Source organism: Streptomyces sp. NPDC059740 (assembly GCF_042733155.1).
Lineage (GTDB): Bacteria > Actinomycetota > Actinomycetes > Streptomycetales > Streptomycetaceae > Streptomyces.
The window spans coordinates 1-48,048 of the sequence record NZ_JBHWGP010000043.1 but is presented as its reverse complement, the minus strand read 5'-3'; the positions used below and the strand labels follow the sequence as shown (position 1 = coordinate 48,048).

Annotated in this window: 40 protein-coding genes and 1 pseudogene; 19 read left to right on the top strand and 22 right to left on the bottom strand. The window is 74.5% G+C overall.

Annotated elements, in window-relative coordinates:
* Window positions 1–12: 12 nt before the first annotated feature.
* Window positions 13–654 carry an SDR family oxidoreductase gene (locus tag ACFV3R_RS30580; protein WP_385589912.1) on the bottom strand — a complete coding sequence of 214 codons (642 nt, stop codon included), beginning with the start codon at window positions 652–654 and terminating at the stop codon, window positions 13–15.
* A 120-nt stretch (window positions 655–774) separates the two neighbouring features.
* Entirely contained in the window at window positions 775–1,440 is a 666-nt protein-coding gene (locus ACFV3R_RS30575) for a HEAT repeat domain-containing protein (RefSeq protein ID WP_385589910.1), read from the bottom strand.
* 324 nt (window positions 1,441–1,764) lie between these two features.
* Between ACFV3R_RS30575 and ACFV3R_RS30570 the strand changes: the two genes are divergently transcribed.
* The 4 genes from ACFV3R_RS30570 (at window position 1,765) to pssA (ending at window position 6,028) form a co-directional block, all read left to right on the top strand.
* The gene (locus tag ACFV3R_RS30570) at window positions 1,765–2,556 is read left to right on the top strand and encodes a TetR family transcriptional regulator (RefSeq protein ID WP_385589908.1); all 792 of its coding nucleotides are present in this window, start codon (window positions 1,765–1,767) and stop codon (window positions 2,554–2,556) included.
* Window positions 2,557–2,653: 97 nt separating this feature from the next.
* On the top strand, window positions 2,654–3,679 hold the full coding sequence (locus ACFV3R_RS30565) for an HpcH/HpaI aldolase/citrate lyase family protein (RefSeq protein WP_385589906.1): 1,026 nt from the start codon (window positions 2,654–2,656) through the stop codon (window positions 3,677–3,679).
* Between the two features lie 854 nt (window positions 3,680–4,533).
* Window positions 4,534–5,181, top strand: coding sequence for a phosphatidylserine decarboxylase (locus tag ACFV3R_RS30560; protein WP_385589904.1), 648 nt, complete (start codon window positions 4,534–4,536; stop codon window positions 5,179–5,181).
* Complete coding sequence (gene pssA, locus ACFV3R_RS30555) at window positions 5,168–6,028, top strand: CDP-diacylglycerol--serine O-phosphatidyltransferase (protein WP_385589902.1); 861 nt, start codon at window positions 5,168–5,170, stop codon at window positions 6,026–6,028. The genes ACFV3R_RS30560 and pssA overlap by 14 nt, the downstream gene beginning before the upstream one ends.
* A 157-nt stretch (window positions 6,029–6,185) precedes the next feature.
* On the opposite strand, the gene ACFV3R_RS30550 is transcribed toward pssA, so the two are convergent.
* A complete protein-coding gene (locus ACFV3R_RS30550) occupies window positions 6,186–7,310 on the bottom strand; it encodes a glycerate kinase (RefSeq protein WP_385589900.1) in 1,125 nt (374 codons plus the stop codon).
* A 235-nt stretch (window positions 7,311–7,545) separates the two neighbouring features.
* Here ACFV3R_RS30550 and ACFV3R_RS30545 point away from each other — a divergent pair, with 235 nt between their 5' ends.
* Window positions 7,546–8,055: an NUDIX domain-containing protein gene (locus tag ACFV3R_RS30545; RefSeq protein ID WP_385589898.1), complete on the top strand. Its 510-nt coding sequence runs from the start codon at window positions 7,546–7,548 to the stop codon at window positions 8,053–8,055.
* Window positions 8,056–8,111: 56 nt separating this feature from the next.
* Here the strand turns inward: ACFV3R_RS30545 and ACFV3R_RS30540 are convergent, their stop codons facing one another.
* The 5 genes from ACFV3R_RS30540 to ACFV3R_RS30520 form a co-directional block, all read right to left on the bottom strand.
* The gene (locus ACFV3R_RS30540; protein WP_385589896.1) at window positions 8,112–8,486 is read right to left on the bottom strand and encodes a hypothetical protein; all 375 of its coding nucleotides are present in this window, start codon (window positions 8,484–8,486) and stop codon (window positions 8,112–8,114) included.
* Window positions 8,487–8,628: 142 nt separating this feature from the next.
* Window positions 8,629–9,066 carry a roadblock/LC7 domain-containing protein gene (locus ACFV3R_RS30535; RefSeq protein ID WP_385589894.1) on the bottom strand — a complete coding sequence of 146 codons (438 nt, stop codon included), beginning with the start codon at window positions 9,064–9,066 and terminating at the stop codon, window positions 8,629–8,631.
* Between the two features lie 40 nt (window positions 9,067–9,106).
* Complete coding sequence (locus ACFV3R_RS30530) at window positions 9,107–10,090, bottom strand: transcriptional regulator (RefSeq protein WP_385589892.1); 984 nt, start codon at window positions 10,088–10,090, stop codon at window positions 9,107–9,109.
* Entirely contained in the window at window positions 10,087–10,491 is a 405-nt protein-coding gene (locus tag ACFV3R_RS30525) for a hypothetical protein (protein WP_385589890.1), read from the bottom strand. Before ACFV3R_RS30525 ends, ACFV3R_RS30530 begins: the two co-directional genes overlap by 4 nt.
* 225 nt (window positions 10,492–10,716) lie before the next feature.
* A complete protein-coding gene (locus ACFV3R_RS30520) occupies window positions 10,717–11,424 on the bottom strand; it encodes a TetR/AcrR family transcriptional regulator C-terminal domain-containing protein (RefSeq protein WP_385589888.1) in 708 nt (235 codons plus the stop codon).
* 57 nt (window positions 11,425–11,481) lie between these two features.
* Between ACFV3R_RS30520 and ACFV3R_RS30515 the strand changes: the two are divergent.
* Window positions 11,482–11,835 (top strand): annotated as a pseudogene (locus ACFV3R_RS30515) (nuclear transport factor 2 family protein); the annotation flags it as partial.
* A 235-nt stretch (window positions 11,836–12,070) separates the two neighbouring features.
* The gene (locus tag ACFV3R_RS30510) at window positions 12,071–13,060 is read left to right on the top strand and encodes a slipin family protein (RefSeq protein WP_385589916.1); all 990 of its coding nucleotides are present in this window, start codon (window positions 12,071–12,073) and stop codon (window positions 13,058–13,060) included.
* Between the two features lie 198 nt (window positions 13,061–13,258).
* On the opposite strand, the gene ACFV3R_RS30505 is transcribed toward ACFV3R_RS30510, so the two are convergent.
* Window positions 13,259–14,728, bottom strand: a complete 1,470-nt coding sequence (locus ACFV3R_RS30505) for an AlkA N-terminal domain-containing protein (RefSeq protein WP_385589886.1) — start codon at window positions 14,726–14,728, stop codon at window positions 13,259–13,261.
* Window positions 14,729–15,554: 826 nt separating this feature from the next.
* Here ACFV3R_RS30505 and ACFV3R_RS30500 point away from each other — a divergent pair.
* The 5 genes from ACFV3R_RS30500 to ACFV3R_RS30480 all read left to right on the top strand — a co-directional run bounded on the left by ACFV3R_RS30500 (window position 15,555) and on the right by ACFV3R_RS30480 (window position 22,724).
* Window positions 15,555–15,788 (top strand): type A2 lantipeptide, encoded by a 234-nt coding sequence (locus ACFV3R_RS30500; RefSeq protein ID WP_385589884.1) that lies wholly within the window; start codon window positions 15,555–15,557, stop codon window positions 15,786–15,788.
* Window positions 15,789–16,059: 271 nt separating this feature from the next.
* Entirely contained in the window at window positions 16,060–16,866 is an 807-nt protein-coding gene (locus tag ACFV3R_RS30495; protein ID WP_385589882.1) for a hypothetical protein, read from the top strand.
* On the top strand, window positions 16,863–19,178 hold the full coding sequence (locus tag ACFV3R_RS30490) for an NHLP family bacteriocin export ABC transporter peptidase/permease/ATPase subunit (RefSeq protein WP_385589880.1): 2,316 nt from the start codon (window positions 16,863–16,865) through the stop codon (window positions 19,176–19,178). The genes ACFV3R_RS30495 and ACFV3R_RS30490 overlap by 4 nt, the downstream gene beginning before the upstream one ends.
* Window positions 19,179–19,236: 58 nt before the next feature.
* Window positions 19,237–22,110, top strand: coding sequence for an NHLP bacteriocin export ABC transporter permease/ATPase subunit (locus ACFV3R_RS30485; protein WP_385589878.1), 2,874 nt, complete (start codon window positions 19,237–19,239; stop codon window positions 22,108–22,110).
* Window positions 22,111–22,349: 239 nt separating this feature from the next.
* Window positions 22,350–22,724: a VOC family protein gene (locus ACFV3R_RS30480; RefSeq protein ID WP_385589876.1), complete on the top strand. Its 375-nt coding sequence runs from the start codon at window positions 22,350–22,352 to the stop codon at window positions 22,722–22,724.
* Between the two features lie 78 nt (window positions 22,725–22,802).
* Here the strand turns inward: ACFV3R_RS30480 and ACFV3R_RS30475 are convergent, their stop codons facing one another.
* From ACFV3R_RS30475 to ACFV3R_RS30460, 4 genes are all read right to left on the bottom strand, one after another.
* Complete coding sequence (locus ACFV3R_RS30475; RefSeq protein ID WP_385589874.1) at window positions 22,803–25,166, bottom strand: beta-glucosidase; 2,364 nt, start codon at window positions 25,164–25,166, stop codon at window positions 22,803–22,805.
* Between the two features lie 696 nt (window positions 25,167–25,862).
* Window positions 25,863–26,372, bottom strand: a complete 510-nt coding sequence (locus ACFV3R_RS30470) for an O-acetyl-ADP-ribose deacetylase (RefSeq protein WP_385589872.1) — start codon at window positions 26,370–26,372, stop codon at window positions 25,863–25,865.
* Window positions 26,373–26,497: 125 nt separating this feature from the next.
* Window positions 26,498–27,919, bottom strand: coding sequence for a phytoene desaturase family protein (locus ACFV3R_RS30465; RefSeq protein WP_385589870.1), 1,422 nt, complete (start codon window positions 27,917–27,919; stop codon window positions 26,498–26,500).
* Window positions 27,920–27,957: 38 nt separating this feature from the next.
* Window positions 27,958–28,839: an inositol monophosphatase family protein gene (locus tag ACFV3R_RS30460; protein WP_385589868.1), complete on the bottom strand. Its 882-nt coding sequence runs from the start codon at window positions 28,837–28,839 to the stop codon at window positions 27,958–27,960.
* A 125-nt stretch (window positions 28,840–28,964) separates the two neighbouring features.
* Between ACFV3R_RS30460 and ACFV3R_RS30455 the strand changes: the two genes are divergently transcribed.
* Complete coding sequence (locus ACFV3R_RS30455; protein ID WP_385589866.1) at window positions 28,965–29,807, top strand: NAD-dependent deacetylase; 843 nt, start codon at window positions 28,965–28,967, stop codon at window positions 29,805–29,807.
* A 159-nt stretch (window positions 29,808–29,966) separates the two neighbouring features.
* Window positions 29,967–31,034: a biotin/lipoate A/B protein ligase family protein gene (locus ACFV3R_RS30450; RefSeq protein WP_385589864.1), complete on the top strand. Its 1,068-nt coding sequence runs from the start codon at window positions 29,967–29,969 to the stop codon at window positions 31,032–31,034.
* Window positions 31,035–31,068: 34 nt separating this feature from the next.
* Here the strand turns inward: ACFV3R_RS30450 and ACFV3R_RS30445 are convergent, their stop codons facing one another.
* Together ACFV3R_RS30445 and ACFV3R_RS30440 are read right to left on the bottom strand one after the other, a co-directional pair.
* Window positions 31,069–31,599, bottom strand: a complete 531-nt coding sequence (locus ACFV3R_RS30445) for a GNAT family N-acetyltransferase (RefSeq protein ID WP_385589862.1) — start codon at window positions 31,597–31,599, stop codon at window positions 31,069–31,071.
* Window positions 31,600–31,795: 196 nt separating this feature from the next.
* Window positions 31,796–33,313: an arabinofuranosidase catalytic domain-containing protein gene (locus tag ACFV3R_RS30440; RefSeq protein WP_385589860.1), complete on the bottom strand. Its 1,518-nt coding sequence runs from the start codon at window positions 33,311–33,313 to the stop codon at window positions 31,796–31,798.
* Between the two features lie 348 nt (window positions 33,314–33,661).
* Here ACFV3R_RS30440 and ACFV3R_RS30435 point away from each other — a divergent pair, with 348 nt between their 5' ends.
* Window positions 33,662–35,116 (top strand): serine hydrolase domain-containing protein, encoded by a 1,455-nt coding sequence (locus tag ACFV3R_RS30435; protein WP_385589858.1) that lies wholly within the window; start codon window positions 33,662–33,664, stop codon window positions 35,114–35,116.
* 143 nt (window positions 35,117–35,259) lie between these two features.
* Here ACFV3R_RS30435 and ACFV3R_RS30430 read toward each other — a convergent pair whose 3' ends face one another.
* The 4 genes from ACFV3R_RS30430 to ACFV3R_RS30415 form a co-directional block, all read right to left on the bottom strand.
* Complete coding sequence (locus ACFV3R_RS30430; protein WP_385589856.1) at window positions 35,260–36,264, bottom strand: TIGR03842 family LLM class F420-dependent oxidoreductase; 1,005 nt, start codon at window positions 36,262–36,264, stop codon at window positions 35,260–35,262.
* A gap of 446 nt (window positions 36,265–36,710) precedes the next feature.
* Complete coding sequence (locus tag ACFV3R_RS30425; RefSeq protein WP_385589854.1) at window positions 36,711–37,481, bottom strand: hypothetical protein; 771 nt, start codon at window positions 37,479–37,481, stop codon at window positions 36,711–36,713.
* 151 nt (window positions 37,482–37,632) lie between these two features.
* A complete protein-coding gene (locus tag ACFV3R_RS30420) occupies window positions 37,633–38,850 on the bottom strand; it encodes an amidohydrolase (RefSeq protein WP_385589852.1) in 1,218 nt (405 codons plus the stop codon).
* A gap of 32 nt (window positions 38,851–38,882) precedes the next feature.
* Complete coding sequence (locus ACFV3R_RS30415; protein WP_385589850.1) at window positions 38,883–40,319, bottom strand: MFS transporter; 1,437 nt, start codon at window positions 40,317–40,319, stop codon at window positions 38,883–38,885.
* 109 nt (window positions 40,320–40,428) lie between these two features.
* Between ACFV3R_RS30415 and ACFV3R_RS30410 the strand changes: the two genes are divergently transcribed.
* Window positions 40,429–41,448 carry an Lrp/AsnC family transcriptional regulator gene (locus ACFV3R_RS30410; protein WP_385589848.1) on the top strand — a complete coding sequence of 340 codons (1,020 nt, stop codon included), beginning with the start codon at window positions 40,429–40,431 and terminating at the stop codon, window positions 41,446–41,448.
* Between the two features lie 11 nt (window positions 41,449–41,459).
* Here ACFV3R_RS30410 and hydA read toward each other — a convergent pair whose 3' ends face one another.
* From hydA to ACFV3R_RS30395, 3 genes are all read right to left on the bottom strand, one after another.
* The gene (gene hydA, locus ACFV3R_RS30405; RefSeq protein WP_385589846.1) at window positions 41,460–42,866 is read right to left on the bottom strand and encodes a dihydropyrimidinase; all 1,407 of its coding nucleotides are present in this window, start codon (window positions 42,864–42,866) and stop codon (window positions 41,460–41,462) included.
* Window positions 42,867–42,948: 82 nt separating this feature from the next.
* Complete coding sequence (locus ACFV3R_RS30400; protein ID WP_385589914.1) at window positions 42,949–44,229, bottom strand: aspartate aminotransferase family protein; 1,281 nt, start codon at window positions 44,227–44,229, stop codon at window positions 42,949–42,951.
* Between the two features lie 74 nt (window positions 44,230–44,303).
* Window positions 44,304–45,146 carry a nitrilase-related carbon-nitrogen hydrolase gene (locus ACFV3R_RS30395; protein WP_385589844.1) on the bottom strand — a complete coding sequence of 281 codons (843 nt, stop codon included), beginning with the start codon at window positions 45,144–45,146 and terminating at the stop codon, window positions 44,304–44,306.
* Between the two features lie 277 nt (window positions 45,147–45,423).
* Here ACFV3R_RS30395 and ACFV3R_RS30390 point away from each other — a divergent pair, with 277 nt between their 5' ends.
* The 3 genes from ACFV3R_RS30390 to ACFV3R_RS30380 are packed head-to-tail and all read left to right on the top strand — an operon-like array spanning window position 45,424 to window position 48,000.
* Window positions 45,424–45,855: a MarR family winged helix-turn-helix transcriptional regulator gene (locus ACFV3R_RS30390; protein ID WP_385589842.1), complete on the top strand. Its 432-nt coding sequence runs from the start codon at window positions 45,424–45,426 to the stop codon at window positions 45,853–45,855.
* On the top strand, window positions 45,852–47,396 hold the full coding sequence (locus tag ACFV3R_RS30385; RefSeq protein ID WP_385589840.1) for an MFS transporter: 1,545 nt from the start codon (window positions 45,852–45,854) through the stop codon (window positions 47,394–47,396). Before ACFV3R_RS30390 ends, ACFV3R_RS30385 begins: the two co-directional genes overlap by 4 nt.
* Before the next feature lie 52 nt (window positions 47,397–47,448).
* Entirely contained in the window at window positions 47,449–48,000 is a 552-nt protein-coding gene (locus tag ACFV3R_RS30380; protein ID WP_385589838.1) for an isochorismatase family protein, read from the top strand.
* Window positions 48,001–48,048 lie beyond the last annotated feature (48 nt).

The following is a 48,048-nucleotide window of genomic DNA, read 5'->3' as shown; positions in this document are numbered from 1 at the left end:
CTCGTAGCGGAGCTACCAGGGCTTTTCGGCAACGCCGCGAGGTGCGGTGCCAGACCACGCGACCCGGGCGGGCATATGGCAAGGACCCCTGAGGGCCGAGGAGGCCGGCCACGCCCGCTGCCCGACGGTGGTGCTGATGTTCACCACCGTGCCACCGGTGCGCACCAGGTGGGGCACGGCCGCCTCGGTCAGCAGCGCGGGGGCCACCAGGCTGGTGGCGAGCATCCGGTGCGCCGCGGTCCGGGTGAGTTCGCCGAACCCGGGGCCGCCGGCCAGCGCCGCGTTGTTGACGAGGACGTCCAGACGCCCGAAGCGTTCCACCGTCGCCTCGATCACGGCCGCCGTCGCGTCCTCGCCGGTGACGTCCGCCTGCCGCACGTGGATGCGCGGGGAGGCCGCGGCGGTCCCGGCCAGCGGGCCGGGCCGCCGCCCGACGGCCACCACCGTGTCGCCCAGCGCGGCGAAGCGGTGCGCGAGCGCCCGCCCGATGCCGCTGCCCGCCCCGGTCACGACGACGGTGCGCGGGGCGGCGGCGCCGTCTCCCCGCCCGGGGGACGGGGCGGGCGCTGCGGATGAGGGCGTGCTGCCGGGGTGCCCGGCGGCGGGCGGAGTCGGGGCGGAGGAGGCGTCGAAGGCGCCGGTCTGCTCGGTCATGCGGAGCAGAATGCGACCCTGACGCCGGCGGCAGGGTCAAGCGCACCGGCGACGGACCTCCTCGGGCGGCAGGCGGGCCGCCGGGGCCGGGTGCGTCGTTTACCGCCCGGGAAGGGCCTCTCAGGCCGCGCCGCCGTCGTCGAGGACCCCGAGGCGGGCGAGGGCCGCGGCGGCGGGCGCAGCGAGCCGGGGGTGGTCGCGGGCGGCGCGCAGGACGGGCAGGGCTCGCCGGTCGCCGAGCGTCGCCAGTCCTTCGACGCAGGCCAGGGCGACGCGCCAGTAGGGCGTGCCGGGGACCAGGAGCCGGTCCAGGGTGGCTATCAGCGCCGGCACGGACTGCGGGGCACGCAGCTCGGCGAGGAGCCGGACGGGGTGCAGGGCGTAGGCGGTGCGCAGGGGGTTGGTGGCCAGCGCGGCGGCTGCCCGGGCGGTCCGCGGGTCGCCCAGCCGGGCCAGGGCGTGGGCTGCCGTGGCGCAGCGGACCGGGTCGCGGTAGTTGAGCAGCAGCACCAGCGTCTCGAAGGCCCGCGGGTCGCCGGCGCAGCCGAGCACGAAGGCTGCGATCTCCCGGGCCCACAGGGGGCGTTCGATGGCGGTGAGGACGTCGGCGAGCTCGTCGTGGCCGGCCGGCGGCCGGCGCCGGGCCAGGGACAGCAGCCGTTCGTAGAGGGCGAGGTCGTCGGTGGAGCGGAGTTCGGTGCGGACGCGGTCGGTGAGGGCGTGGAACGGCGCCGCGTCGTCGTCCGTGCCGGCGGGCTTCGCGCGGTGCGCTCTGTGATCTCCCATTGCGGCTCCCCTCCACGGACCACCCATGGCTCTCTCCGCCTCCCTTCCCCTCCTACGGCGCGGCAACTCCCCCGCGGCCCGGTCGACTCGCCGCGGCCCGCCCGCGGCGGGGCCGGGCCGGCCCGCGCCCGGGCGGGGCACCGGCCCCGTCGTGCGGTCCGCCGGGAGGGGCCGGTGGGCGCCGGCGCGGGCGTCACGGACGCTCCCGCCTCGCACGGCGTCACCGGGCCGGGGGCCTTCCCCGGCCACCGCGCGGACCGCCGGCGGGAGGCGCTGTACTGGACCCGTGCCACGTCAGACGGCCATATGCAGTACCGTCCCAGCATGTCCCAGCCGCCTCGCGCCTCGTCGTCAGAGACCCCCGACACCCCCGCCAGCCGCCGTGCCGCGGCCCAACGGCTCAAGATGCGACGGGAGCTCGCGGCAGCGGCCATGGAGCTCTTCGCGACCAAGGGGTACGAGGCGACCACGGTCGACGAGATCGCCGCGGCGGCGGGGGTGGCGCGGCGCACCTTCTTCCGCCACTTCCGCTCCAAGGAGGAGGCGATCTTCCCGGACCACGACGACACGCTGGTGCGTGCGGAGGCGGTGCTGGACGCCGCGCCCCCGCACGAGAACCCGCTGGACACGGTCTGCCGGGGCATCAAGGAGGTCATGCGGATGTACGCGGCCTCCCCCACCGTGTCGGTCGCCCGCTACCGCCTGACCCGCGAGGTGCCCACGCTCCGGGAGGCCGAGATCGCCTCGGTGGCCCGCTACGAGCGGCTCTTCACGCGCTATCTCCTGGGCCACTTCGACGAGGGCGCGCACCGCGAGGGCGACGACGACCCGCTGCTCGCGGAGGTCGCCGCCTCGGCCGTGGTCACCGCCCACAACCACGTGCTGCGGCGCTGGCTGCGGGCGGGCGCCCAGGGCGACGTGGAGGCGCACCTCGACCGGGCCTTCGCGATCGTCCGTGAGACCTTCGGCACCGGCATCGGCGTGGGGCGCTCCGTGCCGGACGCCGCCACCGCGACGGTCAGCCCCTCGGGTGAGGTACTGGTGACCGTGGCCCGCACGGACGCGCCGCTGGGCGAGGTCATGCGCACGATCAAGCGGGCGCTCGGCGGCGGCTGAGCCGGCGCGCCGCCGGGCCCGCCGCCTCGCCGACGGCCCGGTCGTGGCCGGCCGTAGGGTCGGGGTGATCGTCTGACGTTCCCCTGGAGGTCCCCGCATGACGTCCCCCACTCCCAGCACCCCGGGCAGCGCCGCGGACACCGCTCCTGCCGCCGCGTCGGGGACCGCTGCCCGCCGGTCGCGTCCGCGCCGCTCCTGCCTCGCCGTGCCCGGCAGCAACCCCCGCTTCCTGGAGAAGGCGCAGGGGCTCCCCGCCGACCAGGTCTTCCTCGACCTGGAGGACGCCTGCGCCCCGCTGGCCAAGGAGGGCGCCCGCCACAACATCGTCGACGCCCTCAACACCGGTGACTGGAGCGGCCGGACCCGGGTCGTGCGGGTCAACGACTGGACCACGCAGTGGACCTACCGCGACGTGGTCACCGTCGTGGAGGGCGCGGGTGACCGGTTGGACTGCCTGATGCTGCCGAAGGTGCAGAACGCGCAGCAGGTCGTGGCGCTGGACCTGCTGTTGACGCAGATCGAGAAGACGCTGGGCCTGGAGGTCGGGCGGATCGGCATCGAGGTGCAGATCGAGAACGCCCGGGGCCTGGTGGAGGTCGACGCCATCGCCGGCGCCTCACCGCGTCTGGAGACCGTCGTGTTCGGGCCCGCCGACTTCATGGCCTCGGTGAACATGCGGTCGCTGGCCGTGGGGGAACAGCCGCCGGGCTACGACGCGGACGCCTTCCACTACGTCTACATGCGCCTGCTCATGGCGGCCCGCAGCCACGACCTCCAGGCAATCGACGGCCCCTACCTCCAGATCCGCGACGTGGACGGGTTCCGCAGGGTCGCGGGGCGCACCGCGGCGCTGGGTTTCGACGGCAAGTGGGTCCTGCACCCGGGGCAGATCGAGGCGGCCAACGAGGTCTTCTCCCCCTCCCAGGAGGACTACGACCACGCGGAGTTGATCCTGGACGCCTACGCCTGGCACACCTCGGCAGCCGGTGGCGCCAAGGGGTCGGCCATGCTCGGTGACGAGATGATCGACGAGGCCAGCCGGAAGATGGCGCTGGTCGTCTCGGGCAAGGGAAGGGCCGCGGGGATGGTCCGCACCTCCCGGTTCGAGCCGCCGGAGTCCTGACCACCGCACGGGAAGAGGCAGTTGCCGCCTGCCCCCCGGTTCCGGCACCCACCGCCCGTGCGCCGCGCGGGGGTTCGGGAGACCGGCCCCTGACCGCCCGGACGCCCGTGCCGGGGCCGGCGTCGCGTCCGCGGGGTGGGTTCGGCGGCCTTCGGCGGCGGGTGCGGTCGCGCCCCCGGGCGGGGATGCGGTCCGCCGCCCGCCGGCGGGCCACCGGCGGGTCCCGCGACTCCTCCGGCCGGGGTGTGAGCTGTGGGGGTGCTGCGGGGCCCTGCCCTCCCCGGGCGGGAAGAGAGTGGTTTCCCTCACACTGCGCCGCTCGGGGGCGGCACCACCGCGGGTGGACCGTCCCGTCACCGTGCGTGATGTCCTCGTCGAGGCGGGAGCGGGGGCGCATGAGCAGCGCGGCGGCGCCCGCGGGGGCCGGAAGCGCCGGGCGGGTCGCCGCGCGCCCCTGGCGGTCGCCTGCGGCCTCGTGCGGGCCCGCCGGGGCGGACGCGGCGCGCCCGGCCACCTCCGGCCATCCGTTCGCCTCACAGGGCCCCGGCGGGACGGGCGGGCGTCCGCCGGGTGCCGGGCTTCCCCCGCGGGGGCCGGATTGCTCCTGACCGGTGAAGGAACGGGCGAGATCCGGAGGACGATCACTGGACGGCAGGTACCGGAGGGGAATCATCCCCTTGCCGATATGACCGTTTTGTTCATGTTTGCCCTAGAGGAAGATCACACCCTGTCATCGCTTCTCGGCCACGGATTGGCGCTGGCTCTTGGCCAGTTGCCGCCTGTAACCGATAGCATCCCGAGAAAGCCGCACGTCCCCCTTGCATTCGCGGCACCCTCCGCTACGAAGGTCATCCATGCCCCACAGCTCATCCTCTGCTCACAGCGGTCGCGTCCGCCTGGCGCGCGGAGCATCGCCGTGGCTCCTGCCGACCGTCGCCACGGCCGCGGTCAGTCTCGCCCGCTCCCGCCGCTCGGGACGCTGGGCGGCTGCCGCCGTACCCGCCACCGCCCTCGCGGCCGGCATGCTGTGGTTCTTCCGCGACCCCGAGCGTCAGATCACGCAGGGGCGGGTCATCGCCCCGGCGGACGGCGTGGTGCAGAGCATCATGCCGTGGAAGGACGGACGCACCCGGGTCGCGATCTTCATGAGCCCGCTGAACGTCCACGTCAACCGCGCCCCGCTCGCCGGCACGGTGACCTCCGTCGAGCACGTGCCCGGTGGGTACGTCCCGGCGTTCAACAAGGAGAGCGAGCACAACGAGCGGGTCGTGTGGCACTTCGACACGGAGCTCGGTGACATCGAGATGGTGCAGATCGCCGGCGCGGTCGCCCGCCGCATCGTGCCTTACGTGCCCCAGGGCTCGAAGGTCGAGCAGGGCGAGCGGATCGGCCTGATCCGCTTCGGTTCGCGGGTCGACCTCTACCTACCGGAAGGCGTGGACGTCGCCGTCGAGGTCGGCCAGGCCACCACTGCGGGGGTGACTCGTCTTGACCGTGATTGATCCCGACACCCAGGCGGGCTGGGCGCCCGAGCTGGAGGAGGAGACGGGCGAGCCGGACATGCCGCTGTCGACGCGGCTGTCGATAGCGGACACGCTCACCCTCGGCAACGCCATCTGCGGCTTCATGGCCGTCTACTTCACGACGACCGGTGTCCTCATCCCACACCTCACGGGGACCGAGGACGGCGGCATGGCCCGGCACAGTGCGGCCATGGCGGTCATCCTGATGCTCGCCGCGTCGATCTTCGACCTCTTCGACGGGCTCGTGGCCCGCAAGCTCCGCAGCTCGGCGATGGGGGCCGAGCTCGACAACCTCTCCGACCTGATCAGCTTCGGTCTCGCGCCGGCCTACTTCGTGGTCACGTGGGGCATGGTGGCGCAGGACGCCCACCAGCGGGTCTCGGTGGTCGCCGCGGTCGTGGTGCTGCTGGCCGTGGTGCTGCGGCTGGCGAGGTTCTCCTGCGTGACGCTGCGGGACGGCATCTTCCAGGGCATGCCGAGCCCGTTCGGCGCCCTGACGGTGGTCGCCATCGTCCTGCTGGAGCTGCCGTTCTTCCCGACCCTGCTGGCGATCATGGGCGTGGCGTGGCTGATGGTGAGCCGCGTGGAGTACCCCAAGCCGCGGGGCCGCCTCGCCGTCGCCATGCTGGCCTGGATCGTGCTCAGCATGGGGCTGCTGACCGGCTGGGCCCTGGACGCACCCGGCGGGCAGCTGGTGCTGCAGACCGGCTGCTCGCTCCAGATCGTGCTGGGCGCGATGATCCCGCTGTTCGCCACGGCACGGCGGGTCAACACCTTCCGGGGCAACCGGCGGGAGGCGCGGGCGGCGCAGACGCAGCTGCCGTAGCCGCCGCAGGACGGACGACGGGCCGGGGCCCGGGCATCTCGCCCGGGCCCCGGCCCGTTCCGCGTACCAAACGCCCTCAGCGCCGCCCGGAGGCCCGACGAGGCAGTGGCCGCCCCGGAAACCCCGGGGCGGCCACCGCAGGCCGTTCAGGGCCCCCTCAGACCAGGAAGTCGCGGGCCAGGCGCTCGGCCGCGTCGGCCAGCAGCGGGCCCGCCTGCGCCATGCAGCGCGCCGGGTCGGGCTCCACGTCCAGCAGGGCGTACGCGGCGCTGATGCCGGCCTCTCGCAGCGCCTGTGCGGACAGCGTCGCGCGACCGCAGACCGCGGCCACCTCCAGCCCCCGCTTCCGGGCCGCGGCCGCCACGCCGGCGGGGGCCTTGCCGTGCAGTGTCTGCTCGTCCAGGGAGCCCTCGCCGGTGATGACGAAGGAGGCGCGTTCGAGCGCCGGCGCGAAGCCGAGGACCTCGAACATCACGTCGATGCCGGGCCGGAAGACCGCGTCCAGGCCCACCAGGGCGCCGTAGCCGATCCCGCCCGCGGCGCCGGCCCCCGGGGCCTCGGCGCTGCGGGCCGCCCGCTCCCCCACGGCCTCCTCCAGCACCTTGGCGTAGTGGGTGAGCGCGGCGTCGAGCAGGGCGACGTCCTCGGGGGCCGCGCCCTTCTGCGGGCCGTAGACGGCGGGGGCGCCCTTGGGACCGGTGAGGGGGTTGTCGACATCGCTGGCGAGGATCACCTCGGTGGCGGCGAGACGGGGATCCAGTCCGCTCAGGTCCGCGGTGTGCAGGTCCCGCAGCCCGCCGCCGCCGGGGCCGACGGGCCGACCGTCGGCGGTCAGCAGCCGGGCACCGAGCGCGGTGAGCATGCCGGCGCCGCCGTCGGTCGTGGCGCTGCCGCCGACGCCGAGGACCAGCGTCGTGGCGCCCGCGTCCAGGGCGGCGCGGACCAGTTCGCCGGTGCCTCGGGTGGTGGCCGTCAGCGGGGCGAAGACGCCCTGCGGCAGGTGCCGCAGGCCGGACGCCTCGGCCATCTCCACGACGGCCGTGCCCTGCCGGTCGAGGGCGAAGGTCGCTTCCACCGGCTCCCCGGTGGGCCCGCTGACGCTCACCTCGTGGCGGCTGAACCCCGCGGCCAGGGCCGCCGCGACCGTCCCGTCACCGCCGTCGGCGACCGGCACCGACTCGACCTCCAGGCCGGGCACGACCCGGCGCAGGCCCTCGCTCACGTGCTCGGCGACCTCGACCGCCGTGAGAGAGCCCTTGAACTTGTCCGCTGCGACCAGCACGTGAGCCGCCCGTGTCCTTGCGTCAACCACCGTGTAACCCCTTGCTCCGCGGGTCTCCCCGCTGTTCCGACCTGGGCAGTCGCGCCGAGGCGACCTTAACCGCCCGGCACCCGGGTGCAACAGGCGTCGCCTTCGGAGCAGGTGCGCAGGCCGGGCGGCCGGGGGCCGGGTGGGCCGCCGGGGCGACGGGCCCGGGTGGGCACCGCGTGAGACGCGCACCGCTACCCTCGGGCGCATGAGCCACGACTACGACAGCTACATCGCCGGCCTGCCCCGTGTCCTGTCCGGGGCGGGTGTCGTCTTCCGCGACGCGGCGGGGGGCCTGCTGGTCGTCGAACCGGGCTACCGGGACACCTGGCTGCTGCCGGGCGGAACCATCGAGGCGGACACCGGCGAGACGCCCCGTCAGGCCGCACGCCGGGAGACGGCCGAGGAGATCGGCCTCGACATCGAGCCCGGCCCGCTGCTGGTCGTGGACTGGGTCTCCGGCGAGCGGCGGCCGCCCCTGGTCTCCTACCTGTTCGACGGCGGGGTGCTCTCGGCCGGGCAACTGGCCGCCATCAGGCTCCAGGAGGAGGAGCTCCTCTCCTTCCGGGTCCTGCCCGTGGACGAGGCCCTCGCGCTGATGTCGCCCGGCCTGGCCCGCCGGGTCCGGGCCGCACTGACGGCAGCCGACTCGGGGCGGGGCGCCGTCGAGCTGGAGGACGGCCTTCCGCCCGTCCCCCGCGGGCCGCACGGCAGTTGAGGGCCGGTGCCGTCGGCGGGCCGGCCCCGCTGACGGCACCGGCGGGGCCGGCGTGGTCACACCTCCAGTCGCGCCTCGATCTGGCGGAGCTGGTGGCGGGCCATGGCGAGGTTGGCACGCCTGCGGTCCAGGGCGAGGTAGAGGAACAGGCCGCTGCCGCCCCGGCTCTTGAGCAGGCGGATGAGGTGGTACTGGGTGTCCAGGGTGATGAGGATGTCCTCGATCTGCTCGTCCAGGCCCAGGTGTTCCATGGTGCGGGCCTTGGCTCTGACCACGTCGGTGTTGCCGGCGGCGGCGACGTTCAGGTCGAGCTCCGCGCCCCCGCCTACGGTGCCGAGCGCCATACCGCTGGTGTAGTCGACCAGGGCCACCCCGAGGGTGCCCTCGACGGTCGACATCGTCTCCTTCAGCGCCGCATCGACGTTGCTCATCGTGTCTCACCTTCCGGGATTCCACGGCGGTTGCCGTGCTGTCGGGTCGCCGGGACCGTCACGGCCCCGGCCGGTCTCGTGTCCGGTACGCCGGGTGCGCCGGGCGTCCGGCCGCAGGAGCCCTGGCGCCCGGGCGCGGGTGTCAGGGGTGGGCCGGTCGTTCCAGGGCGCCGGCGACGACTGCGGCGATCCGCTCGCCGCTGCGGCGGGCCTCCAGGTGCAGGCGGCCGACGTTGGTGCGCGGGCCGGCCGTCACCGTGAGGACGGCCGAGGGTCCCGCCGCGTAGCAGGCCACGTAGCCGTGTTCGCCGCGGACCAGGAGTTCGCGGAAGCCGCCCTGGCCGGTGGCGTCCGCGAGCCGCTGCGCGACGCCGAGCGCCGCCGCGGTCAGGGCCGCGGTCCCCTCGGCTTCGACGGACTCCGCCTCGTGGGCCAGCAGCAGTCCGTCGGTGGTCGCCACGAGCGCCCCGGCCAGGTGCGGCAGGCGTGCGCGGAGCCGGACGAGTTCCTCTCGTACCTCGGTTTCCACCGCCACGAGTTGTCTCCTTTCGGCGCGCGGTCTGAGGGCGCGTCTCCTCATGACGGCCGTGGGCGGGGGAAGTACCGGTGGCGGTCGCGCGTCACAGGGTGGCCTCCAGGGCGTCACGTATCCGGTGCAGGGTGGCGAGGTCCGGGGTGCCGGAGAGGTCGGCGGGGCGCCGCTCGGGGCCGGCCGGCGGCTCGGGCCCGGGGGTGGCCGCGAGGTGTCCGGAGGCGGCGAGCCGGCGTACGTCGAGCAGGGTGTGGAAGGCGGGGCGGCCCAGTTGCCGGGCTATGGCGGCCGGTGTGCGGGAGCCGTCGGCCAGGGCCAGGACGGCGCGGTGGCGGGGCGGCAGGAGGACGCTTCGCGGCGGTGGGTCGGCCAGGCGAACCGGCGCTTCGTCCAGGTCCGCGGTCGGCCAGGCCCGCTCCAGCATGGCGCGGCGTCTGCGGGCCTCGCGCACCAGCCGGTCCGCGTCGACGGGGTGGGAGGGGCCTATCCAGTGGCGGGCGCCGGCACGGAAGCGGGGCGGCGCGGCCTTCGCGGGTCCGTCTCCGGCCACGGGCCGGTCCGGGAGGGGGCCGGGAGGTTCCGGGCCGGGGTCGGGCCGGTCGGCGGGGTTCCCGGACGCCGGTGAGGGGGCGGGCGGGCGCAGGACGAAGAAGGCTGCGTCGCAGACCGCCGTCAGGTGGCACATCTCCAGTTCGCCCCTGCCGAGCAGCCCGGACTCGACGAGGTGGGCGCCGACCCGGTGCCGGGCGCCGGCCCGGGCCACCGCGCGGTCCCAGTCCTCGGGGGTGAGCAGGCCGCCGACGGTCAGCAGGAGGTCCATGCCGGGGGCCTGCGGAGCCTCGGCGTGCACCACCCGGCCGTCGAGCAGGTAGAGGACCCCGCGGTCGGTAAGGAGGGCGCCGGTGGCGCGGGCGGCGGCCAGCGCCACCAACCTGGTCGCAGTGTCCTGCGGGGGTTCTGCCGCCGGGTCGCGTCTTCGGGGGCGGACGGGCGGAGCGGGCGCCGCGGTGGTGCCGGGTCTTCGTCCGGTGGCGGGGGCCCCGGTGTCCGGCGTGCGGGGGGCGGGGCTCACTCCAGCACCAGCCGTTCGGTCAGCTCCCGCAGCCGGATGCGGGCCAGGGCGAGGTTGCCCTCGGCGCGGCCGAGCCAGATGTGGAGGAAGACGCCGGCCTCCAGGGCGCTCTCCACCACGCGCAGGAGGTGGTAGTGGGTGGCGGAGGTGATGAGGAGGTCCTCCACCCCACCGCCCCCGGCCGGGTCCGCGCCGCCGGGTGACGACTGGGGGGCGAAGACGCTCTGTTCGACCGTCAGCCGCACCAGCTCCGCCGCCTCGGCCGCAGTGGTCTCGTGGTCGCCGCGGGGCGGCTCACCGACCGTGCCCAGGGCGAGGCCGCTGGTCCAGTCCACGAGTGCCGCTCCCTGCGCCCCGGAGAGCGTCATGGCGTCGAGCAGGCAGGCGTCGATTCCCGGCATGTCTCTCTCCTCCGGCGCCTTCGGCGGTCTGGGATGCCTGCGTGTGCTGAGGAGGTTACGCAATGCGGTGGGAGGCCGGTGGCGGAATGGCAAATTCATTTGGAATTTGCCAACGGCCCTGTCCACAGCGTCCGGCCGCCGCCGGCCCGCGGAGCTCCGTACACCCACCGGCGCGCCCCGCTCCCCGCCCGGACGCCCGGGACCCGCGCGGCCCGGGCGCACCGCTCACCCCCGTCCGGTGCCGTCCTCGTGCAGCGTCGCGGCGAAACCGGCCAGCAGGGAGGCGACGGCGAGGCGGAAGCGCGCCTCGTCGTCCGTACCCTCGCCGGTGGCGGCGGCCCGGGTGAGCAGCGGGTAACGCACCGGGTCGTGCGCGGCGATCCACGGGGCCGCGCCGCGCGGCTCGGCCTCGCCGGCCGCCGCCGCGTGCCGGGCCTCGGCTGCGGTGTGGGCGATCACGAGCAGGGAGAGGGTGTTGAGGAGGTCCAGAGCCCGCCCGAGGGGGAAGCTGGCGGCGGTGAGGACGCTCAGTCCGCGCTCCACCGCGTCGAGCGTCGCGTCGGTCACCGCCCGGCGGGTGGCGGCCAGCGGCAGCGCTCCCGGGTGGTGGGCCAGGGCGGCGCGCAGGGCGTGGGCGTAGCCGGTGAGGTAGGTGCGCCAGTCGGTGTCCCCGTCGACCGCCGGCAACGCGGGCGCGAAGACCCGTTCCACCACGCCGTCCAGCAGGGCATCCTTGTGGGGGACGTAGTGGTAGAGCGTCATGGCCTCGACGCCGAGCAGTGCGCCGAGCCGGCGCATGGTCAGGCCCTCGACCCCGTCGCGGTCGACCAGTTCCAGGGCGGCGTCCAGGACGCGTTCCCGGGTCAGTCCGGCTCGCTCGCCGCGTGCCCGCTTCCTCGCCGCCATCCCGCCCGTCCCCTCACGTGACGCCATTGATTCTTACATTGTAAGTGCCAGACTGCCCCCGCTTCTTACATCGTAAGCAACGAAGTGCCAGGGGGAGTTGTGGCAGTCGTCAGGAACGACCGGACCGCCCGTCCCGGGGAGTCGGGGCAAGCCGTGCGGTCCGGGCAGGCGGAACCGTCGGCACAGGCGGAGCAGGCGGTACGGGCGGCCAACCGCAGTGCTGTGCTCGCCCTCTTCGCCGGCGTAAGTGACCGGCGCCCGGCGGACATCGCGGAGCTGCTGACCGAGGACGTCGCCGACCACAACAAGGTGATCCACGGGGAGCCCGAGGAACCGGGCGCGGCCCTGGAGGGCATCCGCCGGCAGCTGGCGGCCTTCGCCGACCTGCGGGTCCTCCCCCAGGAACTGGTGGCCGAGGGCGACCGGGTCGTGGCGCGACTACTGGTGAGCGGCACCCACACCGGCGCGCATCCCGCATGCCCGAGCCCACCCACCGCTCGTTCGAGGTGGAGCAGATCCGGCTGCTCGGTGCCGGACCACGCGACCCGGGCGGGATATGGCAAGGACCCTGAGGGGTGTGCGCGAGCGGACGGCCGGGCGGCGGGCGGCCCTCGCCGCAACCGTGGCGGAGTTCTACGCTGGAGATGTCGTCTTCCAGACGGTAGGTACCGAAATGACCGGAGCGATAGTTCTCATCATCGTCGTGGTCCTGGCGGCACTCGTGATCACGGGCGGGTCCGCCTTCCGCGTCATCAGACAGTACGAGCGCGGCGTCGTGCTGCGCCTGGGACGGTTGAACGGCAGCGCTCGGGCGCCCGGCCTGACGACGATCGTTCCGTTCGTCGACCGGCTGCACAAGGTGAACATGCAGATCGTCACCCTGCCCATTCCGGGCCAGGAGGGCATCACCCGCGACAACGTGACGGTGCGCGTGGACGCCGTCGTCTACTTCAAGGTCGTCGATCCGATCAGTGCGGTCGTGGAGGTCGAGGACTACCGGTTCGCGGTCTCGCAGATGGCCCAGACCTCCCTGCGGTCGATCATCGGCAAGAGCGACCTGGACGACCTGCTCTCCAACCGCGAGAAGCTCAACCAGGGCCTGGAGCTGATGATCGACTCGCCTGCCGTCGGCTGGGGCGTGCAGATCGACCGGGTCGAGATCAAGGACGTCTCCCTGCCCGACACGATGAAGCGGTCCATGGCCCGCCAGGCCGAGGCCAACCGTGAGCGGCGGGCCCGGGTGATCAACGCCGACGCGGAGCTGCAGGCCTCCAAGCGGCTGTCGGAGGCCGCGCAGCAGATGTCCTCGCAACCCTCGGCCCTGCAACTGCGGCTGCTCCAGACGATCACGGCAGTGGCGGCGGAGAAGAACTCCACGCTGGTGCTGCCCTTCCCGGTGGAGCTGCTGCGGTTCCTCGAGCGCGCACAGCAACCGGGCTCGTCCGACGGGCAGGACGCACCGGCGGCCCTCACGGACGGCAAGGCTCCGGCAGCCGGGCCTGCGGGCGAGGACCGCACCCCGGCTGCCGGGTCCGAGGGCGACGGCGGGCAGCGCCGAAGCGCGCCGCCGGACTCCCCCGGCGCCTCCCCGGACCTGCCGCTGCCCCCGGACCCGGCCGTGGAGGCCCGAGAAGCGGTACGGCACACGACCGACGTGACCTGACCCCTGACCCTTTCCCGAACCCTGCTCCGCCCGGCCGACCGGCTCCGGTCGACTGGGCGGAGCGCGCGGTGCGGGGCACGGGCGCGCCCGCCCGGCGGAGCAGGTGCCGTGCCGGGGGCCGGTACTCCGCCGGGTGCCGTGGGCGGCCCGCGGCGTGTGCCTCCGGCCCGGTCCGCGATCCGTCCGGGGCAGGCCCACTCACGCCGGCAGGCGGTTGACGGGGTGGTCGTCGGTGGCCCAGAGGTACTGCACGGCGTAGGCACGCCAGGGGCGCCACCGTTCGGCATGGCGGACGAGGGCGGCCGGGGTGCCGGGCAGCCCCAGTCCTGCCGCGGCCCGCCGCAGGCCGAGGTCGGTGGGGACGAAGGCGTCCGGGTCGCCCAGACCCCGCATCGCCACGCACTCCACGGTCCACGGGCCGATACCGGGCAGCGCCGCGAGCCGGGCCCGGACCGCCTCGCGGTCCTCGCCCACGTCGAGCCTGACCTCGCCGGCCGCCAGCGCCGCCACCAGCGAGGTGAAGGTGGCACGCCGAGTGCGGGGCAGGGCCAGGGTCTCGGGGTCGAGGCCGGCGAGGGCGTCCGGACTGGGGAAGAGGTGGGTCAGGCCGCCTTCGGTGTCCACCACCCGCTCCCCGTGGGCGACCACGAGCCGGCCCGCGTGGGTGCGGGCCGCGGCGGTGGAGACCTGCTGGCCCAGGACCGCGCGGAGGGCGAACTCCTCGGCGTCCACGGTGCGCGGCACCCGGCGCCCGGGGGCCTTCGCCACCAGCGGGGCCAGCACCGGGTCGCCGGCGAGCAGTTCGTCCACGGCCTCGGGGTCCGCGTCCAGGTCCAGCATGCGGCGGCACCGCGCGATGGCGCCGGTGAGGTCGCGCAGGTCGGTCAGCGAGAGCCGGCACTCCACGTAGTCGGGGCGCGGCCTGAGCGCGACCGTCCCGTGCCCGTAGGGCAGCCGCAGGGTGCGGCGGTAGGCGCCGTCCCGCCACTCCTCCACCCCCGGCACGGCGGTGGCGGCGAGGTGGCCGAAGAGGTTGTCGGGGCAGAGCGGGGCGCGGAAGGGGAGGCGGAGGCTGAGCACCCCGGTGGGCACGGCCTGCCGGTTCCTCGCGGCTCGGCTGCGCAGCTCACCGGGTGGCAGGGCGAACACGGTCCGGACCGTGTCGTTGAAGCTGCGGATGCTGGCGAAGCCCGCGGCGAACGCCACCTCGGCCATGGGCAGGGTGGTGGTCTCGATGAGGAGCCGCGCGGTCCGGGCGCGTTGTGCCCGGGCCAGGGCCAGGGGGCCGGCGCCGAGTTCGGCGGTCAGTTGCCGCTCGACCTGGCGGGCGCTGTAGCCGAGTCGGGCGGCCAGCCCGGTGACACCGTGGCGGTCCACCACGCCATCGGCGATCAGGCGCACGGCGCGCGCGGTGAGGTCGGCGCGGGCGTCCCACTCCGGGGAGCCGGGCACCGCGTCGGGGCGGCAGCGCTTGCAGGCCCGGAAACCCGCTTCCTGGGCCGAGGCCGCACTCGGGTGGAAGGTCATGTTCTCGGGCTTGGGGGGCGCCACCGGGCAGCTGGGACGGCAGTAGATCCCGGTCGTGGTCACCGCCACGTAGAACCAGCCGTCGAAGCGCGCGTCGCGCGACCGGACGGCTCGTCGGCAGCGCTCGGTATCGGTGTGCATGAAGCCCAGGATCGTCGACGAGGAAGGCTCGGGCTGGCAGGAATCCGACGTCGACGTGCTGCTGCCCGACCGCCGCCCGACGCTCCCACCCGCCCCGGCGGCCCGCCCGGCGGCGACACCCGCCGTCCCGTCCGCCACCCGCCGCGGCAACCGCACCCGTGCCTGCCGGTGTCCCGATCGCCTGACGACGCGGCACCAACTTCACCGCGGAGCTCACGGAATGTCGGAGATGGCTGTGGGTTACCGTTTTCCCTTTTCTTCTGCGTCTTCCTCCCGGCATTGCCGGTAAAACGGTCACACCTCTTCGCGGGGAGACCGTCGTCGAGTTTTCCTGACAGGGACTGCCATAAATACGGCCGGTACCGCCGTGAATTACTGTCAGAGACTGCCGCCAAGTCGGACTTCGCGGCGGGAACGGACACCCGGGTCGACTCCTCGGCGTCTTCAGCCGATCGGCACACCTACGGCACATCCGCCACATGGGCGCCCCCGGCCAGGCACCTCGCCACCTGCCCCACCGGCGGCGGAGCAGACGGCACCGTTCCGGAGCAGGCGATTCCGAATCATGCCCCCCAGCCGATGACGATCTTGTGAAGGGTTCCCGGTCGGGCAATGAACACCTGTCCACCACCTGTTCCCGACCGTGAAGAAAGGCGCCGGTCGAGCACGACACGGATTAGCAACGGTCGGCAGCGGCGTGGTTTTATCCATCGCGCTGCGGGAGTTGCTCACCGGGTCCCCAGGTATGCCGGGGCAGCAACCGTCACGCCCTTCTCGAATGGCGCGCCGCAGCACCGTCAACCTCTTCGCTCATAAGGAGACCGAAATGAACTCCGCACCCAAGGTCGCCACCCAGGAGATCTCCGACGCCGACCTCGACAACGTCTCGGGCGGCATGGCGGGCGGCCCCGTCGCCGGCCTGACCGACACCGTCGGCGCCACCGTCGGCAACACCCTCGGCGGCGTCCTCGGCACCGTCGGTGGCGTGAACGTCCAGGCCGGTGCCGGCGTGCACGCCGGTCCGGTTGCCGCGGGCGGCAACGTCGGCGTCGGTCTCTGAGAGACCACCGCACCACCACACCGCCACCAGGTACGCACACCGGCGGTTCCCCGGTCGCGCTCCGGCGCGACCGGGACGTGCCCCGGGCCTGAAAAGGCCCGGGGCACGTGGTGCTCCCGCACCCGGCAAGATCCGCAAGACAGGCCCCGGCCTCCCCACCGGCTCCGCCGCCCGCCACGCCCGCGGGCAACCGCGCCCACGGCTGCGGGTGTTCGGAAGCCCTGGAGGCCTCCCGGGGCACCGCTCCACCGGCAGTGGGGGAAAGACTTCCGTGCAGTTCCGCCAGCAGGCCCTCTCCAAGCTGCAGTCCTCCGAGGACATCGACCTCCCGGTACGGCTGGCCCGCCCCCGCGGCTGGATCGCGCTGGCCGTCTCCCTGGTGGTGATGGCGCTGGCCACCGGCTGGGCCGTGACGGGCGCCGTCTCCGACACGCTGGAGGGCCCCGGCATCCTCACCCACGGCCAGGGCAGCTACGTCCTGCAGAGCCCGGTGGCCGGGCAGGTGACGGCCGTACTGGCGAAGGAGGGCTCCCTCCTCCCGGCCGGCACCCCGCTGCTGCGGGTCCGCACCGCCCGTGGTGAGACCTCGGTGCGCACCCTCGCCGCCGGCCGCCTCACCGGCCTGGACACCGCCATCGGCTCGGTGCTGGGCGCCGGGAGCGACGTTGCCTCCGTGGAGCGGGTGCGCCACGCCGACGACCCGCTGACGGCCACCCTGTACCTGCCGGCGGAGCGGGGTGCCTCGGTGCCGCGGGGCGCCGTGGTGAACCTCTCGGTGCAGTCGGCGCCCGCCGGGACCTACGGCACCCTGCGCGGCCGGGTGCTGGCCACCGGCCGGACCGCGACCTCCCGCCGCCAGGTCGCCGCCTTCCTCGGCAGCGACGACCTGGCCCGCGAGTTCACCCGCGACGGCCCCCCGGTCGCCGTCCAGGTGCGTCTGGACCGCTCGTCCGGTACTCCGTCCGGCTACGCCTGGTCCTCGCCGCACGGGCCCCCGTTCCACCTGACCTCCATGACACCGGCCACGGGCACGGTGCAGCTGGCCGCACGGCACCCGATCGATTGGCTCCTTCCGTGACGACCCCTCCGCAAGCCGCCGGCCCACCGCGGCCGGCACCCGCCGGGACCAGCGGCCGGCACCGCCCCGAGGCGGCCCGGAGCCGGCGCGCCGAACCCTCGCGCGGACGGCGCCGGGCCCCGCGGGGCGGCGAGACCCCTCGCCGGGGTCCCCGTACCGTGCGCACCCCCACCGTCCTGCAGATGGAGGCGCTGGAGTGCGGCGCGGCCTCGCTGGCCATGGTCCTGGCCCACCACGGCCGCCACGTGCCGCTGGAGGAGCTCCGCATCGCCTGCGGCGTCTCCCGCGACGGCTCGCGCGCCAGCAACCTGCTGAAGGCCGCGCGCTCCTACGGCCTGCGCGCCAAGGGCATGCAGATGGAGCCGGAGGCGCTGGCGGAGGTGGCCGCGCCTGCCGTGCTGTTCTGGGAGTTCAACCACTACGTCGTCTACGACGGCATGGGGCGGCGGTGGGGGCGGCGCGGCGTCCACATCAACGACCCCGACAAGGGCCGCCGTTTTGTGCCCGCGGAGGAGTTCGACACCAGCTTCACGGGCGTGGTGCTGGTGATGGAGCCGGACGCCTCCTTCCGGCGCGGCGGCCGGCGCCCCGGCATGCTGCGTTCGCTGCCTGCCCGGCTGCGCGGCACCAGCGGCACCCTGCTGGCCTCGCTGCTGGCGAGCCTGCTGCTGGTGGGGGTCGGAGCGGCGGTGCCCTCGCTCAGCCGCACCTTCATCGACACCTTCCTCCTGGACGGCCGCTCCTCGCTGCTCGGCCCACTGTTCGCGTCGATGGCGGTGACGGTGGTGCTGACCGCCGTCCTCACCGCGGTGCAGCAGGCCAACCTGCTCCGCGGCCGGATCATCTCCTCCACGCTGAGCAGCGCCCGCTTCCTGCGGCACCTGCTGCGGCTGCCGGTGACCTTCTTCGCCCAGCGCGGCCCCGCGGACCTGGTGCAGCGGCTGCGGTCCAACGACACCGTGGCCGAGACGCTCGCCCGTGACCTGGCGTCCGCCGCGGTGGACGGCGTCGTGGTCGTGCTCTACGCCCTGCTGCTGTGGACCTACGACCCGCAGCTGACGGTGATGGGCATCGGCCTGGCGCTGCTCAACGTCGTGGCGATGCGGCTGGTGGTGCGGCTGCGGGCGACCCGCACGCAGAAGCTGCGGGCCGACAGCGCCCGGCTGACCTCGACCGCCTACACCGGTCTGCAGCTGATGGAGACCATGAAGGCCACCGGCGGCGAGGACGGCTTCTTCCGCCGCTGGGCCGGACAGCACGCCGTGACGCTGGAGGAGCAGCAGCGTCTGGGCGTGCCGACCGCGGTGCTGTCCGTGGTCGCCCCGGCGCTGGCCACCCTCAACAGCGCCCTCATCCTCGGCGTCGGCGGCCTGCGCGCGGTCGACGGCCACCTCTCCGTCGGGCTCCTGGTGGCCTTCCAGGCACTGGTGACCCGCTTCACCGCCCCTCTCACCCGGCTGAACGGCGTCGCGGGGCGCATCCAGGACCTCTCCGCCGACGTGGCACGCCTGCGGGACGTGGAGAACTTCCCGGTCGACTCCCTCTACACCCGCTCCCGCCCCGACGACTCCACCCGCCGCCTGGCCGGCCACGTGGAGCTCTCCGGCGTCACCTTCGGCTACAACCCGCTGGACGAACCCCTGCTGCGGGACTTCGACCTGACCGTCGGCCCGGGCCGGCAGGTGGCGCTGGTCGGCGGCTCCGGCAGCGGGAAGTCCACCGTCTCGCGGCTGGTCTCGGGGCTCTACAGCCCGTGGCAGGGCACGATCCGCATCGACGGCCGGCCCCTGGCGGACATCCCCCGCGGCTCGCTCGCCGCCTCCGTCTCCTTCGTCGACCAGGACGTCTTCCTCTTCGAGGGCACGATCCGCGACAACGTGGCGCTGTGGGACCCCTCGGTCCCCGACGAAGCGGTGGTCGAGGCACTGCGGGACGCGGCGTTGTACGAGGAGCTGGTGGCGCGGCGCCCGGAGGGTGTGCACAGCCGGGTCGAACAGGACGGCCGCAACCTCTCCGGGGGCCAGCGGCAACGGCTGGAGATCGCCCGTGCGCTGGTGCGCCGCCCCAGCGTCCTGGTGCTGGACGAGGTGACCAGCGCGCTGGACGCCCGCACCGAGCAGGTCGTCATGGACAACCTCCGCCGCCGCGGCTGCGCCTGCGTGGTCATCGCCCACCGGCTGAGCACGGTCCGCGACAGCGACGAGATCCTGGTACTGGACCACGGCACGGTCGTGGAGCGGGGGCGGCACGAGGAACTGGCCGTGGCCGGCGGCGCGTACGCCGAGCTGATGAAGGAGCACCGCGATCACTGAGACCTCACCCGCCGGCCACCCGCACCCGGCGCCCGGCCTGCTCGGCGCCGGCGACGAGGTGGTGCAGGCCCTGGGCGCGCTGGGCGCTCCCGTGGCAGGCGCCGGACTGCGCAGTCTGCCGCTGGAGGGCCCGCAGGTGCTCTGGCTGGTGGTGGCCGGGGCCCTCGACCTCTTCGCCGTCGACGCGGAGGTGGACGGCCACTGGCACTTCCTGGGCCGGCTGGAGGTGGGCGCGGCACTGCCCGGGCCCGTCACCGGCCCGCGCCACACGCTGGTGGGCCGGCCGGCGCAGGACTGCGCGCTGCGCCGCATCCCGCTGCGGGAGCTCTACCAGCCCGGCGGGGCGGGGCAAGGCGGGCCGCAGGGTGCCTGGGAGGGCCAGGACCCGTGGGGCGGCGGATGGGGCGGGGCGGCTCCCGACCCCTACGCCCCGGAGTGGTCCGGCGCCGGCGGGTACGGCGGCGCGCCCTCGCCCCTGGAGCACGCCGTGGCGCTCGGTGTCAGCCGCAGCCTCGGGGTGCTCTTCGAGGTGCCGCTGGGCGGGCCCACGGGTCTGGAGGGCGAGGAGGTCGACGAGGACGACCTGCTGTGGCTGCCGGTGCCCCCGGGCAGCGTCCGCTACGGGGCCGAGTACAGCGCTCAGGCCGCTGGCGACCTGCTGATGGACGGCGCCCTGTGGCAGCGGATGGTCAACCAGCAGTACCGGTTGGGGCTGGCGGTCGACCGGTGGATCGAGGCCCACGAGCGCGCGCACGAGGACCGCACCGCGGCCGGCATCCGTGCCGGTGAGGACGTACGCGACCGGGCCGACCAGGCGTTGGTCGCCGCCATCGGGGGCCGCCGCCGCTCGGCGCGGCGCGGCGCGGCGCAGGACGGCACCGACGGGGCGTTCGCGGTGTGCCGGGTGGTCGCCGAGGACTGCGGGATGCGGCTGACCGAGCCGCCCCGGGGCGTGGTCGTCGACCCGGACGCGGACCCGGTGGAGCGGGTCGCCACCGCCGCCCGGATACGGACCCGCGCGGTGCGGCTGGCCGGCCGGTGGTGGCGGGAGGACCACGGCCCGCTGGTCGGCTACCGGGCCCGCTCCGGTGCGCCCGTGGCGCTGCTCTTCCGACGCGGCCGGTACGAGGCGGTCAATCCCGCCACCGGCAGCCGGGTCCGGTTGGACGCGGACGCGGCCGGTGAGCTGGAGCCGCGGGCCGTGATGCTCTACCGGCCGCTGCCCGACGAGCCGATGACGATGTGGCGGCTGCTGCGGTTCAGCGCCCGCGGCACCGGCCGCGACCTGCGCCGCCTGGCGCTCGCCGGGCTGGTGACCGTGGCGCTCGGTTCGCTGGTGCCGGTGGCGACCGGCCATGTGCTGGGCTCCCTGGTGCCGCAGGCCGAGCGCGGGCCGATCGTGCAGGTGGCGCTGGCGGTGGTCCTCTCGGCGGTGGTGGCGGCCGCGTTCTCGCTGACGGAGAACCTGACGCTGCTGCGGCTGGAGGGGCGGCTGGAGGGCGCGCTGCAGCCCGCGGTGTGGGACCGGCTGCTGCGGCTGCCCACCCGCTTCTTCGCGGGGCGCTCCACCGGTGAACTGGCCAGTGCGGCCATGGGCGTCAGCGCCATCCGCCGGGTGCTGTCGGGGGTGGCGCCGGTGGTGCTCCAGGCCGGCACGATCGGTGTGGTCAACATGGCCCTGCTGCTGTACTACAGCGTGCCGCTGGCGCTGGCGGCCGTCGGCATGCTGGTGGTGATCGCCGGCGTCTTCAGCGCGCTGGGGCTGTGGCAGGTGCGGTGGCAGCGACGCCTGGTGGAGCAGGAGAACAAGCTCAACAACCAGGCCTACCAGACGCTTCGGGGCCTGCCGAAGCTGCGGGTGGCGGCGGCGGAGAGCTTCGCCTACGCGGCGTGGGCCCGCGGTTTCGCCCGCTCCCGCGACCTCCAGCAGCGGGCCGGGCACATCCGCAACATCACCGTCGCCGTGGACGCGGTCTACCTGCCGCTGTGCTCCCTGCTGGTCTTCGCGCTGCTGGCCGGCCCGGCGCGCGGCACCATGTCGGCGGCGGCGTTCCTGACGTTCCAGACCGCCGTCACCATGCTGCTCCAGTCCGCGACCCAGCTCACCAACGCGCTGGTGGGGGTGGCCGCCGCGCTGCCCATGTTCGAGCAGGTCAAGCCGATCCTCGACGCCAAGCCGGAGGTGCACGGCGGCAGTGCCCGGCCCGGCGTGCTCTCGGGGGCGTTCGCGGTGCGCGGTCTGTCCTTCCGTTACCGCGAGGACGGCCCGCTGGTCCTGGACGACGTCTCCTTCGAGGTGGCGCCGGGCGAGTTCGTGGCGGTCGTCGGCGCCAGCGGCTGCGGCAAGTCGACGCTGCTGCGGCTGCTCATCGGCTTCGAGACGCCGACGGCCGGCAGCGTGCTCTACGACGGTCAGGACCTCTCCGCCCTGGACCAGGCCGCGGTGCGCCGACAGTGCGGGGTGGTGCTCCAGGACGCGCAGCCGCTGACCGGCACGATCCTGGACTGCGTCCGCGGCGCGGAGCCCTTCACCCCGGAGGAGGTGTGGGAGGCGCTGGCGCTGGCGGGGCTGGCGCAGGACGTGCAGCGGATGCCGATGGGCTTGCACACCATGATCTCGGGCAGCGGCGCGGTCTCCGGCGGACAGCGGCAACGGCTGGTGATCGCACAGGCGTTGATCCGGCGGCCGAAGATCCTCTTTCTGGACGAGGCCACCAGCGCGCTCGACAACGAGACGCAGCGGGTGGTGATCGAGAGCACCCGGCAGCTGCACGCCTCCCGGCTCGTCATCGCCCACCGCCTCTCCACCGTCATGGACGCCGACCGGGTCCTGGTGATGGCGGACGGCTCCATCGTCGAACAGGGCCCGCCGGCCGAGCTGATGGCGGCGGGCGGCGCACTGTACGAGCTGGCGCGGCGGCAGCAGGGGTGAGGGGGCCGTGTGCCCCGGGTCGCCGGGCACCGGATCGCCCTGGCAGGCCCGGGCCGGACCCGGTACCGTCCCCCGTGATGACCGGACCGGCTGACAGCCACACACGGATCGGCGACCCGGTCGTGCCCTGACCGCCCGCGTCCTCCGTCCGCGGACCGGCCCCGGCGCGGCGGGCGGCGCCCGCGCTCCTCCGGCCTCGTGCCCACCGCACGAGTCCACGTCTTCCACGGAGGAGAAACATGACCGCACTGTTCAACCACACCATCATCGCCGCCACCGACCGGGTGGCCTCCGCCGCGTTCTACCGCGAGGTCCTGGAGGCACGGCAGGCCCCCTCCTGGGGGCCGTTCACCAACCTCAGCCTGGACGGCGGGGTCCTGCTGCAGTTCGCCGAACCGCCCGTCGAGATCCAGCCGCAGCACTACGCGTTCCTGGTCTCCGAGGACCACTTCGACCGGGCGGTGGCCCGCTTCCGAGCCGAGGGCGTGACCTACTGGGCCGACCCGCAGTGCCGCCGCGAGGGGGAGACCAACACCGAGCACGGCGGACGGGGCGTCTACTTCCGCGACCCCGCCGGGCACGGTCTGGAGCTGACCACCCGTCCCTACCTCTGACGGGTGGCCCGCCGTGCTGCCTTGCTCCGCGATGGGGAGGCAGCACGACGGCCGCGCTGCCTCCGGCACGCGCTCGGCTCACCCGCCGGCGGGCAGCCCGCGCTCGATCCGCACCGCGGCCTCCCGCACCCGCTCGAACCCGACCGGCCTGCGCTCACCGGTCATCGTCACCGGGATGCGGGCGCGCACGTCGGCGCTGGAGGCGGCCACCCGCAGTTCGACCTCGCCCGGGTCCACGCACCGCTCCCCCGCCGCCGTGGTGTACGAGGTCTGGTCGGCGTGGAGGGTGAGGCCCACCACGGCCTCCGAGTGCGGCGCCAGGTCGACGCGGGCCGCCGCGAGGAGGAGCTGCTCGGGGCGGGCGACGCTCGCCACCGGGTCGTGGAGGTAGACCTGGACCACGTCGGACACGGCGACCTCCGCGTCGTTGCGGACCGCGACGCTCACCTCGAAGGTGCCGTCCGTCGCCCACTGTGCCTGCGGGGCGGGCGGGTTCACCGTCCAGAGGGTGGGATGGTAGGAGAGCCCGTGGCCGAAGGGGTACAGCGGCGTGGGGTCCAGGTTGCTGACGCCGCTGCGCCGGCCCAGGGGTGCCGCCAGGTAGCTGGTCGGCTGGTTCGCGCCGTCGCCGGGGAAGCTGACCGGCAGTCGGCCGGCGGGGTCGTTGCGCCCGGACAGGACGTCGGCGAGCGCTGCCGCGCCCTCCTCGCCGGGGAAGAAGCCGCAGACCACCGCGGCCAACCGGTCGTGGAACCGCGCCAGTTCGTAGGGGCGCCCGACCAGCAGGACCAGCACCACCGGGGTACCGGTGGCCAGCAGCGCCTCCAGCAGCTCCTCCTGGCGCCCCGGCAGCCGCAGGTCCGCCGCGTCGCAGCCCTCACCGGAGGTGCCCCTGCCGAACAGTCCCGCCTGGTCGCCGAGGACCGCGACGCACACCTCGGCCTCGGCGGCGGCCCGGGCGGCTTCGGCGATCGACTCCTCGTCGCCGCCGAGGACGGGGCAGCCCTGGGCGTGGGTGACGTAGTAGCCGGCGGGGTCCGTGCGCAGCGCGTCCAGCAGGCTCGGCGCCTCGATGCCGAGCGGCACGTCGGGGTGGTGCACGCCGACGTGCAGCGGGAAGGAGTAGCAGCCCATCAGCGCGCCGCTCTCGGCCGCCCGGGGGCCGACCACGGCCACCCGGGCCCGGGGGGCGAGTGGGAGGGCACCGGTGTTGCGCAGCAGCACCACCGAGCGCCGGGCCAGGTCGCGGGCGAGGGCGCGGTTCTCCTCGGCGTCGAGGACGGGCTCGCCCATCTCGTGGAGGAGCGGCGCCTCGGGGTCCCAGTCGGCGTCGAGGAGGCCGAGCCGGAGCTTCTGCGCCAGGACCCGCCGCACCGACCGGTCCACCAGCGCCTCGTCCACCTCCCCGGCCTCAACGGCGGCGAGCAGGTCCTCGCCGTAGGCGTGCACGGTGGGCAGTTCGACGTCGATGCCGGCGGTGAGGGCGAGCCGGGCCGCTTCGGCGCGGGAGCCGGCCACGTGGTGCAGGGTCTGGAGGAAGGCGACGGAGAAGTAGTCGGCGACGACGGTGCCCTGGAAGCCGTAGGTGTCGCGCAGCACTCCGGTCAGCAGCGCCGGGTCGGCGGCGACCGGGACCCCGTCGATGTCGGCGTAGGAGTTCATCACCGAGTCGGCGCCCGCCAGCAGGGCCATCTCGAACGGCGGGAGGAGCACGTCGGCGACCTCGCGGGGCCCTGCGGAGACGGGCGCCAGGTTGCGGCCGCCGCGGGAGGCGGAGTAGCCCACGAAGTGTTTGAGGGTGGCGACCACGCCCGCGGAGGTCAGGCCCCGCACGTAGGCGGAGCCGATCGTCCCGACCAGCAGCGGGTCCTCGCCTATGGTCTCCTCCACGCGGCCCCAGCGCAGGTCGCGGGTGACGTCGAGGACGGGGGCGAGCCCCTGGTGGATGCCCAGGCGCCGCATGGTGGCGCCGATCTGGGCGCCCATCCGCTCCACCAGCTCCGGGTCGAAACTGGCGCCCCAGCACAGCGGGTTGGGGTAGACGGTGGCCGTCCAGGCCGCGAGCCCGGTCAGGCACTCCTCGTGGACGAGTGCGGGGATGCGGTGCCGGCCGGCGGCGAGCAGCGCCCGCTGGGCCCTGGCCACGCCTGCCGCACCGGTGCGGGGGTCGACGGGTGCGGTGCCGAAGGGGCGGGTGAGCTGCCCGAGGCCCGCCTCGATGAGCTGCTCGTACGGCACGGACAGCGTGGCGTACTCCTGCTGGTGGGGCGCCACCTCCTCGTCTTCGGGCGAGACGCCGACCCAGACGCCGTAGAGCTGGGCGACCTTCTCCCGCAGTGTCATCTCCGCCATGAGGGCGTCGAGGCGCTTGTCTGCCGGGAGAGCGGTGTCCTGCCACGGGGCGGGGGCGGAGCCGAGGTCGGTGGCGGGGTGTGCGGACATGGGTGTGCTCCGTCGGGTGGAGGGCGGTGGGCCGGCGAACGGGTGCGGGGCCCCGCGGCGGGCCGGAACGCCGCGGGGGCCGGGCCGGGCGTCCCGGCGGTCTCCTCAGTGCGGGTCGCAGGGCACGGCGGGTCCTTCGCTGCCGGTGAGGAAGCCGGAGCCGGCCCCCGTGTGCACCTGGCGGACGTGGTGGCGGTGGAGTCGGCGGTCGCCACCGCCGGGGCCCGCGGGGCCCGTCCGCTCCCCGGTGGGGGCCGGCGGCGAGGCGGTCCGGCGGCGCTCCGACGCCCCGTCACCTCGCCCGCCCCGCACCCTTCCCGGGCCCGGGGCCCCCGGCCCGTTCGGTGCGGCGCTCCCACGGGCCGGTCGGTGCGTTCGCGGGCGGCCGGTGACGCCTGCTCCGATCGGGTCCCCATGACACCGCCTCACACCGGCTCGCGGCTGCCGGACGGCGCTTTCCCCGTCCCGCGAAGCCTGGTTCAGAAAGTTTCTACAACCGTTCAGAAATTTCTGCGTCACCGTAAGCCCGCCCCTGCGGGTGGTCAAGAGGAAGCACACGAGCTGTGCCACTGCCGCCTCCGCCGGCCGGCTCGTTGATACCGGCCGGCCTGCGGTTTCACCATGGAGGCCGCCGAAGGGCGGGGCACGGGGAGCCTGAGATTACCGAGGAAAACCCAGAAAGTTGCGAAGCGCGGGTCAGTCGATCCGGGCAGCGAAGGCGTCGTAGGCCCGTGGGTCGAACAGGACGAAGCGGACTTCCGCCACCCGGGCCGGGGTCTGCCGGACGGTGTCGACGGCGATGCGGGCCGCCTCGTCCAGCGGCCAGCCGTAGACGCCCGCGGAGACGGCGGGGAAGGCCACCGCGTGCGCGTCCAGTTCGTCGGCGACCCGCAGCGAGGAGCGGTAGCAGGAGGCCAGGAGGGGGGAGCGGTCCTCGTCCTCGGTGTGGGCGGGGCCCACGGTGTGGATCACCCAGCGGGCCGGCAGTCGCCCGGCGGTGGTGGCCACGGCCTCGCCCGTGGGCAGGCCCTCGCCGTACCGCCCCGCCCGCAACGCGCGGCACTCGGCCAGGATGTCCGGCCCGCCCCTGCGGTGGATCGCACCGTCGACCCCGCCGCCGCCCAGCAGCGAGGAGTTGGCGGCGTTGACGACGGCGTCCACCGACTGCTCGGTGATGTCACCGCGTACCAGGGTGAGGGCGGTCATCAGTTCTCCTTCGCCGGACGGGGGCCGGACCCCAGGCCACTGTGCGCCCCCACCGCCCCGCGTTCCCGGACCGCCACGGCTCACCCGCGCGCCGGCCCCCGGCGCCACCCCTCCGGACGGGGGGCTCAGCGGTCGGTCCGCAGGCTCCGCCACACCTGCCGCGCCGCGTGGTGCCCCGACATGCCGTGGACACCGGGGCCGGGCGGCGCGGACTGGGAGCACAGGAAGACCGCCGGGTGCGCCGTCCGGTAGGGGTTGCGGGTGAGCTTGGGACGCACCAGCATCCGCAGGCCCACCGCGGAGCCGGCGTAGATGTCGCCGCCCACGTAGTTGGCGTTGGCCGCCGCGAACTCGGGCGGGCCGGCGGTGGCGCGGGCCAGCACCAGATCGCGGAAGCCCGGCGCGAACCGTTCCAGTTGCCGCTCCACCGCGTCGGTGAGGTCCCCGCGCCAGCCGTTGGGCACGTGACCGTAGACCCAGAAGGTGTGCTTGCCCGCCGGGGCCCGGGTGTCGTCCACCAGGGAGGGCTGGGCGGCGATCAGCAGCGGCCGGTCGGGGGGCGTACCGTCCACGGCCACCTGCCGCAGCGCGGTGCGGATCTCACCGCTGGACGCCCCGACGTGCACGGTGCCGGCCCGGCGGACGGGCTCGGCGGTCCACGGAACGGGCCCGTCCAGCGCATAGTCGATCTTGAAGACACCGGGGCCGTACCGCGTGCCGGTGTAGGCGTCACCGAGTCCGGCGATGCGGGCCATCGCGGTCGGGGAAGTGTCGAAGAGGTACGCGCGGGCGGGCGGCAGGTCGTCCAGACGCTTGACCTCGAACCCGGTGTGGACCTCCCCGCCGTGCTCGCGCAGCAGGGAGGTGAGGGCGTCGGAGAGGGCCTGGGAGCCGCCGCGCGGCATCGGCCAGCCGCCGTGGTGCGCCGCGAGGGCGAACATCAGCGCGGCGCCGGCGGTCCCGATCGCGCCGGTGGGCGCGATGAGGTGCCCGGCCATGCCGGCCAGCAGCGCGCGGGCCCGGTCGTCGCGGAAGCGGCGGCCCAGCACGTCCACCGGGAGGCCGGCGACCAGGCCGAACCGGGCGTAGCGCACGGGGTCGCGGGGCAGGCCGAGCCACTGGGTGCGCAGGAAGTCCGCGGCCAGCGTGTCCCAGTGCCCCACGAACGGGGCGACGAGCCGTCGGTAGGTGCCTGCGTCGCGGGGGCCGAGCGACATCGCGGTCTCGCCCACCGAGCCGGTCAGGACGGCGGCGGTGCCGTCGGCGAGCGGCTGGGCCATGGCGATGTCGGCGTGGAGCCAGGTCAGGCCGTGCCGGGCGAGCGGCATGGCGGCGAAGGCCGGGGAGCCGATCGCCATGGGGTGCACCGCCGAGCACGTGTCGTGGCGGAAGCCGGGGAGGGTCAGCTCCGCCGTGCGGGCCCCGCCGCCGACCGTCTCGCGCGCCTCGAACACCTCCACGGACATGCCCCGGCGGGCCAGCTCCACGGCGGCTGTCAGCCCGTTGGGGCCGGCCCCGACCACCACTGCGTCGAGCACGGACGTCACCGTGTCACTCCCCTCGTAGGCGACCTCGGTGCCGACGGTCAGTCACCGGCCGCCAGCAGGCCGAGGATACGCCGCACCACCGACGTGTCACGCGCCGCGGTGAAGGGCAGGGCGTTGCCGCCGGCGAGGCGGAAGGGGCGGCCCGCGGCGGTGGCGCTCGCCCCGCCGGCCTCGTGGACCAGCAGCAGCCCGGCCGCATGGTCCCAGGGCTTCTCCCAGCCGAAGACGACGCCGGCCAGCTCCCCGCACGCCACCTTCAGGTACTCCAGTCCGGCCGATCCGCACGGGCGCGGCGCGACTCCCGGCACGTCGAGCCGGGCGAGCGTCGCCTTCTCGGCGTCGGTGGTGAAGAGGGGGTGCGAGGTGGCCACTTCGAGGCCGGCGCCCGGTGGCGGCGACCCGGCGGTCAGCCGCCGGCCGGCCAGCCACGCCCCGCCGCCGCGCACGGCCGTCGCCATCAGGCCGAGGGCGGGTGCGTAGGTCCAGGAGGCGAGGACCTCCCCGTGGTGGGCCAGGGCGACGAGGGTGGCGAAGCCGGGGTCGCCGTGGACGAACTGGCGGGTGCCGTCGACCGGGTCGACGATCCACACCGGGTCGGTGCCGTCGAGCGCGTCGAGCAGCAGCGGGTCGGCGTGGACCGCCTCCTCCCCGACGACGCGGGAGCCGGGCAGGAGCCGGGTCAGCGCCTCGGTCAGCTGCAACTCCGCGAGCCGGTCGGCGACGGTGACGAGGTCGTGGGGGCCGTCCTTCTGCTCGACCTCCACGGCGGTGAGCCGCCGGAAGCGGGGGACCACCTGGTCCCGGGCCGCGTCCCGGATCGCCTGCTCCACGGCGGCCAGGTCGACGGCGTCGAGGGGGTCGGGTGCGGCGGACGGCGGGCCGGGGCGGGCGCCCGGTGCAGGGTGCGGTGTTCCGGACATGTCCCCATCGAACCACGTGCCCCACGGCTGCCGGCCCAACGGCCGCCTGCTCCGAGGTGAACAGCAGGTTGCCACCGCCCGCCCCCCACTCGCCCCCGGTCCTCCCCTCCCCTACCCTCGCGGTCATGAGCGGTACCGACGCCTTCCCCGAACCTCCCGGGCACGTTACGCGACGGGCGGGGGCCCTGCCCGAGGACGGGGCCGAACCCGCCGCGTCGCCGGCCGGCGAGCGACCCCTGGTGGCGCTGCTGACCGGCGCCGGCATCTCCACCGACTCCGGCATCCCCGACTACCGGGGGCCGAACGGCGTGTGGCGGCGCGACCCGGAGGCCGAGAAGCTCGTCACCTACGACCTCTACATGACCGACCCCGGCATCCGGCGCCGCTCCTGGCAGATGCGCCGCACCAGCCCGGCGCTGCGGGCCCGGCCCAACGCGGCCCACGAGGCGGTGGTGGAGCTGGAGCGCGCGGGCGTGCCGGTACGCGTGATCACCCAGAACGTCGACGGGCTCCACCAGCGCGCCGGACTGCCCGACCGCAAGGTTTTGGAGCTGCACGGCACGGCACGCACGGTGGTGTGCACGGTCTGTGACCGGCGGGCACCCATGGCGCGGGAACTGGAGCGGGTCGAGGCGGGCGAGGCCGATCCGCGGTGCCCGGAGTGCGGCGGCATCCAGAAGTCGGCGACCGTCATGTTCGGCCAGCAGCTCGACCCGCAGGTCCTGACCGCCGCGGTGACCGTGGCGAAGGCCTGCGACGTCTTCCTCGCGGTGGGCACCAGCCTGTCGGTCCAGCCCGCCGCCTCCCTGGCCGGTCTCGCCGCCGAGCACGGGGCGCGGCTGGTGATCGTCAACGCCGAGCCGACGCCCTACGACGAGGTCGCCGACGAGGTGGTGCGCGAGCCGATCGGGACGGCCCTGCCCCGCCTGCTCCGCGAGATCGCCGCGAGCGGCCGGCAGAACGGCTGAGACGTCACCGCCGACGCTCCGGGCACTCCTTCACCCTTCCGGGTGCTCCGCGCCCACCTGCTGGAATGCGCACGGGCGCGGCGCGGTTGGCCATGGTGTCGTGGAGGGCGCAGGCCGTCGGTGGTCGTCCCGCAGCGGGACACGAGGAGGGAGCGTGCCGTGACCGCACAGCACCACGGTGAGTACAAGGTGCCGGGCGGCAAGCTCGTGGTCGTCGACCTGGAGGTCGAGCGCGGCGTGCTGCGCCACGTACGCGTGGCGGGTGACTTCTTCCTGGAGCCGGACGAGGCGCTGGACGCCATCAACGACGCGCTGGAGGGCGCCCCCGCCGACGTCGACGCGCGGGGGCTCGCCGCCCGCATCGACACGGCCCTGCCACCCGGCGCGGCACTGATCGGTTTCACCAGCGAGGCGGTCGGCATCGCGGTGCGCCGTGCCGTCGCGCGGGCCACCGACTGGACGGACTTCGACTGGCGCGTCGTCCACGCCGAGCCGCAGCCCCCGGCCCTCCACATGGCGCTCGACGAGGTCCTGGCCACCGAGGTGGCGGCGGGCCGGCGCGAGCCCACCCTGCGGGTCTGGGAGTGGGACCGGCCCGCGGTGATCATCGGCAGTTTCCAGTCGCTGCGCAACGAGGTCGATCCGGAGGGCGCCCGCCGGCACGGCGCCACCGTCGTGCGGCGCATCAGCGGCGGCGGGGCCATGTACGTCGAGCCGGGCAACACCATCACCTACTCGCTGTGCGTGCCCGCCTCCCTCGTCCAGGGCCTGACCTTCGCCGAGAGCTACGCCTACCTCGACGACTGGGTCCTCACGGCGCTGGGCGACATGGGCATCACCGCCTGGTACAAGCCCCTCAACGACATCGCCACCGAGGCCGGGAAGATCGCCGGGGCCGCCCAGAAGCGCCTGGCCACGGGTGCGGGGGCCGTACTGCACCACGTGACGATGTCGTACGACATCGACGCCGAGAAGATGACCGACGTCCTGCGCATCGGCCGGGAGAAGCTCTCGGACAAGGGCATCGCCAGCGCGAAGAAGCGGGTGGACCCGCTGCGCCGCCAGACCGGTCTGCCCCGCGCCGAGGTGATCGACCGGATGATCGCTTCCTTCCGCGCCCGCTACGGCGGGCGGGACGACACCGTCACCGACCAGGAGATGACCCGCGCCCAGGAGCTGGCCGCGGGGAAGTTCTCCTCGCCGGAGTGGACGGCGCGGGTGCCGTGAGAGGGCCCGCGTCACGGGCCGGAGGGGCCCGGGGTCAGGACCCGGCCAGGTACTCCATCTCGTACTCCCCGCCCACCTCGCGGGTGCGCGCGAACCCGGCCCTGCGGTAGAACGCCTCGGCGCGGGCGTTGTCCCGGTGCACGAACAGCCGGACCTGCCGCACGCCCTCGCGACTCAGGCCCCACTCCACGGCCGCCCGCAGCAGAGCCGGTGCCAGGGTCCCGCCCCGGTGCTCCGGCCGGACGAAGACGCCGACGACGTGCGCCTGGCGCTGTTCGACGCGCTCCCCGAGGAAGTCCTTCTCCCCCGCCTCCTCGACCAGGACGGTCATCGTGCCGGCCCAGTCGCCCGCCGGGCCCTCGGCCACGAACTGACATGCGCCGGCCTCGGCCGCGGCCCGGGCGGTGCGGGCGCGCCAGAACTCCTCGGGCCGGGCCTGTGCCTCCTCGTAGGTCTCCAGGAAGGCGATGGGGGCCACCGGATCACGCAGCGCGGCGAGCCGGAACTCCTTGGCGGTGGCCCATTCCTCGGCCCTCACCGGCCTGATCACGTAGTCAGCGTTCATGGGGCCATGTTCCGTTCGGCCCTCAGGCGCTCACAACCGGTTTCGGGGTGAGGTCCGGCACGCGGTGGCCGGAGTGGGGACCGCCGCGCCCACTGCCCCGCGCGGGGGCGGACAGGTGGGCGCGGCGGGGAGCGGAGGTGCCGGGCACCCGGGCGGAGAAGAGGCCCGGGTGCCCGGCCGTTCGGTGGCGGGGCGGTCAGTTCAGGTGGAACTTCTGGGCGTCCGCCCCGTTGCAGTCCCAGATCTGCAGGCGTGTGCCGTTGGCCGTGGCGCCACTCGGGTCGTCCAGGCACCGGCCCGACTGCGGGTTGAGGAAGGAGCCGTCGGACTGCTGCACCCACTTCTGCCCGCCGACGCCGTTGCAGTCCCACAGCTCGACCTTGGTGCCGGCGGCGGTGCCGTTGCCGTTGATGTCCAGGCAGCGGCCGAGGGTGCGCAGCGTGCTGTCGGCGGGGTGGGACCAGTGCTGGTCCTCGGCGTACTTCTGGCAGTCCCACAGCTGCACGGCCGAACCGTTGGTGCCGGTGTCGTCCGCGGCCACGTCGACGCACTTGCCGCCGGGGCCGGTGAACTTGTGCTGGTCACCGTTGGGTTCGTCGGTGGCGCCGGAGTAGCCGACCGAGGTGATGTTGGCCTGCACGGCGTTCTCGGCGGCGTCGCTCGGGTAGCCGGAGACCATCACGCCCTCGAAGAAGGTGCCCATGTTCCAGTTGCTGTTGTCACCGCCGGTGCCCAGGATGATGCCGCCCTCCTGGTGCATGGGCTGGTAGCCGCCTCTGGTGGGCAGGGCCCCGTCCCACCAGGTGGTCAGGCCCCCGGAGGTGGAGTCACCGCCCTTGAGCGCGTACCGGGTCTGCCCGTTGTTCTTCAGCATGGCGGTGACGTAGGGCGTGCTGTTGCCGCGGTTGGCGGTGTTGGAGCCGTTGTCGCCCTGGAACATGCCGTTCTCCATGTCGGCCTCCACCCACGGCCCCGAACCGGTGCAGGGCGCGAAGTAGCAGGTGGTGGCGATGGAGACGGCGTCCATGTGGCCGTTGCCGGTGTCCGCCGCGGTCCTCTCGGCGTTGCCGTAGTCGAAGCAGCAGGCGGACCCGACGTGGGTGCCGCTGGCGACCATGTAGGCGCCCTCGGCCTGGCCGTTGACCGCCACCCCGGAGGCCACACCGGTGTAGCGGTAGCCGACGCCGGGCGAGATCCACACGCCGTAGACCTTGTGCCCGCCGGCCGTCACCGCGATCTCGCTCGCGTCCGCGGGCCGGTCGGCGCCCATGCCGGCGGTGCCGGCGGGCCCGGGGGTGAGGTCGTTGTGGCGTGCGGTCTGGTCGTAGATCTTGGTGATGGTGCAGGTGGTGTTCTGGCAGAACGTGTCCTGGGCGGCGGCGTTCGCGTAGCCGCCCTGCGCCAGCAGCCCGATGTCCTTGGTCGCGTTGTCGGAGGCGCGTTTCACCTGGTACAGCGGGCCGTTGTAGGAGGCGAGGAGGGCCCGCACGGTGCTGTGTGCGGCGACGCAGGGGGTGCCTGCGCTTCCGTAGGTGTCGCACGGGAGGGCGGAGGCCGCATGGGAGAGACCGGGGAGGCTCATCAGCGCGCCGAGTACGAGCGCCAGGGTGGCGAGGACCGGGAGAAGGGCTCGGTGCGGTCGGCGCGCGGCCGCCCCCGGTCCCGGGGTGTACGCCGCCGGACCGTTTCCGGTGGGGGGAGCTGTTCTGCGCATGGTGTGCTCCTGGGAGGAGGAATGGAGCTCCAAGTCAGCCTGATCTCAGGCGAGTTGACGGGGTCAACCGGGTCGCAAGGTAGCCCCGGTGTTTGATCCCGTCAATGTTTGTTGCTTTCGTACGAGTCCCTTTGGTCGAACGTTTGGAATTACCGGGCCGTCAGTGCAGCGTCCACCGGGGGGTTGACCACCACGACATGCATGCCGTGGTCCCTGGGCTGCCCGGGTACACCGCGGCCGGCTCCGCCGCCCTGCCCCGTGCCGTACAGCGAACCGGCCAGGTGCACCTGACACCGCCGACCCCTTATTGACTCGACTCCTCCCCGCCCTTCCCGGTAGATCTCCCTCATGAGCTCTCCACACCGCCCCGGCCCCACCGCCTCCGACCCCGCCCGTGACCCCGCCCCGCCCCACGACGTCTCGCCCGAGGACGTGGCCCCCGACGGCCTGCTGCCCGCGACCCGCCGGGCGCTGCTGCACCGGGTGGCGGTCGAGCAGGCCGAGGGCCGGGCTCCCTCGGTGGTGGGGGCGGTGATGCGCGGCGGCCGGATGGTCTGGTCGGGCGCGCGCAGCGGCGTCGCCGGGGAGGTCCCGGACGCGGAGACCCAGTACCGCATCGGGTCGATCACCAAGCCGTTCACCGCCGTCGCGGTCCTGCGGCTGCGCGACGAGGGCCTTCTCGACCTCGCCGACCCGCTGGAGCGTCACGTGCCGGGCACCCCGGTGGGCGAGGTGACGCTGGCCCAGCTCCTGAGCCATACCGCCGGCCTGGCCGCGGAGACCCCCGGCCAGTGGTGGGAGCGGTCGGACAGCGCGCTGCGCCCGGACCTGGCGAGCGTGCTGGGAGCAGCACCCGTACTGCACCCGGCAGGCCGTCGTCACCACTACTCCAACCCCGGATACACGCTGCTGGGTTCCGTGGTGGAGGCGGTGCGGGGGGCGCCCTGGGCGGAGGTGGTGCGCGAGGAGGTCTGCCTGCCCCTGGGTATGACGCGTACCACGGCCCGTCCGGTGGCGCCGCACGCCGACGGTTGGGCGGTCCACCCGTGGGCGGACGTGATGCTGCCGGAGCCCGCGCGGGACCTGGGTGTGATGGCGGCGGCCGGCCAGCTCTGGTCGACCGCGGCGGACCTGTGCCGGTTCGCCGCCTTCCTGGCCCGCGGTGACGAGCGGGTGCTGAGCGCCGACTCGGTGCGGGAGATGCGCACGCCGGGCGCTCCCCCGGAGCCCGAGGGCTGGGACGCCGGCTACGGTCTGGGCCTGCAGGTGGTGCGGCGTCAGGGCCGGACCCTGACCGGGCACGGCGGCTCGCTGCCCGGCTTCCTCGCCGGGGTGTGGCTGAGCACCGAGGACGACGTCGCCGGTGTGGCCCTGGCCAACGCCACCTCGGGGCCGGGCACCGGGGTGCTGGCGGCCGACCTGGTGCGGATCGTCGCCGAGGCCGAGCCGCGCGTGCCGGAGCCCTGGCGTCCGCTGACCGAGGTCGACCCGGCGCTGCTCGATCTGACGGGTTTCTGGTACTGGGGGACGGCCGCCGTGGTCCTGCGTCTGGCCCCGGAGGGCTGGGTGGAGCTGGGCCCGGTGGACGGCGGGGGCCGCGGTTCGCGGTTCCGTCCCGAGGGGGACGGCACCTGGCGGGGCCTTGACGGTTACTACGCGGGCGAGACCCTGCGCGTGGTGCGGCACGAGGGCGCGGTGAGCCACCTCGACCTGGGCTCGTTCGTCTTCACCCGGCGCCCCTACGAGCCACACGGGTCGGTGCCGGGCGGTGTGGACGAGCAGGGGTGGCGGGCGCTGCCGTAGGGCTCGGGCCACCGGCCACCCCCGCAGGCGGGAGGCCCGCACACCCCGGCCGGGGCGCCCACCGGCCCGGCCGGGGCGCGGGCACGACCGGGACCGGTGCGGTGCCTGGGGCATGCCTGGACTCCGCGGGCGCGCCGGTCCGCTCACGTCCCGCCCAGCACCGGCACCACGTGTTCCCCGTAGGCGTCGATCACGGCCTCCTTCGCGTCGTGCATGGCGTAGAGGGCGAACTGGTCGACGCCCAGGTCCCGCAGCTCCTGCAGGCGCTCCAGGTGGTGTGCGACGGGGCCCAGCAGGCAGAACCGGTCGATGATCTCGTCGGGCACGAACGCGGCATCGGGGTTGCCGGCCCGTCCGTGGTGGGCGTAGTCGTAGTCGCCGCGCTCCGCGACGTAGGCGGTGAGGGATTCGGGCACCACGCCGGAGGAGACGCCGTAGCGGCGGACGAGGTCGGCGACATGGTTGCCGACCATGCCGCCGAACCAGCGGCACTGGTCCCTGGCGTGCCCGAGGTCGTCGCCGACGTAGGCCGGGGCGGCGACGCAGACGGTGATCTCCGAGGGGTCGCGCCCGGCCTCGACCGCGGCGGTGCGTACCGCCTGCACCATCCAGCGGGTGAGGAAGGGGTCGGCGAGCTGGAGGATGAAGCCGTCGGCGAGCCGGCCGGCCATGGCGAGTGACTTGGGGCCGTAGGCGGCGACCCAGACGGGCAGGCGGGAGTCGCGCACCCACGGCAGGCGCAGGGGGCGGCCGTCGACGAGGGCCTCGCGTCCCTCGGCCAGGTCGCGGATGATGCCGACGGCCTCACCGAGCCGAGTGACGGTGACGGGGGCCCGTCCGGCGACACGCATCGCCGAGTCGCCGCGCCCGATGCCGCAGACGGTGCGGTTGCCGTACATCTCGTTGAGGGTGGCGAAGGTAGAGGCGGTGACCTCCAGGGTGCGCGTGGCCGGGTTGGTGACCATGGGGCCGACCACGAGCCGGTCGGTGTGGTCCAGGATCCGGCTGTGGATGACGAAGGGCTCCTGCCACAGCACGGCGCTGTCGAAGGTCCAGCCGTGGCGGAAGCCGGCGCGTTCCGCGCGGCGCATGAGACCGACGACGCCCGCACCGGGCGGATCGGTCTGGAGGACGATGCCGAAGTCCACGACGGGCACGCTCCTGGGGTTCGCCGCCGCGCGGGCGGCGGGGGACGGAGGGCCCGGCCCGGCTGCCGGCGGCGACGGGGCGCGGGCCTGGAGCGGGGGTCTACCCACAGAGGTGGCGGTGCCAAGCCCGCCCGGCGGAAAGAACGCCGGTTCGGGTGACGGACGCCCACGGGGAACCGCGCAACCCAGGACCGGCAGGGCGAGGCGAGGCGGCGGGGCGGCATGTCGCGTGCCGCCCCGCCGCCCCGGTGACCCCGTGTGCCGATGTGGCCGAGGTGACTGGTGCGGCCCTGACTGGGCCCGGCAATCGGGCACGGCCCGCCCCGGTGGTGCCGGGCCGCGGGAGGCCCCCTCCGCGTCTCGGGCACCGGAGGGCGGAAGGCAGGTCGGTCTCCTCCTGGCCGCTGCCCCACCTCGCCCGTTCCGGCACGAGGGAGGTCACCGCCTCAGTCGCCCGGTCCGCCGGAGGGGTGGCGGCCGTGCGGCGCGGTAGGGCTCGGGGTGGTGGCGTTCCAGGAGGCGAGGAGGCGCAGGGCGTCGTGGGAGGGTGTGCCGGGTTCGGCGGTCCAGACGACGAGTTGCTGGCCGGGGTCACCGGCGCAGGAGAGGGCGTCCCAGTCGAGGGTGAGCTCGCCCGCGACCGGATGGCGCAGCGCCTTGCTGCCCCTGGTACGGCGGGCGACGCGGTGATCCCCCCACCAGTGACGGAAGTCGTCGCTCGCGATGGACAGTTCGCCCACCAGCCGTTGCATGGGCTGGTCCTGCGGGTGGCGTCCGGCCTTCCTCCGCAGCATCGCCACGCAGTCGCGCGCGACGTCCGCCCACTGCGTGTGGAGGTGTCTCAGCGCCGGGTCGGAGAAGAGCAGCCAGGCGTAGGTGCGGTGGTCCCGCGGAACGGCGGAGAAGTCGGTGAGCAGGCCACCCTGGTCGACGTGGTGCCCGAGACGGTCGACGACTCGACCCCGGCGCTCGCGCGGGAGTTCCACGACTACTACAGGACGCCGCGCGGCCACCACCCGCGCGCCACCAACAGGTACGTGCTGCGCAGCGTCGACCAGCTCGACCAGTTCGACGCCTACGCGGACGTCGACAAGATCGCCCCGCGCCCGCTGCTGATGATCGCCGGCAGCGAGGCCGCGACGCTCCCGTTCAGCCAGGACGCCGTCGCCCGGGCCGGCGCCGGCGCCGAGCTCTTCCTCGTCGAGGGCGCGACCCACATGGACCTCTACGACCGGGAGGAGGCCGTCACCCCCGCGGTCGCCAGGCTCACCGAGTTCTTCGGCAAGCACCTGTGGGCGCTGCCCTGCGGCCGCGGTGAGGCGGGAAGCGGAGTCGGCGGTGCGTCGGCGCGGCTGTGGGCGGGGGCGGTCAGGACGTCCGGCGCCGGGCCACGCCTCGCAGGAGGCGGCGCCGCTGCTCCTCGTCCGTGGCCGCCTCCACCGCGGCCAGGGCCATGGCCACGGCCCCGTCCAGTACGGCCCGGTCGGCGCCCGGGCTGGTGCCGGAGGCCGCGAAGCCGGCGGTGTGCTGGCGGGCGCCACCGGTGTCGTAGCCGATCGTGGGGTGGATGGCCGGCAGGAGACGGGAGACGTTGCCCATGTCCGTGGAGGCCGTCAGTTCACCGTGCCGGGCCACCGGGTCGCGGCCCAGCGACCGTGCCGCCCGCAGGTAGGCCTCCGTCAGGAAGGAGTCCTGACGCAGCTCCGCGAAGTCCGCACCGTGCGGTGTCAGCTCCAGCCGGGCGCCGGTGGCCAGTGCCCCGGCCTCGAAACAGGCCCGGACCCGGGCGCGGGCCGCCTCCAGCTGCTCCGCGGTGGGGGCGCGCAGTTCGTAGCGGGCCCGGGTGAGGGCGGGGACGACGTTCGGGGCCTGCCCGCCGTCGGTGACGACCCCGTGCACCAGGGTGCCGGGCGGGAGGTGCTGGCGCAGCAGGCCGATCGCGTTCTGGGCGACGGTGAGTGCGTCCAGCGCGTTGACGCCCTCCCAGGGCGCCAGGGCGGCGTGGGCCGACCTGCCGTGGTAGGTCACGTCCCAGGCGCCGATGGCCAGGGACGAGGCGCCGACGCTGTCCTCGGGGGCGGCGTGGACCATCATGGCCGCCGCCACGTCGTCGAAGACCCCGGCGTCCAGGAGGAGTGCCTTGCCGCCGATGTCCTCCTCGGCCGGGGTGCCGACGAGTTTTACGGTGACGCCGACCCGGTCCGCCACGGCCGCCAGGCCCAGGGCCGCGCCGACCGCCGCCGCGCCGTTGACGTTGTGTCCGCAGGCGTGGCCGATGTCGGGCAGCGCGTCGTACTCCGCGCACAGCGCGATCGTCAGCTCGCCGGAGCCGTAGCGGGCGACCAGCGCGGTGGGCAGGTCCGCGACCCCCCGGGTCACCGCGAACCCGGCCTGCCGCAGGAGGCCGGCCACCTTGGCGGCCGACCGGTGCTCGTGCAGTGCGGTCTCGGGCTCTGCGTGCAGGCTGTGGCTCAGGGCCAGCAGCCTCTCGCTCCACTCCCCCACGGCCTCGCGCACCGCTGCGGCCGTACCGCTCCGATCAGCAGCCACCGTCTTCTCCACCGGCCTCTCCACCGTCTTCTCCACCTTCGGTTCCTCTCCCCGGGTCCTGGGCCGCGTCATGCGGCGTCTGCGTTCGGCGCCGGCAGCAGGGGGGCCTGCGCCGGGGCGGGGGGCGCGCCGTGCCGTCGCCCGCGGAAGGCCAGGCCCATGGCCGCGCCGAGCAGGGCGACGCCTGCGCACACCCCCCAACTCCACTGGTAGCCCGCGAGGGTGAGGTGGCCGTCCGCGCCCGCCGACTGGTGGCCGGCGAACAGGGCGCCGATGACGGCGGCACCGATGGCGGCACCGAGGGAGAGCGCGAGTTCGTTGATCCCGACGGAGAGCGCCGTCTCCTCCTCGGCGACGACCTCGGCCGCCAGCGAGCGGGTGACCGCCTCGAAGACGCCGGTGGCCAGGCCCACCAGGAGGGCCCCGGTCAGGTACTGCGGCAGCGAGCCGTGGAAGCAGAGCAGGCCGAGGAAACCGGCCGCGCACAGGACGCCTCCGGTGGCCAGTGCGGCCCGGTCGCCGACGTGCCGGGCCAGCCGTGGCGTCACGGTGGAGCCCAGGCAGCCGGCCACCACCATGGCGAGCGAGACCAGCGCGATGGCCTGCGAGCCCAGCCCCATCCCGAAGCCGGCCCGAGCGGGGTCGGTGCCCAGGAACACGGAGTTGGCCCCGAGGAAGCCGATGGTGCCGAAGGCGAGACAGAAGGTGTGGACGTTGACCACCGCGAGCCGTGACCCGCGCAGCAGCCGTACGTCCACCAGCGGGTGCGCGGACCGGTGCTCGACCCACACCCACAGGGCGAGGAGGGCCAGGGCCAGTGCGGCCAGGCCCACGACCTCGGGCGTGCCCCAGCCCCAGGTGCCGCCCTGGGCCAGCACGAGGACCAGGGCGACCAGCCCGAGGGTGAGCAGGGTCGCCGCCCCGAGGTGGAAGTGGCCGCGGCGCGGCGCCGTGCTGTCGGGCAGCAGGGCCGCGGCGGCCAGCGCCAGGGCGGCGACCGGGACGGCCGTCCACAGGCCCGCCACCGCGTGCCGTTCGCTGAGCGAGCCCGCCACCAGGCCGCCCGCGCCGATCGAGACGAGCAGCGCCCCGACGAGCACCGAGATGCCGGTGCGGCCGTACTCCGGGGCGCGGGAGCGCAGGATGCCCGCGAGCAGCGGGAAGAAGCCGACCACAGCCCCCTGCAGGGTCATGCCGGCCGTCAGGGTCGCGGTCGTCGGCCACACCGCCATCAGCAGCGAGCCGCCCGCCACCATCGCCACGGCGACCCGCAGCAGCCTGCGGTGCCCGTACAGGTCGCCCAGCTTCGACAGCAGCGGCGTCATCACCGCGAACGCGAGCTGGGACAGGAGGTAGAGGTTGTTCTGTCCGACGCCGCCCACGCCGATGTGCCGGCCGATCCCCGGCAGGAGCGGGGTCAGGTACCCCTGGACGACGCCGCTGCAGACCACGACGACCGCCATGGTCGCCAGCAGCCCCCGGCCCGAACCGATGCCTCTGGCCACAGTTCCCTCACCCCTTCTGGTGGCTTGAACCCGACGTGGCGGCTACTGTGCGGCCACGTCCGGGAAGTGGCCGGAAGTTCGAGGGAATCGTGCGTGGAAGCCGGGGAGAATGCGGGAATCAGTCATCGCCAGCGAACTGGACCTCGCTCTCGTCCACGCCCTCCAGCTGCGGCCCCGCGCGTCCTGGGCGGAGCTGGCCCAGCCGGTCGGTGCCGGCCCCGGCACCCTGGCGCGGCGCTGGGAGCGGCTGAGCGGGGACGGGCTGGCCTGGGTGTACGCGGCACCGGGGCGGGAGTTCCCGCGTACCCGCTGCACCGCGTTCGTCCGGGTCCGGTGCCGGCCGGGGGCCCGGCAGCGCCTCGCCGCCCTGCTGAGCGAGTGCACGGAGGTGGCCACGGTCGAACTCACCGCCTCCCGGGACGCGGGGCTGCTGCTCGACGTCCTCACCCCCGGCCTGCCGGCGCTGACGCGGTTCGTCACCGGGCGTCTGGAGGCGATGCCCGGTGTCACGGACGTCGACTGCCTGGTCGCCACCTCGCTGTCCGTGGAGGGGAGCCGCTGGCGGCTGCGTTCGCTGGGCCCGGCGCAACTGGCGGAGCTGGGCAGGCCGGGCAGCGGTCAGCGCGCCCCGGGTGCGGCCGTCGCGCTGGACGCCCTCGACCACGCCCTGCTCGACGCCTTGGTGTGTGACGGCCGCCTGGGGTTCGCCGCGCTCGCCGCGCGGACCGGGGCCAGCGCGGCGACGGTGCGGCGCAGGGTCAGCCGGCTGACCGGCACCGGAGTGATCACCTTCCGCTGCGACATGGCCGACGGACTGGCCGGGGCACCCGTCCCCGTCACCTTCCTGGGCCGCGCCCCCGCCCGCGACGTGTCCGGCATCCACCGCACACTCGCCGCCCTCCCCGAGTGCCGCGTCGTCGCCGCCGTCTCCGGCCCCGACAACATCCTCGCCACCCTCTGGCTACCGGATCTGGGTGACGTCCAGCGCCGCGAGACCGCGCTGGGCGCCCGGCTGCCGTCCCTCACCGTCACCGACCGCATCGTCGGCCTGCGCACGGTCAAGCGGATGGGCCACCTTCTCGACGCCGACGGCCGCCGTACCGGGGTGCGCCCCATCCGCCCCTGGTAGCCGCGGGGCGGTCAGCCGAGGTACTGGCAGGTGGACCGGGGCGTGTAGAGGCCGTGTCCGGCGCGGCCGGTGAAGGTGCCCCGGTCGACGACCACCTCGCCGCGGGAGAGGACAGTCTCGACGCGGCCGGTGATGCGCCGGCCCTCGTAGGGCGAGTAGTCGACGTTCATGTGGTGCGTCGCGGCGGAGAGCGTCTGCTGGGCGTGCGGGTCGTAGACGACGAGGTCGGCGTCGGTGCCCGGGGCGATGGTGCCCTTCTTGGGGTAGAGGCCGAACATCCTGGCCGGTGCGGCGCAGGCGACCTCGATCCAGCGGCGGCGGGTGAGGTGCCCGTCGACGACGGCCTGGTGCAGCAGGTCCATACGGTTCTCCACGCCCGGCAGGCCGTTGGGGATCTTCGAGAAGTCGCCCCGGCCGAGTTCCTTCTGCCCGGAGAAGCAGAACGGGCAGTGGTCGGTGGAGACCACCTGGAGGGCGTCGGTGCGCAGGCCCCGCCAGAGCGCGGCCTGGTGTTCGCGCGGACGCAGCGGGGTGGAGCACACGTACTTGGCGCCCTCGAAGCCGGGCTCCGCGAGGTTGTCGGTGGACAGGAAGAGGTACTGGGGGCAGGTCTCGCCGAAGACGGGCAGCCCCGTGGCGCGGGCCGAGGCCAGTTCCGCCACGGCCTCCTCGGCCGAGACGTGCACGACGTACAGCGGCGCCCCGGCGACGCGGGCGAGCTGGATCGCCCGGTGGGTGGCCTCGGCCTCCAGCAGCACCTTGCGGACCTCGCCGTGTTGGCGGGGGTCGGTGCGGCCCTCGGCGAGCGCCTGCTCGACCAGGACGTCGATGGCGATGCCGTTCTCGGCGTGCACCATGACCAGGCTGCCGTTGCCGGCGGAGCGCTGCATGGCGCGCAGGATCTGCCCGTCGTCGCTGTAGAAGACGCCGGGGTAGGCCATGAACAGCTTGAAGGAGGTCAGTCCTTCCTCGACGAGCCGGTCCGTCTCCTTCAGCGTCGAGGCGTTGACGTCCGTCACGATCATGTGGAAGGCGTAGTCGATCGCGCACTTCCCGTCCGCCTTGGCGTGCCAGGTGTCCAGGCCCGCCCGCAGCGCCTGACCCCTGGTCTGCACCGCGAAGTCGACGATCGTCGTGGTCCCGCCCCACGCCGCGGCCTGCGTCCCGGTCTCGAAGGTGTCGCTGGCGCGGGTGCCGCCGAAGGGGAACTCCATGTGCGTGTGCGCGTCGACGCCGCCCGGGATCACGTACTTGTGCGTCGCGTCGATGACGCGGTCGGCGCCGGCGGTCCAGCCGGCGACCGTGTCGTGGCCGTGTTCGGCGAGTGCGGCGATCCGGCCGCCCTCGACGAGGACGTCGGCGTGGAGTTCCTCGGCCGCGGTGACCACCAGCCCACCTCGGATGACGGTACGGGACATGGCGCTCGACTTCCTTCCCCTGCTCGGTGGGTGGTCGTCGCGGGTGCCGCCGCGCGACGTGGACGTGGTGGGTGGCGCCCGGTCAGCGGGTGGTGGGGTGGGCCGTGAGGGTTTCCTCGACCTCGTGCAGCGCCTCGGCGAGCGCCTGCGCCCCCTCCTCGGCCTCCGCGACGGTCAGCGTCAGGGGCGGGGCGATGCGCAGTACCGCGCCGTCCGGTCCGCCCCGGCCGAGGAGCAGGCCGCGTTCCCGGGCGGCCTCCAGGACGAGGGCGGCGGCCCGCGGGGAGGTGGTGTCGGTGCCGGGTTCGACGAGTTCGAGGCCGATCATCAGGCCGCGTCCCCGTACCTCGCGGACGGTGCTCAGCCCGGCGGTGACGGCCCGCAGGCGCTCGATGAGGAGGCCGCCGACCCGGCGGGCGTTGCCCTGGAGGTCGTGGTCGAGGAGGTGGGTGAGGTTGGCGAGGGCGGCGGCCATGGTGACGGGTGAGCCGCCGAAGGTGGAGATCGACTGTGCGGGCAGACTGTCCATGATCTCGGCGCGGGCCACGACGCCGCCCACCGACATGCCGTTGCCGATTCCCTTGGCGAAGGTCAGCAGGTCCGGCGGGCCGTTCTGGGCGTGGGCCTGCCAGCCCCAGAAGTGGTCACCGGTCCGTCCCCAGCCGGTCTGCACCTCGTCGCTGATCCACAGGATGCCGTGCTGGTCGAGGACTTCGCGGAAGGCGCCGAGGAGGCCGTCGGGAGGCATCGTGAAACCGCCCACGCCCTGTACGGGTTCGGCGATGAACGCGGCAACGCCCCGCGCCGTCTGGTCGAGCATGTCGTGCAGGTCGGCGACGCAGGCCGCGGTGAACTCGGCGTCCGGCAGGTGCGCGAAGGGACCGCGGGTGCGCACCCCGCCGTGGACGTGGAGGGTCTGCAGCGGGGAGAGGGCGGTGGGCGACCAGTGGGCGTTCCCGGTCAGGCCGACGGTGGCGAAGGAGCGCCCGTGGTAGCTGTTGCGCAGCGCCAGCACCTGGTGGGAGCGGCGGTGGCAGGTGGCCAGCAGCAGCGCGGCGTCGTTGGCCTCGGTGCCGGAGGTGGTGAAGAAGACGCGGGCGTCGGGGATGCCGGAGAGGTGGGCGATGCGCTCGGCCAGCTCCACCATGGGGCGGGAGAGGTAGAGGGTGGAGGTGTGCAGGATGCGTGCGGCCTGCTCGGTCACGGCGGCGGTGACCTCGGGCAGTGCGTGGGCGGTCGCCGTGGTGAGGATGCCGCCGAAGAAGTCGAGGTAGCGGCGGCCGGTGGAGTCCCAGACGTGGCGGCCCCGGCCGTGGGTGAGCTCCAGGGGCCGGGCGTAGTAGAGACCGAGCCAGGCCGGCATGACGGCGCGGTGGCGGGCGTGCAGGGCGGCCGCGTCGTCGGTGGGGCCGCCGGGGGGCGGGGGTGGGGCGGCGGTCACGGGCGGACCAGGTCGTCGTAGGCGTCGGGGCGGCGGTCGCGGTAGAAGGCCCACTCCTGCCGGACCTCCTGGATGCGGCCCAGGTCGAGGTCGCGGACGAGGAGTTCCTCCTGGGAGTCGCTGGCCACGTCGCCGACGAACTGGCCCCGGGGGTCGACGAAGTAGCTGGTGCCGTAGAAGTCGTTGTCGCCGTAGGACTCCACGCCGACACGGTTGATGGCGGCGACGTAGTACTGGTTGGCGACGGCTGCCGCGGGTTGCTCCAGCCGCCACAGGTGGGAGGAGAGGCCGCGAGAGGTGGCGGAGGGGTTGTAGACGATCTGCGCTCCGGCGAGGCCGAGTTGGCGCCAGCCCTCCGGGAAGTGCCGGTCGTAGCAGATGTAGACGCCGACGCGGCCGACGGCGGTGTCGAAGACCGGCCAGCCGAGGTTGCCGGGACGGAAGTAGTACTTCTCCCAGAAGCCGGGGAGCTGGGGGATGTGGTGCTTGCGGTAGGTGCCCAGGACGGTGCCGTCGGCGTCGATGACGGCGGCGGTGTTGTAGTAGAACCCGGGCGCCTCATCCTCGAAGACGGGGGCGACCACCACCATCGCGGTCTCGCGGGCCAGCGACCTCATCCGTGTGAGGGTGGGCCCGCCGGGCACCGGTTCCGCCCAGCGGTAGTGCTCGGCTTCCTGCACCTGGCAGAAGTAGGGCGCGTTGAAGACCTCCTGGAACCCGATGATGCGGGCGCCCTGGGCGGCGGCGGCCCGGGCGTGTTCCTCGTGCTTGCTGATCATCGAGTCGGTGTCGCCCGTCCAGGTCGCCTGGACCAGTGCGGCACGTACGACCTCGGCCATGTGCTGCTCCTTCGTGGGGGACGTCGGCACACGCGTGTCCGCGGTGGCCGCCGGTCGGCGGCCTCGCGACACGAATGCCGACCGTAAGCCCCGTCACGTACGGTGGCAAGGGCATCGCAGGGCGTACAGGCGTGTCGGTCGGTCCACCGTCCGGGACCCCGGTGGCGGCCGGAAGTGGTGGCGGACACGGGCGGGACCTGCGGGTGACGCGGGCGCGGGAGCGTAGTCCCGCAGGCAAACTTGCAAGGCAACCTGTCGAACTCCTAGGCTGACGGACATGCCCGAACCAGATTCCGAACAGCTGGCCGTCGATCTCGGCGCGGCCGTGTCGCAGCTCATGCGGCACCTGCGGGCGGCGTCCGCCGAGGGGGAGCTGACCCCCTCGCAGCGTTCCGCGATGGCCCGGCTGGCCGGTGGCGGGCCGACGACCACGGCTGCCCTGGCCCGGGCCGAGCTGGTCCGCCCCCAGTCGATGCGGATGACGCTCGGCGCGCTGGAGGAACGCGAGCTGGTGACGCGCAGCCCGCACCCCACCGACGGCAGGCAGGTCGTCTTCTCGCTGACCGAGGAGGGCCGCGAGGTCCTGGAGAGCGTCCGCCGCGCCAAGCGGGACTGGCTCGCCGTGGCCGTGGCCGAGCAGCTGACCGCCGGCGAGCGGGCCACCCTCGCCGAGGCCACCGCGCTGATGCGCCGGCTGGTGACGGAGTGAGCGCCCGGCCCGCCCCGGCCGGGGCGACGGGCGGCGGCAGGGACTTCAGCGCCCGGCTGATGACGCCGCTGCTGCTCGGTTCCGTCCTCAACCCGATCAACACCACCATGATCTCCACCGGTCTGGTGGCGATCGGTCGTGACTTCGGGGTCGGCCCCGCCGGTACGTCCTGGCTGGTGGCCGTCCTCTACCTGGCGTGCGCGGTGGCGCAGCCGGCCGCGGGACGGATCGCGGACCTCTTCGGGCCCCGGCGGGCCTTTCTCTGCGGGCTGGTGCTGGTCGTCGCCGCGGGCCTGGTGGGCGCGCTGGCGCCCGGCTTCGGCTGGCTGCTGGCCTCCCGGCTGCTGCTGGGCGTCGGCACGTCCACCGCCTACCCCTCCGCGCTGGCGATGCTGCGGGCGAGGTCACGGCAGGTCGGACGGCCGGCGCCGCGCAGCGTGCTCGGGCTGCTGTCGCTGGCGGGCATGTCCAGCGCCGCCGTCGGGCCCGTGCTCGGCGGCGTGCTGACGGCCACCACCGGCTGGCGGGGCATCTTCGCCGTCAACGTGCCGCTCGCCCTGCTGGGCCTGGTGCTGGCCGTCGTGTGGCTGCCCCGGGACCAGCCCCGCAGCGCACGGCAGGCGGACGGGGCCGGCTCCGGGGTGCGCGAGCTGGACCCGCTGGGCATGCTGCTCTTCTTCCTCACCCTGGTCCCGGGGATGTTCTTCCTCCTGGACCTCGCCCACCCGGCCTGGTACCTGCTGCCGGTCGTGGTGGTCGTCGGCGCGGTCTTCACCCGGTGGCAGCTGCGGCGTCCGCGGCCCTTCCTGGACCTGCGCTCGCTCGGCTCCAACCGGGCACTGACGACGACCTACCTGCGGCACGGCCTGAGCTACCTGGTCATCTACTGCGTGATGTACGGCTTCACGCAGTGGCTGGAGGAGGGCCACGGCCTCTCCTCCTTCCACACCGGCCTGACCATGCTGCCCATGTCGGTGACGGCGGCCGTCTGCTCCCTCCTCGGCGCCCGCACCAGAGGCATCCGTGCGCCGCTGACCACGGCTGCCGTCCTGCTGGCGGGTGGCAGTGCGCTGCTGGCCGTCACCGGTTCCGGTGCCCCCTGGGTGGTGCTGCTGCTGGCCGGCGCGCTCTTCGGTGTGCCGCAGGGCCTGGTCTCCACCGGCAACCAGGCGGCGGTCTACTCCCAGTCGCCGCCGGAGGGCACGGGCTCGGCCGCCGGTCTGCAGCGCAGCGCCCAGTACCTGGGCGCCATCACCGCCGCGAGCCTGATCGCGCTCTTCTACGGGCAGCGCGCCGACGACGCCGGCCTGCACGAGTTGGCCCTGGTCACCGGCGTGCTGAGCCTCGTCCTGATCGTCCTCACCGTCACCGACAGGGCGCTGCGCCGCCCCAGGAGCGGCCAGGCGCCCCCGCCGGCCCCGGCCTCGAAGAGCCCGGCCGGCACCGTGCCCCGCCCCGCGGACCCGGCCGAGCCGACCGCGGCCCCCTCTGCCACCGGTTGCCGCACCCCCGCCCCGCGGGAACCCGGCACCCGTGCCTGACCCGGCCGTCCGGCCGCGTCCGGAAAATCCCTCGCACCACAGGAGTCATCCCATGACCGCCACCACCCTCGACCCGACCACGGCCCTCGTCCTGGTCGACCTCCAGAAGGGCATCACGGCCCTGCCCGTCGCCCACCCCGCGGCCGAGATCGTCGCGCGCTCGGCCCGTCTGGCCGCGGCCTTCCGGGCGAAGGGCCTGCCGGTCGTGCTGGTCAACGTGACCGGTGGCGCCCCGGGCCGCACCGAAGGCGGCTCGCAGGGCGGCAACCCGCCCGCCGACTGGGCCGACCTGGTCCCCGAGCTGGACGCCCAGCCCGACGACATCCGCGTCACCAAGAAGGTCTGGGGCGCCTTCCACGGCACCAACCTCGACCTGGAGCTGCGCCGCCTGGGCGTGACCCAGGTCGTGGTGGCCGGCATCGCCACCAGCATCGGTGTGGAGTCCACCGCCCGCGCCGCCTACGAGCACGGCTACCACGTCACGGTCGCCACCGACGCGGTGACGGACATGAACGAGGAGGCGCACGAGAACAGCGTCGCCCGCATCTTCCCGCGCCTCGGTGAGACCGACACCACCGACGCGATCATCAAGCTGCTGGGCTGAGTTCCGGCGCGGACAGCGGGCGGCCCCGGGGACCTGTGTCCCCGGGGC

Coding starts and splice junctions, on each gene's coding strand:
- ACFV3R_RS30575 (WP_385589910.1), bottom strand. CDS start 1,440: ATGGGAGATCACAGAGCGCACCGCGCGAAGCCCGCCGGCACGGACGAC.
- ACFV3R_RS30445 (WP_385589862.1), bottom strand. CDS start 31,599: ATGAACGCTGACTACGTGATCAGGCCGGTGAGGGCCGAGGAATGGGCC.
- ACFV3R_RS30480 (WP_385589876.1), top strand. CDS start 22,350: ATGACCGCACTGTTCAACCACACCATCATCGCCGCCACCGACCGGGTG.
- ACFV3R_RS30440 (WP_385589860.1), bottom strand. CDS start 33,313: ATGCGCAGAACAGCTCCCCCCACCGGAAACGGTCCGGCGGCGTACACC.
- ACFV3R_RS30560 (WP_385589904.1), top strand. CDS start 4,534: ATGCCCCACAGCTCATCCTCTGCTCACAGCGGTCGCGTCCGCCTGGCG.
- ACFV3R_RS30410 (WP_385589848.1), top strand. CDS start 40,429: ATGCGGGAATCAGTCATCGCCAGCGAACTGGACCTCGCTCTCGTCCAC.
- hydA (WP_385589846.1), bottom strand. CDS start 42,866: ATGTCCCGTACCGTCATCCGAGGTGGGCTGGTGGTCACCGCGGCCGAG.
- ACFV3R_RS30455 (WP_385589866.1), top strand. CDS start 28,965: ATGAGCGGTACCGACGCCTTCCCCGAACCTCCCGGGCACGTTACGCGA.
- ACFV3R_RS30390 (WP_385589842.1), top strand. CDS start 45,424: ATGCCCGAACCAGATTCCGAACAGCTGGCCGTCGATCTCGGCGCGGCC.
- ACFV3R_RS30540 (WP_385589896.1), bottom strand. CDS start 8,486: ATGAGCAACGTCGATGCGGCGCTGAAGGAGACGATGTCGACCGTCGAG.
- ACFV3R_RS30570 (WP_385589908.1), top strand. CDS start 1,765: ATGTCCCAGCCGCCTCGCGCCTCGTCGTCAGAGACCCCCGACACCCCC.
- ACFV3R_RS30470 (WP_385589872.1), bottom strand. CDS start 26,372: ATGACCGCCCTCACCCTGGTACGCGGTGACATCACCGAGCAGTCGGTG.
- ACFV3R_RS30505 (WP_385589886.1), bottom strand. CDS start 14,728: ATGCACACCGATACCGAGCGCTGCCGACGAGCCGTCCGGTCGCGCGAC.
- ACFV3R_RS30535 (WP_385589894.1), bottom strand. CDS start 9,066: ATGAGGAGACGCGCCCTCAGACCGCGCGCCGAAAGGAGACAACTCGTG.
- ACFV3R_RS30475 (WP_385589874.1), bottom strand. CDS start 25,166: ATGTCCGCACACCCCGCCACCGACCTCGGCTCCGCCCCCGCCCCGTGG.
- ACFV3R_RS30545 (WP_385589898.1), top strand. CDS start 7,546: ATGAGCCACGACTACGACAGCTACATCGCCGGCCTGCCCCGTGTCCTG.
- ACFV3R_RS30525 (WP_385589890.1), bottom strand. CDS start 10,491: ATGCCGGGAATCGACGCCTGCCTGCTCGACGCCATGACGCTCTCCGGG.
- ACFV3R_RS30395 (WP_385589844.1), bottom strand. CDS start 45,146: ATGGCCGAGGTCGTACGTGCCGCACTGGTCCAGGCGACCTGGACGGGC.
- ACFV3R_RS30510 (WP_385589916.1), top strand. CDS start 12,071: ATGACCGGAGCGATAGTTCTCATCATCGTCGTGGTCCTGGCGGCACTC.
- ACFV3R_RS30565 (WP_385589906.1), top strand. CDS start 2,654: ATGACGTCCCCCACTCCCAGCACCCCGGGCAGCGCCGCGGACACCGCT.
- ACFV3R_RS30500 (WP_385589884.1), top strand. CDS start 15,555: ATGAACTCCGCACCCAAGGTCGCCACCCAGGAGATCTCCGACGCCGAC.
- ACFV3R_RS30380 (WP_385589838.1), top strand. CDS start 47,449: ATGACCGCCACCACCCTCGACCCGACCACGGCCCTCGTCCTGGTCGAC.
- ACFV3R_RS30400 (WP_385589914.1), bottom strand. CDS start 44,229: ATGCCGGCCTGGCTCGGTCTCTACTACGCCCGGCCCCTGGAGCTCACC.
- ACFV3R_RS30520 (WP_385589888.1), bottom strand. CDS start 11,424: ATGGCGTCACGTGAGGGGACGGGCGGGATGGCGGCGAGGAAGCGGGCA.
- ACFV3R_RS30435 (WP_385589858.1), top strand. CDS start 33,662: ATGAGCTCTCCACACCGCCCCGGCCCCACCGCCTCCGACCCCGCCCGT.
- ACFV3R_RS30460 (WP_385589868.1), bottom strand. CDS start 28,839: ATGTCCGGAACACCGCACCCTGCACCGGGCGCCCGCCCCGGCCCGCCG.
- ACFV3R_RS30580 (WP_385589912.1), bottom strand. CDS start 654: ATGACCGAGCAGACCGGCGCCTTCGACGCCTCCTCCGCCCCGACTCCG.